Source organism: Vulcaniibacterium gelatinicum (assembly GCF_008033445.1).
In the GTDB taxonomy this organism is placed as follows: Bacteria; Pseudomonadota; Gammaproteobacteria; order Xanthomonadales; family Xanthomonadaceae; genus Vulcaniibacterium_B; species Vulcaniibacterium_B gelatinicum.
Window position 1 is genome coordinate 1 of sequence record NZ_VNKO01000015.1, and the last position, 55,015, is coordinate 55,015.

Below are 55,015 nucleotides of genomic sequence, written 5' to 3' on the forward strand. Positions count from 1 at the left end.
GACCCGCACGCCTGGCTGACCGACGTGCTCACGCGCCTGCCGACCACGCTCGACCGCGATCTCGACACGCTGTTGCCCTTGCCACAGCGCAACGATGTGCGACAAGGTGCGGTCGGCTGACGCTTACACCGGACCCTGCAGGGCGGAATCGAACACCAGATATTCGACCGCGCCCAGCTGGAGTCCATGTGGGGTGGGGACGTAAACCAGCAGTTCGGGCTGGAGCGGATCAACGTTGCCGTCGAAGAAGATGTTCCAGTTCACGTAGTGATGCCCCATCCCGCCCATGCCCGGCAAGGCGAGGCAGCCGGTGAGGTCTTCGGTCCAGCCGGCCTCGATGGCCCGTTCGAGCACGTGGAACGGTGCCGTGGCAAGTCGCAATTGGTTCAGATCCGCATTGCCCCGGGATTGCTCGCCAGCCTGGGCGTGGGGGTAGGCAAGGAGCAGCGCGGCGGTGACGGCGGAGGCAACGAATGCGTGTGTTTTCATGGGGATACCCTCTGTGTGAAGAGACGTGCGCTCCCCTGGCGGCGCTCGTCAATCACCGCGAACGCCCTCCGATCCAGCCACCGGACATGGTCGGGTCGAGGTGCTGGTGCAGCCGTGCGCGCGGCGATCGGCGCCCCCTTGGCGCATGGCCTGAATGGGGCATGGCATGCGCGCCGCCCAGCCATGGCATGGGCTGACAGGCCGCCTCCCGCACGTCGTTGATGCGGGCGAAGCGATGCCGGTCCGGGATCTCCTTGTGCAGCGCCTCGTGATTGAAGTCATCGACCACGTTGAAGGTGACCTCCCGGCACACCGCCCGTCCGTCAGGCTTGCCTGCCGGCCCTGCGGCCTCCCCGGTACGGTTACTCTTTGACCAAGGGGGGCCACCAACGGATGGGCGGGCTGCACCGGCACATCCGGAGGGGGCGATGGCGAGTGGCAGGTGGGGGACATCGGCGGGCGGGCGGCTCGCGTCCGGGGCGTTGGTCCAGGGGGTGATCCTGGCCTTGTGGCTCGGGACCTTCCTGCTGGCGCGGGTGCTGGAGCACGCGCCGCACGCCAGCCTGTGGTTCCCGCCGGCGGCGGTGACCTTCGCTGCGCTGCTCGTGGTGGGGGCGCGGGCGTGGCCGGCGATCGTGTTCGCGTGCGCGGTGGCCACGTTCCTGACCGAGTGGCAGTACGCCGGCGGCGTGCGGCCCGGCGTGCTGGTGGCTTCGAGCCTTGCGTTCGCCCTGGTCCACGGCACCGCCTATGGCGTGCCGGCGATGCTGTTGCGTCGGCACCACGCCCGCCGGCCGAACGAGGTCACCTTGGGCACGGTTTCGCGCTTCATCCTGTTGGGCATGGCGGGCTCGGCGCTGGCGGCGTCCGGCGGGGCGCTGGCGCTGTCGGCGACGGGGTTGATCGAGACCGACACGCCGGGGCGCCTGATGGCCGCCTGGTGGATGGGCGATTTCGTCGCGCTGCTCACGCTGGGGCCGTTGTTCATCCGCTGGCTCGTGCGGGTGGTGGGTGCGGCCGGGGCGCACGGGGCCGCGCGCTTCAGTCCGTTCCAGGGCGATCCGGTGCCGGCCTCGCGTTCGGCCATGCTGAAGCTCGCGGCCATGGCGGGGATCACCGTGGCGATGCTCGCGGCGGCGCATGCGCTCCAGGAACGGAGCCTGCTGCTGGCGCTGCTGGTGGTGCCGCTGGTGCTGCAGCTGTGGGTGGTGCACAGCGAGAACCGCACCGCCGCGCTGCAGGGGGTGGCGTTGTTCAGTCTGATCACGGTGGGCGGCGGGGCGCTGTTCGGTGCCGCCATGGACGCGGTGGCGCTGCAGTTCGCGGCGATCGGGCTTGCGGTCAACACCTATTTCGGCCTGGCCGTGCCCGCGCTGTACGCGAGCAACGAGCGGCTGCGCGAGCAGGTCACCCGCGACCGGCTCACGCGGGTGATGACGCGCGCCTACTTCGAGGATCGTGCCGCGCAGGAGTTCGGGCGTGCGAAGGCGGAGGGGAGGCAGGCGGCGGTGATCCTCTTCGACCTCAACGGGCTCAAGGCGATCAACGACACCCACGGCCATGCGGTGGGCGATGCGGTGCTCGCGGAGCTGGCGGCACGCTGCGCCACGTCGGTGCGTCCCGGCGACCTGCTGGGGCGCCTGAGCGGGGACGAGTTCGCGGTGTTCCTGCCCGACGCGGACGCGGCCGTGGCCGACACGGTGATCGAGCGCATGCGCGCGGCCCTGCGGGCGACGCCCTTCGATGCGCCCGTCGGAGTGGTCAGCGCCAGCTTCGGCCGGGCCGTCGGCGGCTCCGCGGCCGACACCGTCTCGGAGCTGCTGCGCGCGGCCGACCAGGCGATGTACGAGGACAAGCGGCTGTCGCGCGATGCCGGGATGGCGAGCCCGGCCGGCGTCACGGGGGTCGTTCTTTGACGGCAGTGCGCCCGGATCGGGAGACGGAGGCAGGGTACATTTGCAGCTTCCGCGTCCTTTCCGTCCTCGACCATTGCCCATGCAGATCCCCACCGTGTACCCGATCGGCATTCCCGGCCAGCCCTGGGGCGCGGCCGAGAAGGCCGAATGGCTCGCCCGCCAGACCCGCAAGCGCTCCTATGCCGATGAGGTGCTGAGCGTCATCGAGCGCCTGCGCCCGCGTTTCGACGTGGTGCAGTACGGCCGGCTGGACTATCCGCCCGAGACCTATCCGCTGTTCGCCATCAGGAACCGCGGCTGGGACGCGGCGCTGCCCTGTGCGCTGGTGACGGGTGGGGTGCACGGGTACGAGACCAGTGGCGTGCACGGGGCGTTGCGGTTCGTCGAGCGGCACCTGGACGACTACGCCGGGCGGATCAACGTGCTGGTGGCGCCATGCGTCAGCCCGTGGGCGTACGAGCGCATCCACCGCTGGAATCCGCACGCGGTGGATCCGAACCGTTCGTTCCGCGAGGACAGCCCGGCGCAGGAGTCGGCGGCGCTGATGCGGCTGGTGGCGCCGCTGCGCGAGCGCTTCCTGGTGCACGTGGACCTGCACGAGACCACCGACTCGGACGAGAGCGAGTTCCGGCCGGCATTGGCGGCGCGGGACGGCAAGCCGTTCGAGCCGCACGGGATCCCCGATGGCTTCTACGTGGTGGACGACACCGAAAACCCGCAGCCGGAATTCCAGCAGGCGATCGTCGCCGCGGTGGCGGAGGTCACCCATATCGCCCCGGCCGATGCGAACGGCCTGATCATCGGTTCGCCCGTCGTCGCGCCTGGCGTCATCCGCTACCCGCTGCGCGAGCTTGGTCTGTGCGCCGGCATCACCGATGCGCGCTTCCGCACCACTACCGAGGTCTATCCCGACAGCCCGCGCGCCACGCCCGAGCAGTGCGACGCGGCGCAGGCGGCGGCCGTGTGCGCGGCGCTGGATTACGCCCTGGCGCAGGGGTAGCGGCGGAGACGCCGGTGGCGAACACCCGCGTGATGCGCGGGAGGCGGCGCACGACCTGAATGGGATGGATGCACGTTCCGCCCCAACCCATGGCACAGGCCGTGGTGTCTGGGGCGGGATAGAAAGGGAGCTCCCTGGGGGAAGCATCGCCGCCATGACGGCGCCGGTGTCGCTGAATACGACTGGAGGCCTGCCTTGAAGAAGACCCTGCTCAGCGCCGCGGTGCTCGCGGCGATCGCCCTTGCCGCGCCTGCGGCCGCGCACGATGCGGCCGGGGCCGAGTGCCTCGATGCCACCTGCGACATGGTGGCGCTGTTCGAGGCGGACGCCGATTCGACCGGCAGCGGGGCCGCCGCCAGCGTCGCCTCCCGGCGCATGGGCGCGTGGGGCGTGGACCTGGCGGGCATGGACCGCAGCGTCTCGCCGGGCGCGGATTTCTTCGGCTACGTCAACGGGGCGTGGGCGAAGACGACGCAGATCCCGGCCGACCGTTCCATGTACGGGGCGTTCGCGGCGCTGCGCGATCTGTCCGAGGCGCGCGTGCGCCAGCTGGTCGAAAGCTATCCGCTGGGCGATCCGGCCACCGGCGGGGATGCCGCCAGGATCGCCGCGCTGTACCGCGGCTTCATGGACGAGGCGGCGGTGGAGGCGCTGGGCGACAAGCCGCTGCAGCCCTACCTGGCCGCCATCCGCGGGGCGAAGAGCAAGGCCGACATCGCGGTGCTGATGGGCCGCCGCAACAGCGGTTTCGGCGGCAGCTTCTTCGCCCCGAACGTGTCCGACGACCAGAAGGATCCCGAGCGCTACACGCTGTACCTGAGCCAGTCCGGCCTGGGCCTGGGCGACCGGCAGATGTACCTGGACGAGAAGTTCGCGCCGCAGCGCGAGCGCTACGTGGCCTACGTGGCGCAGATGCTGCAGCTGGCCGGCTGGGACGAGCCGCAGCGGCGTGCCGCCGCGATCATGGCGATGGAGACGAAGATCGCCGAGGTGCACTGGACCCGCGCCGAAAGCCGCAACCGCGACAAGACCTACAACCCGGTGGCGCTGGCGGAGATGGACGCCTACGCGCCGGGGTTCCCGTGGGCGGCGTTCTTCGAGGCCGCCGGCGTGGGCCAGGCGCAGCGCGTGGTGCTGCGCCAGAACACCGCGTTCCCGAAGATGGCGAAGATCTTCGCCGAGACCGACCTCGACACGCTCAAGGCGTGGCTGGCGTTCCACACCACCGACGATGCTGCGCCGCTGCTGTCGAAGGCGTTCGTGGACGCCGAGTTCGAGTTCCGCAGCAAGTTCCTCAACGGCCAGCCGCAGCAGCGCGAGCGCTGGAAGCGCGGCGTGGCGTTCGTGGAGGCAGCGATGGGCGAGGCCGTCGGCCGCGACTACGTGAAGCTGTACTACCCGCCGGATGCGAAGGCGAAGATGGATGCGCTGGTGGCCAACGTGAAGGCGGCGATGGGCGCGCGGCTGGAGAAGCTGGACTGGATGAGCCCGGCCACCAAGGCCGAAGCGCTGGCCAAGCTGCAGAACTTCGGCCTGAAGATCGGCCATCCGGAGCAGTGGCGCGACTACGGCGGTCTGCAGGTGGTCAACGGCGACCTGTTCGGCAATGCGGCGCGCGCCCGCGCGTTCGAGTGGGACTACCGCCGCGCGCGCATCGGCCAGCCGGTGGACAAGGGCGAGTGGGGCATGACGCCGCAGACGGTGAATGCCTACTACAACCCGGTGAAGAACGAGATCGTGTTCCCGGCCGCGATCCTGCAGCCGCCGTTCTTCGACCCGGACGCGGATCCGGCGGTGAACTACGGTGCGATCGGCGGTGTGATCGGCCACGAGATCATCCACGGTTTCGACGACCAGGGCCGCAAGTCGGACGGCAACGGCCTGCTGCGCGACTGGTGGGCCGCGGAGGACGCGGCCAGGTTCGAGGCGCAGGCGGCGAAGCTGGGCGCGCAGTACGAGAGCTACGAGTTCCCGCAGCTGCCGGGCATGCGCATCAACGGCCGCGTCTCGATGGGCGAGAACATCGGCGACCTCGGCGGGCTGACCATCGCGCTGGAGGCGTACCGCCGCTCGCTCGGCGGCAAGCCGGCGCCGGTGATTGACGGCTTCACCGGCGAGCAGCGCTTCTTCATGGGCTGGGCGCAGGTGTGGCGCACTCTGTGGCGCGACGACGCGCTGCGCCAGCAGCTCGTCAACGGCCCGCATTCGCCGGGCCAGATCCGCGCGTTCGCGCCGCTGCGCAACATGGACGCCTGGTACGCCGCGTTCGGCATCCAGCCGGGCGATCCGCTTTACTTGCCGCCGGAGGAGCGTGTGCGGATCTGGTGATCGCCGGCCTTCGGCGTGGTGGCCGGCGCCGCCTCCGCGGGCGATGCCCCGAGGGAGGTCTCCCTGGCCAGCCGCGCCGCCAGCGCCCGGAAGCGCGGGTGCGAGTGCAGGCTGGCGAAGCTGCGTGAGAGGGTGAAGTACGCGATGCGCGGGTCGCGTTCCTCGTAGGCGCGTTCGAGCGCGTCCATGGCGCGTTCGGTGTCGCCCAACGCGGCGTGGATGCGGGCCAGCGCGGTCGCAGGCACGTAGCCGGTGCGGTCGCGGGCTTCCAGTTCCCGCAGCAATGCCACGGCGCGCTCGCGCTCGCCGATGGCAAGATAGACCTTGGCGAGCTCGGCCACGGTCCAGGCGTGGCCATGGGAGTACTCGACGGCACGCAGCAGGTCAGGGATCGCATCGCGCGGGCGCCCCCGGCTCAGGGTGTACCCGGCACGGTCGTAGTATGCGTGCCAGTAGTCCGGCTCCAGCTCCAGCACGCGTGCGATCAGGGCGTCGGCGGCCTTCGGGTCGCTCTCGGCCAGGCTGTTGGCCAGGGTGAGCATGGGCGCCGGGGCCAACGGGTCGAGTTCGTGCGCGCGCCGGTTGTGCTGCATCCATTCGGGGCTGCCCGGATCCTGTATCGCGATCGCTAGCGCATAAGCCCGGTGTGCTTCCGGGGAGTTGGGGTCGAGCGCGAGCGCGCGCTCGAAGGACGCTCGCGCCAGGGTCCAGTTCCAGTCGAACCAGGCCTCGATCTGGCCTTTCGCGACCCACGCCTCGGCCAGATCCGGATCGAGCACCAGGGCCCGCCCGACGGCCAGCCGGGCGCGCGGGAAGGCCACGCGCGGCTCGGCATCGGCGCCCAACGCCTGCGACACGTGCAGCGTGGCCAGCGCGGCCCAGGCGCGGGCGCAGCTCGGATCCAGGCGAATGGCGCGGTCCAGTGCGGCGAAGGCCAAGGGGTAGCGCCGTGTGTGGAGGCGGCCCATCAGGTAGCGACCTTCGAGGTAGGCGCGCGCTGCTGGGGTGTTCCCGCCGTCGCACGTGTTGCGCGGGGCGGCGACGGTTCGGGGTGTGAGCGCGGCAGGCAGAGGGGGCTTTGGCCGCGAAGCGACCAGCAGCAGCGGCACCACCGCCATCAGCGCCGCCAGTACTGCGCGCCGCCAGCGGGGCGGGGGCGGCAGCCGGGGCGTCGGCCAGGTGGGAGGCCCCGCTGCGGCGGCCTGCGGAGATTCCAGCGCCGCGACGAAGCGGTAGCCCCGTCCCGGCACGGTCAGGATGAAGCGGTGGTCGCCCGCGCCGGTGCCCAGCGCCTTGCGCAAGGCCGACACCGCCTGGGTCAGGGTGTTCTCCTCGACCACGCGTCCAGCCCACACCTGCTCCAGCAACTCGTCCTTGCCGACCACGCGATCGGCGTGCTCGACCAGGTATAGCAGCACCTCGACCGCCTTGCCGCCGAGGTGCACCGGGGCGCCGTCCGGCCCGTACAGCAGCCGCGTGCGCGGATCGAGCCGGAACCCAGCGAAGGCGTAAACGGAGGGCGCGAGGGCGTCCACGGCGGGATTCAGAACGTTTCAGAACCTTTCAGCGGAATCCGAAGGACTTTTCGGCCATCGCCGGCTGAAGGTGACGACGGGCGGCGTCCTGTGGCGTCACCTGCTGTCCCTCGATCTCCATCTTCCGGGAGTTGCGCCATGAACATCGTCCTTGCCCGCACCTTCACCGCTGGCCTGCTGCTGGCCCTGGCGGCCGGTCCGTCGGCCTCGGCTGCGGATCCTTCCACCGCCGGCGCCTTGCGGGTGCCGGCCAACCGGATCGTCGGCGTCTGGCATGTGCAAGGGCTCGCGGGGCCCTGCGCCAACCCCGCGGTGCGCTTTCCCATCAACGGCATGCTGGTGTTCAACGCCGGCGGCACCCTGACCATGGTCGGCCTGGACAACCCGGCGGCTTCCGGGCCGGGGCTGGGCACCTGGAGCTACGACCCGCGCACTGGCCGCTACACCAAGCAGTTCCGGTTCGCCTGGTTCAACAGCGGCGTCTACATCGGCTACCAGAAGGTCGGGCCGATCGAGTTCGTCCTGTCTGCCGACGGAGCCACGGCCGCCAATCCCGTGCGCTCGGAACGCTGGGTGTACGACCCGAACACGGGCACCCACAGCAAGGCCTTCGACGTCTGCGGCGAAGAGGTGGCGGTGCGCCTGTACTGATCGCATCTCACGGGCCGGCGATGGAATCGGCCACTGGAGGATTCCATGAAACGTGCAAGTTTGCTGACACTCTGCGGCCTGGCCCTGGCGATGCCGGCCGCGTTCGCCGCCCCGTCCGTCACCACGGTGATGAGCGGCCTGGACAACCCGCGCGGCCTGGCCTTCGGCCCGGAAGGCGCGCTGTACGTGGTCGAGGCTGGCCGCGGCGGCACGGGGCCGTGTGCGATCCTGCGGGGCCAGCCGCGCTGCTACGGCCCCACCGGTGCGCTGACACGGCTGTGGCGGGGCCGGCAGGAGCGTGTCGCGGCCGGTCTGCCGTCCTACGCGGATGCCGCCGTGCTCGAAACGACCGGCCCGCACGACGTCTCGTTCATCGGTCGCGGCACGGCCTACGTGACCGTCGGCTTCGGTAGCGATCCGGCGCTGCGCGCGGGGTTTGGCGAGGTCGGCCAGCTGTTCGGCACCGTCGTGCAGGTTTCGGCGGGCGGCCAATGGCGGGTCGTGGCCGACGTGTCCGCGCATGAAAGCGCGGCGAATCCCGCGGGCGGTCCGGTGGACTCCAACCCCTATGGCGCACTCGCCGAACCGGGGGCGGTGATCGTTGCCGACGCGGGCGCCAACGCGCTGCTGAGGGTGGCGGCCAACGGCACCGTGTCCACGTTCGCCATGTTTCCTTCACGCCCCGCGCGTTCCACCGATTCGGTGCCCACGGCGGTGGTGCGCGGCCCGGACGGCGCGTACTACGTCGGCGAGCTGACCGGCGTGCCGTTCGCGCAGGGGGCGGCGCGCGTGTACCGGGTGGTGGAGGGCGAGGCGCCGAGCGTGTACGCGGACGGATTCAAGACCATCATCGACCTCGACTTCGGCCCCGACGGCAGCCTGTACGTGCTGGAGCACGCGAGCGGGCCGATGTTCTTCGCGGGGCCGGGGCGGATCGTGCAGGTGGCGCCGGACGGCAGCCGCTCGGTCGTGCTGGGCGGCCTGAGCCAGCCCACGTCGTTGCTGGTCGGGCCGGACGGCGCGCTGTACGTCTCCAATCGCGGCACCTCGATCCTCACCGGGGAGGTGCTGCGGATCGTGCCGTAGCGCGGCAGCGGTGGGCGGCTGCGCTGCGCCTCGGCGCGCCGCTCACCCTCCCGCCCATGCCAGCACGATCTCGAACACGATCAGCAGCACGATCGCCAGTTCCAGCAGCTCCATGCGGCGGCTCGAGGCTTCCTCGTACAGGGCGGTGTAGGTGTCGCGGATGATGGCGAGCTTGCGGTCCACGGCGGCGCTGATCCTCGGCACGCGGAACAGCTCGAGGGTGGCGGCGTACACGCGGGCCAGGTACACGTCCTCGGTGACCTGCAGCGAGTTCTCCACCTTCCCGGTCAGTTCGGTCACTTCCGCCACCACGCCGTACAGGCGGCGGGCCAGGCGTACGGTGCGGCGCGAGGCGAGCAGCGTCAGCCCGCCGCGGGCGCTGGCGACGAGGTCGTACATGGTGGACAGCTCGGCGTCGAGCAGCGCGTCGTAGTAGCGCATCTCCAGCAGCTGGGCGTTGGCGATCTCGATGATGTCGATCACGTCGGAATCGCCGCGCGGCTCGTAGATGAAGGCGCGGTTCCAGGCGACCACGGCCAGGTCGTCCACGAAATAGGAGAACGATTGCGCCGTGAGTTCGGCGGTTTCCTGCGGCGAGAGCGGCCGCTGTTCGCCCGAGAGCAGCACGGCCAGGTCGGTGCGGGCGCGGACTTCGGCGGCGGTCAGCGGCTCGGCGAAGCGGTGCACGATGGCGAACAGGTAGTCCTCCTCCAGCTGCTGCGCGGAAGGGCGGCGCAGGGCCGGGCCGATCACGTCCAGCACCCCGCGCAGGGCCTGCCGCCACAACGCGGCGGCGGCACTTCCGCCGGTGGCGCGGTCGAGCGCGTTGCAGCGCTCAACGAACGCGTCCCAGGGCAGGTCGGCCGCCTCCACGCGCAACGCGAGCGCGACCGCGCCGAAGTCGTACAGGCGCGCGGTGAGTTCGGCGGGCGTGGCGCGGCCGTCGAGTTCGATGGTCTGCGCCGGCAGCACCAGCAGGGCCGGCGGCACCTCGAACGCGAGCTCGTCCGCGGCGGCGGTGGCGAGCCGGCTGCGGCGGGTCTGGCCGCCGGCGTGCGCCAGCCACAGCGCCTCGGCCCGCGCCAGGTCCATCGCGTCGGCCACGTCGAGCAGGCGGTGCACGATCAGGGCGCCGGATTGCACATGGAGGGCGGCGGGCGGCATGCGGGCAGTGGAACCCCGGCGACGTGAACGGGCGGTCAGGCCGGGCCTGCGGCACGGCCAGGGGCCCGGGGCGAGCGATTCGACGTTCCGCGCACGGCAGACCGCCTAAGATCGGCGCGTCGTCCCTCCAACCGTCGGGAGCCGTGCATGAAGCCCCTCCGTTCCTCTGCCGTGACCCCCTGGGCCGCCGGCCTGCTCGCATCGCTCGCGCTGGCGGCCGCGCCGCGGCCGTCGCCCGCCAGCGAGGCCGACCTGGCCGCGATCCGCGCGCAGGTCGTGCGTCAGCACGATGCCTCGGTCCAGCGCCTGCAGGACTGGATCGCGCTGCCGTCCATCGCCGCCGAGAACCTCAATTCGCGCGAGGGCGCCGAATACATGGCCAGGCTCGCGCGCGAGGCGGGGTTCCAGACCGTGGAGATCATCGAGACCGGCGGCAAGCCGGGCGTGTTCGCGCGGCTCGACGCCGGCGCGCCGAAGACGGTCGGGCTGTACTTCATGTACGACGTCAAGCAGTTCGACCCGGCCGAATGGAGCTCGCCGCCGCTGGAGGCGCGGCTGGTGGACAGGCCCGGCGTGGGCAAGGTGATGATCGGACGCGGTGCGGTGAACCAGAAGGGGCCGCAGTCGGCGCTGCTCGCCGCGCTGCACGCGATCCGCGCCGCGGGCCGCAAGCCGCCGGTGAACCTGGTGCTGGTGGCCGAGGGCGAGGAGGAGATCGGCTCGCCCAACATCACGCGCCTGGCGCACGAACCGCGGGTCGCCGCGGCGCTGCGCGAGACGCTGGGCGTGTTCATGCCTTCGGCGATGCAGGACGCGGACGGCGTGGCGACGGTGTCGCTGGGCGCAAAGGGCGTGGTCGAGCTGGAACTGGTCGCCAGCGGCGAGAAGTGGGGGCGCGGCCCGGCCAGGGACATCCATTCCTCGCTCAAGGCGATGGTGGACAGCCCGGCCTGGCACCTGGTCAAGGCCCTGGACACGCTGGTGACCGACGACGGCAACACCATCACGATCGAGGGCTATCCGCCGCCGCGGCCGATCAGCGCCGAGGAGCAGGCGATGGTGGCCGCGGCGACGGCGCGCCGCAGCGAGGCCAAGGCGAAGCAGCTGCTGGGGGTGCAGCGCTGGATAGACGACCTGCCCTGGCGCGAGGCGAACGAACGCCTGGTGTCGCAGCCGACGGTGAACATCCAGGGCCTGGTCGGCGGCTACACCGGCCCCGGCGGCAAGACCGTGCTACCGCACAAGGCCGTCGCCAAACTCGACCTGCGCCTGGTGCCGGGCCAGACCCGCGACGCCGCGGTGGCCGCGTTGCGCGAGCACCTGCGCAAGCGCGGTTTCGGCGACATCGAGGTCAACGTCAGCGGCGGCTACGACCCCACCAGCACCTCGGCGGAGTCGCGCCTGATCCAGGCCCAGCTCGCGGTGCTGCGCAAGCGCGGCCTGGACCCGCTGCTGTGGCCGCGCAATGCCGGCTCGTATCCGGGCTTCGTGTTCACCGGTCCGCCGCTGCGACTGGCGTCCGGCCATTTCGGCCTTGGCCATGGCGGCGGGGCGCATGCGCCGGACGAATACTTCGTCGTCGAGTCGGCCAACCCGGCGGTGGCGGGATACGACGAGGCGGTGATGTCGTATGTCGAATACCTGTACGAACTGGCGAAGTGAGAGGGGAAGATCCGATGAAGCCGATTGCCTTGTTCCTGTCCGTGCCGCTGTTCGCCCTGGCTGCCGCCGCAGTGCGGGCAGGGGAGGCTAAGCCGGCCCCGCCGGCCGCGCCCGCCTTCGACGCCGCCCTGGCGCAGCGTCTGGGCGCCGACGAACGCGGCATGCGCCGCTACGTGCTGGTGGTCCTCAAGACCGGCCCCACCCGCGTGCCCGACGGCGAGGAGCGCAAGGCGATGTTCGCCGGCCATTTCGCCAACATCACGCGCCTGTCGGAGGAGGGCAAGCTGGTGCTGGCCGGCCCCTTCGCCCAGGATCCGGCCGGCTGGCGCGGCCTGTTCCTGTTCGCCGTGGAGGACGTCGAGGAGGCCCGCCGCCTGACCGAGACCGACCCGGTCATCGTCAAGGGCGAGATGGTGGCCGAGTACCACCCCTGGTACGGCTCGGCCGCGGTGATGATGCTGCCGGAGATCCACACCCGGCTGACACCGGCACAGCAGTAGCGCGTGGCATGCGGCAGGTGCCGGCAGCGACGCCGGCCCGGCCCGCACCATCGTGTTCAGCGCGTCCAGCGCGGCGGCGCACCCTCCGGGCGCCATGGTCCGGCATCGGTGCGGCGGCGGCGGGCCTGCGGCGTGGCGGGGAGCGGCGGCCAGCTTTCCCGGTCGGGAGCGGGGGCGGCGTGCAGGTCGGTGGCGGCCGGCGGCGGCTGATGCAGCAAAGGCGAAACGAGGTGTTGCAGCAGACGATTCATGGAGGGGCCTTTTCGATGGATGGAGCGACGGAGGACGACGCAGCGTTCGCTGCGCGGCCTGCACTCCCCTCCGAATGCAGTGCACCGGCGCAGCCTGCGCCGCGCGGGTGCCGCTTGCCATGCAGGAACCGATGGATGCCGCTGCGGCAGACGGACCGCAGGGTCGCGTGAGCGTGCGCCCGGTGATGTTAGTCATGCGTGAGGAAGCGCATGGCCTCCGGCAGACCGTCCGTCGGCGCGCACGGAAGCCGTCATCCGCGCCCGGTCAATCCTCGTCTTCCGGGCCGCGCCACCAGACGTGGCCATCCTCCGGCTGCGGGATGTCGGCTTCACGCAGCTCGACGCCGTCCACACGACGGCCGCGGCCCTTCCAGCGCTCGAGCAGCCGCATCACCGAAGCGCGGCCCTGGGCGGCGATGCCGAGATTGCGCTCGGCGCGCCAGGCGCCGATCCGGCCGGCTTCGGCGGCGGACGCATGGCGGTGCGGCGCGCCATAACTGCAGCGCAGGCAGTAGTGGACGACGGTGTCGGTCCAGTCCTCGATCTCGGCGATGCCGGGGACGCGCGCTTCGAGCAGGGAGGCGAGGTCTTCCGGCGCATCGCAGGCCAGGAAGACGGTGAAGGTCTGGAACTCCGAGCGCGCCAGGCGTTCGAGTGCGTTGAACACGGGGACGGTGCGGTCGCCGCAGCGGCGCTCGCCGGTGCGCGCGCCGTCGTGCAGCACGATGTCGCCGTGGCGGTAGCCGCTTTCGGGCAACGGCACGTTGAGCAGGCGGGCGCGGACCACGTCGATGCGCCGCGCGAAGAGCGTCTCGCCGTGGCTCCACGGATTCAGGCGGATGCTGACGATGCCGAAGTCGCCCTCGACGGGGCCCTCGCCTTCCGGCAGGCGGATGCCGCAGGCGGCCCACTGGCGGCGCGCCGTGGGCCAGTCGCCCAGCGCGGTGGCGGCGATGCCCGCGTTCCACAGCGCGGCTTCGTCCGGTTCTTCATGCAGGGCCAGCGCACGCAGGTTGTGCTGCAGGGATACGGGCCAGTCGCGCAGGTACTTGTGGGCCAGTCCGCGCATGTAGTGGTACGTGGCTTCGTCCGGCGCGCGCGCCAGCAATGCGGCGAACAGGCGCGAGGCCTCGTGGAGACGACCGTGGTCGAACGCTTCGTAGGCACGCTCGTGCAGGGTGTCGGTGTCGAGTTCGGCGAAGGCGTCCTGCATGTGGCGGCACCCTGGGAGAGGAAGGCATTGTGCCGCACGCAGGCGACCTGCGGCGTCGCCTGCGCCGCCCGGCGGGGCTGGCGGAGACGTTGCGCACGCTGCACGGGCTGCGCATCGCCACGGCCGGCGCGGGCGCGGATGCGGCCGCAGAGCGCGCGCGGCGAGGACCGGCGCTGGCTGCGCGCGCGTCTGGACCGCGAATACCGGCGCTGTGGCGCGCGGGTGGAGGAAGGAGAGGATGGGGCCTTCGCCGTGCGCTGGTGAGCGCCGCCGCGCGACTTGGGTATGCTGCGCCCGCCGGCTGCGGTCCGGCCGGGTCACGCGGAGGTGCGCATGCGCAGGAAGTCCCGCCTCACGGCCAGCGACTTCGACCCCGAAGTGCTGCGCCTGTTCGACCAGTACGTGCATGGCCAGATCGACCGGCGCGGGTTCCTCGTCGCCGCGGCGCGGTTCGCGGCCGGGGCCGCGGGCGCGGCGGGCCTGCTCGCGGCGCTCAGCCCGCGCTTCGCCGAGGCGCAACAGATCCGGCCGGACGACACGCGGCTGACGGCCCGCCATGTCGAGTTCCCGTCGCCCGCCGGGCACGGCACCGGACGCGGCTACCTGGTGCGGCCGGCGCGGGCCAGGCGGCCGCTGCCGGTGGTGCTGGTGGTGCACGAGAACCGCGGCCTGAACCCGCACATCGAGGACGTGGCGCGGCGGCTGGCGCTGGAGCAGTACATCGCCTTCGCCCCGGACGCGCTGTTCCCGCTCGGCGGCTACCCCGGCGACGAGGACCAGGCGCGTGCCCTGTTCGCCAGGCTCGACCAGGGCAAGACCCGCGAGGACTTCCTTGCCGCCGCCGCGTTCGCGCGCACGCTCGAGGGAAGCAACGGCCGCCTCGGCGTGGTCGGCTTCTGCTGGGGCGGGCAGATGTCGCATTTCCTCGCCACGCGGCTGCCGGACCTGGCCGCCGCCGCGCCGTTCTACGGCCCCGCGCCCACGCCGGAAGAGGCGGCGAAGGTGAAGGCCGAACTGCTGGTGGTGCTGGCCGCCAACGACGACCGCGTCAACACCACCTGGCCGCCGTACCGCGCCGCGCTCGACGCCGCCGGCGTGCGCTACAGCGTGTACCAGCCGCCCGGCACCCAGCACGGCTTCCACAACGACACCACCCCGCGCTACGACCAGGCCGCCGCGCGCGAGGCGTGGAAGCGGACGCTGGCGTTGTTCGAGCGCACCTTGCGGGCGGAGCGCAGGCGAAGGAAAGCCTGAGCAAACGGCACGCAGGACTTCCTCGCCCGACACACAGGCGTGGATGCTCCGGGCCGGCGGTCCGGGCAAGCCGTCATCCTGGCGCAAGCCGTGACCCAGGTTGCTGCTGCAATGGATTCCGGCTCGTGCTGCGCCGCCGTCACTTCTCCACGAACGCGCGCTCGAACACGTACTGCCCCGGCACGCCGATGCGCGGGGCGGCGGTGAAGCCGCGCGTGTCGAGCAGGGTGCGGAAGTCGGCCAGCATCTGCGGGCTGCCGCAGATCATGGCGCGGTCGTGCGCCGGGTCGAGCGGCTCGATGCCGAGTTGTTCCATCATCCGCCCGCTGTCCATCAGGGTGGTCAGGCGGCCGCGGCGGTCGTGGCCCTCGAACTCGAACGCTTCGCGGCTGACCGCGGGGTAGTAGCGCAGCTTGGCCGCGATCTGTTCGCCCAGGTATTCGTGCCGCGGCAGCTCGTTGACGATGTAGTCGCGGTAGGCCAGGTCCTTCGCCTCGCGCACGCCGTGGCACAGGATCACGCGCTCGAAGCGCTCGTAGGTTTCGGGGTCCTTGATCACCGCCAGGAACGGCGCCAGCCCGGTGCCGGTGCCGAGCAGGTACAGGTTGCGGCCCGGGTGCAGGTCGTGGATCAGCAGGGTGCCGGTGGGCTTGCGCCCGATCAGCACGGTGTCGCCCGGCCTGATGTGCTGCAGGCGCGAGGTCAGCGGCCCGTTCGGCACCTTGATGCTGAAGAACTCCAGTTGCTCCTCCCAGTTCGCGCTCGCGATCGAATACGCGCGCAGCAGCGGGCGGCCGTCCACCTCCAGCCCGATCATCACGAACTGGCCGTTCTCGAAGCGGAAGCCGTCGTCGCGGGTGGTGGTGAAGCTGAAGTAGTCGTCCGTCCAGTGGCGGACGTCCAGCACGGTCTCGGTGCCGAAGGGGGAGGACATGGGGGGTGCAGCAGGGGAAGGCCGGCGCGCATTTTACCCGCGTGGCGGGCGCGCCGGCCCGCGTTCAACGCGCCTGCGGCGGATCCAGGCGCAGCAGGCGTCCGTCCTCGGCGTCGGTGAGCACGTACACCTCACCCGCGGGTCCCACGCGCACGTCGCGGATGCGTTCGCCGAGTTCGTCCAACAGCCGTTCCTCGCCGGCGATGCGGTTGCCGTCGAGGGTGAGCCGGATCAGGTTGCGCTCGGCCAGCGCGCCCAGGAACAGGCTGTCGTTCCACGGGTGGCCGGGCCGTCCGGTGAGGAAGGCCATGCCCGACAGGCCCGGCGACTTCAGCCACACGTGGTGCGGCGGCTCCATCCCCGGCGCGCTGGTGCCCACCGACTCCGGGATCTTCAACCCGCTGTAGTTGATGCCGTGGGTGATCACCGGCCAGCCGTAGTTGCGGCCGGGTTGCGGCAGGTTGAGCTCGTCGCCGCCGCGCGGGCCGTGCTCGCCTTCCCACAGCGTGCCGGTGCGCGGATCCAGCGCCAGCGACTGGCTGTTGCGGTGGCCGTAGCTCCAGATCTCCGGGCGCGCGTCCTTGCGGCCGACGAAGGGGTTGTCCTGCGGCACGCTGCCGTCCAGGTGCAGGCGCACCAGCTTGCCCTGCAGCATGTCGAGCTTCTGTGCGGTGGGCCGGTCGTTGCGTTCGCCCTGGCTGATGAACACGTGGCCCTGGCCGTCGAAGACGATGCGCGAGCCGAAGTGCAGGTCGCCGTGCAGCTTGGGTTCCTGCCGGTAGATCACCTGCAGATCGCGCAGGCCGTCGGCGGTGAGCGTGGCGCGCGCGACCGCGGTGCCGGCGGTGCCGTCCGGACCGGGTTCGGCATAGCTGAGGTAGATGCGTTGCGAGGTGGCGAAATCCGGCGCCAGCACCACGTCGAGCAGACCGCCCTGGCCCTCGGCGTACACCGCCGGCACGCCCGCGAGCGGCGAGGACACCGCGCCGTCGGCGCTGACCCGGCGCAGCCGGCCCGGGCGCTCGGTGACCAGGAAATCGCCGTCCGGCAGCAGTGCCACCGCCCACGGGTGCTCCAGGCCGCGCGCGATCTCGGTGACGCGGACCTGGCCGGCCGCGCTCTGCGCGGTCGAGGTGGCCTGCGCGGCGGGCGCGGGACGTGCGGCGTCGGCGGTCGCGTTCTGCCGCGCCTGGCAGCCGGCCAGCGTCAGCAGCAGGGCCAGGGCGGGGAGTGTGCGGGCGAGGGTGGCGGGCATGGGGGCGCTCCGTGACGGGCGAAGGCCAGCATGATGCCCGCGAATCCGCACGGCGGCGTGAGGGCGCGCCGTGCGGATCGAACGGCGCTTACTCGAGGATCAGTTCCGCGTCGCCGGAGAAGGTCTCGATCCGGATCTCGCCGTCGCCGTCGCCGTAGCGGTGGCTGAAGCTGGAGCCCGGGCCGTACTTCGGCTTCTCGACGCCGGCGCCGGCGGCGCGCAGGGTGCCGCTGAAGCTCTCGCCGGTGGCGCGCGCCGACAGCGACCTGGGCAACACCAGGGTCAGGTCGCCGCTGACCGATTCGGCGCGGATCACGCCGCCCGGCGCGAGCGCCACCTTCATCCGGACGTCACCGGAGACGGTGGCGGTGGAAATGCGCCGCACCCGCTCGCCGCGGCTGTCCACGGCCAGGTTGCCGGACACCGTTTCGGCGCGGATCTCGCCGTCGAGCCGGCCGCGCAGCCGGATGTCGCCGCTCACCGATTCCACTTGCACCTCGTCGCTGTTGAGGGTGAGGGTGAGGTCGCCGCTGACGCTCTCGATCTGGGCCTTGCGCGGTGCCCCGGCGATGCTCACGTCGCCGCTGACGTTCTCCACCTGCAGCGCGCGGCCGGCGGTGCCGGACACGTCCACGTCGGCGGCGACCGACTCGATCTCGAGCGAGGCCAGGGTCGGCACCTTCAGCAGCAGCGTGGTCGGTTCGGTACGCGAACCGCTGCCCCAGCCCATGCGCTTGGGGTACTGCGCGCGCACCACCAGCCGGTCGCGGGTGCCTTCGACGACCAGCTTCTCGACGCCTGCACCAAGCGTGCCGCCCACGTGCACCTCGGCCCGGTCCCAGACCCGTACTTCGATGCGTCCCTTGAGGTTGCCGATCTCGACCGTGCCGCGCGGGTCGAGCGGTCGGGTCTGATCGATTGGCGTGCCGGCCAATGCGGGCTGGGCCAGTGCGGCGAGCAGGGCGAACAGGGACAGGCGGGGAATCATGGCAGTTCTCCGGGCAATCAGGCGGTGTGGCGGGCCAGGCGCTGGGTCAGCGCCAGGCGGCGGGCGTAGATGTCCTGCAGGCGATCGAGCAGGAAGCGGGCATCCGGGTCGCGGCGCAGGGCCTGGCGGATCTGCGCGGCGCTGCGGTCGAGCTCGCGCAGCGCGGCTTCGTCGGGCAGCGGCACTCCGGCGAAATGCTGCAGCGCGGCTTCGTACTCGCGGGTCAGGGCCTGCGCCTCCAGGGCGAGCGGGGTTTCCTCCGGGGCGACGGCCGGCGGGGGGCGCAGTTGCCAGGCCAGGCCCACCGCGAGCAGCAGCGAGGCGGCCAGTGCCCACGGCGTCGGGCGTCGCGGCGATGCGGGCCGGCGTTGCGGCGCCTGTGCGATGCGCGCGGCGATGCCCGGCCACAGTTCGTGTTCGGGCAGGGCCTCGCGACGCAGGCCGCGCAGGGCCAGGCGCAGGCGGGGATCGAATTCGTCGCGGATCTCGTGCGGGTTCATGCGAACACTCCCAATCGCTGGCGCAGCAGGTTGCGCGCGCGATGCAGTTGGGCCTTGGAACTGCCGACCGCCATGCCGAGCTCGGTGGCGATCTCCTCGTGCTTCCAGCCTTCGACGTCGTGCAGCACCAGCACCGCCCGGGCGCGCGGCGGCAGGCTGGCCACCGCGCGCGCCAGGTCCACGCCGAGCGCGGTACGGTGGCCGGCGGAGTCGGCCGCGCCCAGGGTCTCGAAGGTCTCCTCGTCGCCGTCCTCCTGCGGCCGGCTGCGGCGCGTGCGCAACTCCATCAGCGCGGTGTTCACCGCCAGCCGGTACAGCCAGGTGCCGAACGCGCTCTCGAAGCGGTAGTCGGGCAGGGCCTGCCAGGCGCGGACGAAGGCCTCCTGGGTCAGGTCCTCCGCGCGCGCGCCGTGGCCGCCGACCAGGCGCAGGATCACCCCGTGCACGCGGCCGAGGTGCCGGCGGTACAGCGTCTCGAACGCGCCCGTGTCGCCGCGCGCGGCGGCGCGCACCAGGGGGCCGTCCGCGTCCTCGGCGGGTGGGGGCGCGGGGGGCGCGTCGGTCAGGGGAGCGGTCACGACGGCGGTCAGCATATCCCCTCGGATGCCGTGCCGCGGCCGCGGGTTTAAACCGGCCGCCCCCGGCGCAAAGGCTAGAATGGCGGGCTCCGCCAGCCATCTCCGCCCGCGCAGTGACCGCTCCCACGCCTTCCGTCCCGTCCCGGCCGGTCTCGATCCGGCAGGAAGACCTGATCCAGTCCGTCGCCGACGCCCTCCAGTACATCTCGTACTACCACCCGCCGGACTACATCCGCAGCCTCGCCGCCGCGTACGAGCGCGAGCAGTCGCCGGCCGCGAAGGACGCGATGGCGCAGATCCTGATCAACTCGCGCATGTGCGCGGAAGGGCACCGGCCGATCTGCCAGGACACCGGCATCGTCACCGTGTTCCTGAAGATCGGCATGGACGTGCGCTGGGACGACGCCACCCTCGGCATCGAGGACATGGTCAACGAAGGCGTGCGCCGGGCCTACAACCACCCGGACAACAAGCTGCGCGCCTCGGTGCTGGCCGATCCGGCCGGGCGCCGCCAGAACACGAGGGACAACACCCCGGCCGTGGTCAACATGACCGTGGTGCCGGGCAACACCGTGGAGGTGATCGTCGCCGCCAAGGGCGGCGGCTCGGAGGCCAAGAGCAAGTTCGTGATGCTCAACCCCTCCGACTCGATCGTGGACTGGGTGCTGAAGACCGTGCCGACCATGGGCGCCGGCTGGTGCCCGCCGGGCATGCTCGGCATCGGCATCGGCGGCACCGCCGAGAAGGCGATGCTGCTGGCCAAGGAAGCGCTGATGGAGCCGATCGACATCCAGGAGCTGGTCGCGCGCGGCCCGTCCAACCGCATCGAGGAGCTGCGCCTGGAGCTGTACGAGAAGGTCAACGCGCTCGGTATCGGCGCGCAGGGCCTGGGCGGCCTGACCACCGTGCTCGACGTCAAGATCAAGGACTACCCGACCCACGCCGCCAACCTGCCGGTGGCGATGATCCCCAACTGCGCCGCCACCCGTCACGCGCACTTCGTGCTCGACGGCAGCGGCCCGGTCGCGCTCGAGCCGCCCTCGCTGGAGGACTGGCCGCAGCTCACCTACGACGCCTCCAAGGGCCGCCGCGTGGACCTCGACACGGTCACCCGCGAGGAGGTGGCGGGCTGGAAACCGGGCGAGGTGCTGCTGCTCAACGGCAGGCTGCTCACCGGCCGCGACGCCGCGCACAAGCGCATGGTGGACATGCTCGACCGCGGCGAGAGGCTGCCGGTGGACCTGCGCGGCCGCTTCATCTACTACGTCGGCCCGGTGGACCCGGTGCGCGACGAGGTGGTCGGCCCGGCCGGCCCCACCACCGCCACCCGCATGGACAAGTTCACCCGCCGGATGCTGGCCGAGACCGGCCTGCTCGGCATGGTCGGCAAGGCCGAGCGCGGCCCGGCCGCGATCGAGGCGATCCGCGACCACAAGGCGGTGTACCTGATGGCGGTGGGCGGCGCGGCCTACCTGGTGTCCAAGGCGATCCGGGCGGCGCGGGTGGTGGCGTTCGAGGACTTGGGCATGGAGGCCATCTACGAGTTCGAGGTCCGCGACATGCCGGTCACGGTGGCGGTGGACGCCAGCGGCGAGTCGGTGCACCAGACCGGCCCGCGCGAATGGCGGGCCCGGATCGGGAAGATCCCGGTCGTGGTCGAGTGACCGGGCCGGGCCTGTTCCGGCCGGCCCTCGGCTTGCCGCCAAGTCCTTGACCCTGCCATAATTTCCAGCTCCCCGCCGCCCGGCGGGGCCCTTGCTCCACCGCTGCCGCAGCCCGCGGCCGCGGGGGGCTGTCCCGGCACGCGTCCCGGCGCGGCGCCGACATCCACAAGGAACCCACCCATGCGTCATTACGAAATCGTGTTCCTGGTCCATCCGGACCAGAGCGAGCAGGTGCCGGCCATGATCGAGCGCTACAAGGGCGCGATCGAGGCCGGCAACGGCAGGATCCACCGCCTCGAGGACTGGGGCCGCCGCCAGCTCGCCTATCCGATCCAGAACCTGGTCAAGGCCCACTACGTGCTCATGAACATCGAGTGCGGCCAGGACGTGCTCAACGAGCTCGTGGACAACTTCCGCTTCAACGACGCGGTGCTGCGCCACCTCGTGATCAAGCGCGACGAGGCCGTCACCGAGCAGTCGCTGATCATGAAGAACAAGGATGAGAAGGGCGATCGCGCCGAGCGCGGCGAGCGCCGCCGCAGCGACGACGAGGGCGAGGCCGCCCCCGCCGACGACACCGCCGAAGCCGCCTGAAGGAGCACGCCATGTCCAAGTTCTTCCGCCGCCGCAAGTTCTGCAAGTTCACGGCCGAGGGCGTCAAGGAGATCGACTACAAGGATCTCAACACCCTGCGCCAGTACCTGACCGAGACCGGCAAGATCGTGCCGAGCCGCATCACCGGCACCAAGTCGCGCTACCAGCGCCAGCTCGCCACCGCGGTCAAGCGTGCGCGCTACCTGGCCCTGATCCCGTACACCGACAGCCACAACCTCTGATGCCCGGCGCGCCTCCCTCCGCGCGGAGGGAGGCGGCAGGGGCATCCCCGTCCCTTCGGACAGCCACAAGTTGCGGCGCCTCCGCGCGTCGCTAACGAACACGGAGCAACACGATGGAACTGATCCTTCTGCAGAAGGTCACCAACCTCGGCAACCTCGGCGACCGCGTCCGGGTCAAGCCGGGCTACGGCCGCAACTACCTGGTGCCGCAGGGCAAGGCCGTGCCGGCCACCCCGGCCAACATCGCCGAGTTCGAGGCGCGCCGCGCCGAGTACGAGGCCAAGGCCAGGGCCGCGCTGGAAGGCGCCGAGGGCCGCAAGGCGCGCCTGGACGGCGCCAGCGTCACCATCAGCGCCAACGCCTCGACCGAGGGCAAGCTGTACGGCTCGGTCGGCCCGCGCGACATCGCCGAGGCGCTCACCGCCGCCGGCATGCCGGTCGAGAAGTCGGAAGTGGTCATGGGCGAAGGCCCGATCCGCCATGTCGGCGAGTTCGAGGTCACCGTCCACCTGCACGCCGACGTGGACGCCACGGTCAAGGTCGTGGTGGTGCCCGAAGCGGCCTGATCGCGTGCTGCAGGCCGCATCGAACGGGCGCCGCAGGGCGCCCGTTCCGTTTCCGGGATCCGCGTTGCGCACCGCCCGTCGCAGCCCGTGAGATTCCCACCGGTTATCCACAGTGTTATCTGCAACACCCTGCGGACGACGCGACTACGATGACCGACCGGTTGCCACAACAACGACAACAGGATCGTGCCGGCGATCCAGTCAGGGGAGCGATCGCGCCGATGAGCGCACGTCAGGGATTTCGTGCCGACCCGTCGGCATTCGGCACGCGCAGCGAGCAGCGCATCGAGCAGTTGCGGGTGCCGCCGCAGTCGGTGGAGGCCGAACAGGCGGTGCTCGGCGGGCTGATGCTCGCCCCCGAGGCCTACGACCGCATCGCCGACCGCCTCACCGAGCAGGACTTCTACCGCCGCGACCACCAGCTCATCTACCGCGCGATCCGCGAGCTGGCCGAGAAGAGCCGGCCGTTCGACGCGGTCACCCTCGGCGAATGGTTCGAGTCGCAGGCGCTGTCGGAGCAGATCGGCGGCAGCGCCTACCTGATCGAGCTGGCCAGCACCACGCCGTCGGCGGCCAACATCGAGGCCTACGCCGACATCGTCCGCGACAAGTCGGTGCTGCGGCAGCTGATCGAGGCCGGCACCACGATCGTCAACGACGGGTTCCAGCCCGACGGCCGCGAGATCGAGGCGATCCTCGACAAGGCCGAGCAGCAGGTGTTCGCGATCCGCGAGCAGGGCGCGCGCGGGCGCAACGACTTCGTGCCGGTGACCAGCGCGCTGAAGGAGGCCTTCGACGTCCTCCAGCAGCGCTACGAGAGCGGCGGCGCGGTCACCGGCCTGCCCACCGGCTACACCGAGTTCGACCAGATGACGGCCGGCCTGCAGCCGACCGACCTGATCATCGTCGCCGCGCGCCCCTCGATGGGCAAGACCACGCTCGCGCTGAACATGGCCGAGTACGCGGCGATGAAGACCAAGGAGACGGTCGCGGTGTTCTCGATGGAAATGTCGGCCTCGCAGCTGGCGCTGCGCCTGATCTCCTCGGTGGGCCGGGTCAATGCCGCGCGCCTGCGCACCGGCCAGCTCGAGGACGAGGACTGGAGCCGCGTGACCAGCGCGATCCGCCTGCTGCGCGAGGCCAGGATCTTCATCGACGACGAACCGGCGCTCTCGCCCGACCGGCTGCGCGCCAAGGCGCGCCGGATCAAGCGCGAGCACGGCCTGGGCCTGATCGTGATTGACTACCTGCAGCTGATGCAGGTGCCCGGCAACAGCGAGAACCGCGCCACCGAGATCTCCGAGATCTCGCGCTCGCTCAAGGCCCTGGCCAAGGAACTGAAGGTGCCGGTGATCGCCCTGTCGCAGCTCAACCGCTCGCTGGAGACGCGCACCGACAAGCGCCCGATGATGGCCGACCTGCGCGAATCCGGCGCGATCGAGCAGGACGCCGACCTGATCGTGTTCATCTACCGCGACGAGTACTACAACAAGGAAAACTCGCCGGACAAGGGCCTGGCCGAGATCATCATCGGCAAGCAGCGCAACGGCCCCACCGGCTCGATCAAGCTCAAGTTCTTCGGCGAGTACACGCGTTTCGACAACCTCGCCCACGACGCGGTGGGCAGCTTCGAGTAGCGGCCGTCCCCGGATGCCTGCCGGCATCGCGGCGGCGACCGCCGGCCACGCCTCCGGGGGCGGCACGGCGCATAATCGGGCATCCCTGTCGCGGAGGAACCGCCATGACCCTGTCGCTGGCGCCGCTGTTGCCCGACTCGCTGGAATGGCTGGACGGGGTGCCACGGGTGACTGCGCAGCGCGGCTGGCTGACCGCGATCGCCTTCGTCAACGCCGGCTCGGCCTGGTCGCAGCAGCGGCTGCTGGATCTGCAGGCGCTGCGCGCACGCCATCCGCAGTGCCTGCGGGTGCTGGTGGTGCACGTACCCCGTTTCGACCACGAGCGTGCCCCGGCGCGGGTGCGGGCCCAGTTCGAGCGGGAAGGGGTGCGGCTGCCGGTGGCCGTGGATCGCGACTGGGTGGCCTGGCAGCACTACGGAATCGCTGCCTGGCCGACCATCGTGCTGGTGGACGGGGAGGGGCGCGAGCAGGCGCGGCTGGTGGGCGACGAGCCGATCACCCCGCTCGACGCCAAGGTCCAGGCCTACGAGGCCGAGCTGCTCCCCGACATCGACCCCGAGCCGGAGCCGGACGTGCGCGCGCAGGCGCCGGCTACGCCGTTGCGCTACCCGGTGGGGCTGGCGGTGGCGCCGCAGCGCCTGTACGTGGCCGACAGCGGACATCACCGCGTCCTCGAATGCGCGCACGACGGCCGGATCCTGCGCCAGTTCGGCAGTGGCGCCCCTGCGTTCGTGGACGGCAGTGCGGAACAGGCGGCGTTCTGCCGTCCGCACGGCCTGTGCCTGCTGCGCGATGTGCTGTATGTGGCCGACACCGGCAACCACGCCATCCGCCGGATCAACCTGCGCAGCGGCGAGGTGGACACGCTGTGTGGCAATGGCAAGGTCGGCCGGCCGCAGGAAGGCCCGGTGGAGGATCCGCGCATGCGCAAGCTGGACAGCCCGCGCGCACTGGCCGTGCTGCAGGACCAGTTGTTCATCGCCATGGCCGGCGACAACCGCATCTGGAGCCTGGGCTTGGGACGACACGAGCTGGCGTGCCGCGCCGGCAGCGGCGAACTGACCGTGCGCGACGGCAGCGGAGCGATGGCGGCCTTCGCCCAGCCGGTGGCGCTGGCCGGGGTCCAGCAGACCTTGTATGTGTGCGACGCGGCGGGCTCGGCGATCCGGGCGCTGCACCTGCGCGACAACACCGTGCAGACCCTGGTCGGGCAGGGGCCCTGGCAGTTCGGTGACGCCGACGGCCCCCGTCAGGCCGCGCTGCTGCAGGAGCCGCAGGCGATCGCCCTGGATCCGGACGCGCCGGTGCTGTGGATCGCCGACTGCGGCAATCAGCGACTGCGCAGCCTGCGCCTTGGGGGCGGCGAGCTGGCCACCCCCCCCTTGTCGCGCCCCCTGCAGGGGCCGGCCGGCCTCGCGGCCGGGAACGGCGTGCTCTGGATCGCCGACACCGAGGGACACGCCGTCCTGTGTCTGGACACGGGCACCGGCGAGCTGCGCGAGGTGCCGGTGGGCGAGTAAGCGCGCCGGCCTGCCGGCCCGGCGCCGATGCGACCGATAATGGGCGCATGAGGCGTACGCCGGATGCCAGCACTTTCGACGGCCGGACCTTCGCGCGCGGGCTGAGCACCGCGCCGGGGGTGTACCGCATGCTCGCCGCGGACGGCACGGTGCTGTACGTCGGCAAGGCGCGCGCGCTGCGCAACCGGGTCGGCAGCTATTTCAACGCCACGCCCAAGACGGCGCGGACGATGGCGATGCTTGCCCAGGTGGCGCGGATCGAGGTCACGGTGACCCGCACCGAGGCCGAGGCGCTGCTGCTCGAGAACCAGCTGATCAAGTCGCTGCAGCCGCGTTACAACGTGCTGCTGCGCGACGACAAGAGCTATCCCTACGTCCTGCTGACCCAGGAGCCCTGGCCGCGGCTGGCCTTCCACCGCGGCCCGCGCACGGTGCCGGGCCGCTATTTCGGCCCGTACCCGAGCGCGGCCTCGGTGCGCGAGACGCTGAACCTGATGCACAAGCTGTTCCGCCTGCGCAGCTGCGAGGACAGCGTGTTCCGCAACCGCAGCCGGCCCTGCCTGCAGCACCAGATCGGCCGCTGCAGCGCACCCTGCGTGGGGCTGGTGCCGGCGCGTGAATACGACGAGGCGGTGCGGCGCGCGGCCATGTTCCTGGACGGCCGCAGCGAGGAACTGGGCCAGGAACTGACCGCGGCCATGGAGGCGGCGAGCGCGCGCCTGGACTTCGAGGAGGCCGCGCGCCTGCGCGACCTGATCGCCACCATCCGCAAGCTGCAGGCGCGCCAGTACGTGGACGGCCAGGCCGCCGACCTCGACGTGCTCGCGGTGGCGATGCAGCGGGCCACGGCCTGCGTGCTGCTGCTCGCCTTCCGCGACGGGCGCAACCTCGGCACGCGCGCGTTCTTCCCCAAAACCAACGGCGAGGAGAGCGCGGAGGAGGTGCTGGCGGCGTTCGTCTCGCAGTACTACGCCGAGCAGACCCCGCCGCGCGAGATCGTGCTCGACCGCGAGATCCCCGACCGCGAACTGATCGAGCAGGCGCTGGGCGAGGCTGCCGGCCGGCGGGTGCAGCTGCGCTGCAACGTGCGCGGCGAGCGCGCCGGCTACCTCGACCTGGCCCGGCGCAACGCCGAGCTGGCGCTCGCCACCGAGCTGGCCAGCCACAGCGCCCAGCAGGCGCGGCTGGAGTCCCTGCGCGAACTGCTGGGTCTGGCCGAGCCGCCGCGCCGGATCGAATGCTTCGACATCAGCCACACCCTGGGCGAGGCCACCGTCGCCTCCTGCGTGGTGTTCGACGGCAACGGCCCGCTGCGCGGCCAGTACCGCCGCTACAACATCGCCGGGATCGAGCCGGGCGACGACTACGCCGCGATGCAGCAGGCGCTGGAGCGCCGCTTCCGCAAGGCAGCGGAGGAGGGCGGGGTGCTGCCCGACCTGTTGCTGATCGACGGCGGCAAGGGCCAGCTCGCCCAGGCCCGGGCGGTGCTCGGCGAGCTGGGGGTGAGCGGGGTCTGCATGGTCGGCGTGGCCAAGGGCGAGGAGCGCCGGCCGGGCCACGAAACCCTGGTCCTGCCCGACGGGCGCGAACTGCGGCCCGGCGCCGCCTCCCCGGGCCTGCAGCTGATCCAGCAGGTCCGGGACGAGGCCCACCGCTTCGCGATCACCGGCCACCGCGGCAAGCGCCAGAAGGCGCGCGCTACGAGCCGGCTCGAGGACATTCCCGGCATCGGGCCGCGCCGCCGCGCCAGCCTCCTGCGCCATTTCGGCGGGCTGGCCGGCCTCAAGGCGGCCGGCGCCGAGGAGATCGCCCGGGTGGAGGGCATCAATGCCGCCCTCGCGCACCGCATCTATGCCACCCTGCACGGGTTGCCGACACCGACCACGGAACGCGACGGATGAAGCTGACCGTCCCCACCCTGCTGACCCTGCTCCGGATCCTGCTGATCCCGGTGCTGGTGCTGGTCTTCTACCTGCCGTACCGCTGGACCAACTTCGCCGCGGCGTTCGTGTTCGCCGCCGCCTCGGTCACCGACTGGCTGGACGGCTGGATCGCCCGCCGCTATGGCCTGCATTCGGCTTTTGGCGCCTTCCTCGACCCGGTGGCCGACAAGCTGATGGTGGCCACCGCCCTGTTCCTGATCGTGCAGCACCATCCCACCCCGTGGATGGCGCTGTGGGCGGCGGTGATCGTGGGGCGCGAGATCGCGGTCTCGGCGCTGCGGGAGTGGATGGCCGAACTCGGCCAGCGGGCCAAGGTGGCGGTGGCGACGGTCGGCAAGGTCAAGACCATCGTGCAGATGGTGGCCCTGACCCTGCTGCTCTACCAGGAACCGTGGCTGGGGCTGCCGATCTTCGCGATCGGCGAGTGGCTGCTCGCGGTCGCGGCGCTGCTGACCCTGTGGTCGGGCTACGAATACCTGCGGGCGGCATGGCCATCGCTGCACGCGCAGGAACGGGAGCAGTTGCAGGAGCGCGCACAGGAGCGGACGGGTGTTGACAGCGCCCCGGCGCCCCGTAAAATGGCGGGCTCCACGCGGGAATAGCTCAGTTGGTAGAGCACGACCTTGCCAAGGTCGGGGTCGCGAGTTCGAGTCTCGTTTCCCGCTCCAGATTCAGCCACGAAGCCCCGCTCGCGGGGCTTCGTCGTTTCCGGGGCTCGCCGCCGGAACCGGCCCGCACCGGTTCCCGCCGCGGCCCGGATGTGGAAAAATCGCCTCGTCGCTCCGTGTCACGGCCTGGTGGCAGAGTGGTTATGCAGCGGACTGCAAATCCGCGTACGCCGGTTCAATTCCGACCCAGGCCTCCATCTTCGACCGCGCTCCGGCGCGGTTTTTCTTTGCCGTTGGCGTAAGCTGCCCCCGGGCCCGGATGGCGGAACCGGTAGACGCAGGGGACTTAAAATCCCCCGGCCGCATGGTCATGTGGGTTCGAGTCCCACTCCGGGCACCAGCCACCGCCGCAAGGGGGCCGCGATGTCCCGTTACGCGTTGTACCTGGCGAGCGTGCTGCTGGCGCTGCTGAGCGCGGCACTGGCACCGCTGGAGCGCGCGTGGTGGTGGGGCGTGGCCGGGTTCGGGCTGCTGGCGCTGGCGGGCACGCTCGACCTGCTGCAGCGGCGCAGCACGCTGCGGCGGAACTATCCGATCCTGGCCCATTTCCGCTATGGCCTGGAGTCCATCGGCCCGGAGATGCGGCAGTACTTCATCGAGCCCGACACGGCGGAGGTGCCGTTCTCGCGCCAGCAGCGCGCCCTGGTGTACCAGCGGGCCAAGTCGGTGAACGACACGCGCCCGTTCGGCACCCTGCACGACGTGTACGGCACCGATTACGAGTGGATCAACCATTCGCTGCGGCCGGCGGCGATCGAGTCGCACGATTTCCGGATCCCGGTCGGCGCCGGGCGCGCGCAGCCGTATGCGGCCAGCGTGTTCAACATCTCGGCGATGAGCTTCGGCGCGCTCTCGCCCGCGGCGATCCGCGCGCTGAACCGGGGGGCGGCGCTCGGCGGCTTCTACCACGACACCGGCGAGGGCTCGATCTCGCCCTACCATCGCGAGCATGGCGGCGACCTGGTGTGGGAGATCGGTTCTGGCTATTTCGGCTGCCGCGACCCCGACGGCAGCTTCAGCGAAGCCCGTTTCACCGAGGCCGCGCGCGACCCGCAGGTGAAGATGGTCGAGGTCAAGCTCTCGCAGGGCGCCAAGCCCGGGCATGGCGGGGTGCTGCCGGCGGCCAAGGTCAGCGCCGAGATCGCGGCCACGCGCGGCGTGCCGATGGGCCGCGACTGCGTCTCGCCGGCCGCGCATTCGGCGTTCTCCACCCCGCGCGAGCTGCTGCTGTTCGTGGACCGGCTGCGCACGCTGTCGGGCGGCAAGCCCGCCGGGTTCAAGCTCGCCATCGGCCATCCGTGGGAGTGGTTCGGCATCGCCAGGGCGATGCACGAGACCGGCGTGCTGCCGGACTTCATCGTCGTGGACGGCGCCGAGGGCGGCACCGGCGCGGCGCCGGCGGAGTTCATTGACCACGTCGGCATGCCGATGCACGAGGGCCTGCTGTTGGTGCACAACACCCTGGTCGGGCTGAACCTGCGCGAGCGCATCCGGCTGGCGGCGGCGGGACGGATCATCAGCGGCTTCGACATCGCCCGCACCATCGCGCTCGGCGCGGACTGGTGCAATGCCGCGCGCGGGTTCATGTTCGCGCTGGGCTGCATCCAGGCGCGCAGTTGCCACACCGACCGCTGCCCGAGCGGCGTCGCCACCCAGGACCCGCGCCGCTGGCGCGGCCTGGACGTGGCCGACAAGGGGCAGCGCGTGCACCGCTTCCACCAGAACACCTTGCGCGCGTTGCGCGATCTGCTGGGCGCCGCCGGCCTGCGCCATCCGCAGGAACTGGGGCCCGAGCACATCCTGCGCCGGGTCTCGCCGACCGAGGTGCGTTCGCTGGCGGCGCTGTACCGCTTCCTCGAGCCGGGCGAACTGCTGCGCGGGGTGCCGGACGAGCCGGTGTTCCGGCAGTACTGGGAGGAATCGAGCGCCGAGGCCTTCGCGCCGCCGCCGCGGGTGCTGGCGCTGCGGGCCAGCCGCTCGCTGTGACGCCGCTTCAGTCGAGCAGTTCGAGCACGCGCTCGGGCGGGCGGCCGATCACCGCGCGGTCGCGGTGGACCAGGATCGGGCGTTCGATCAGGCGCGGATGGCGGCACATCGCCGCCAGCAGCGTGGCCTCGTCGGCGTCGGCCAGGCCGAGCTCGGCGTAGTCGGATTCGCCCTTGCGCACCAGCGCGTGCGCGGCCAGGCCGAGCTGGCGCAGCAGGGTGCGCAGCTCCGCCTCGCTCGGGGGATGGGCGAGGTAATCCACGATCTCGGGTTCCAGGCCACGCTCGCGCAGCAGGTCGAGCGCGCCGCGGGACTTGGAGCAGCGGGGGTTGTGCCAGAGTTTCATCGTCGTTGGTTCGGAGTGGGGACGGTCCGGTGGCCATGCGCTACCCTGTGCCGGATCGGCCGGACGGACTCCGCATGCTTCCCGTCATCCTCTCCGGCGGCTCGGGCACGCGCCTGTGGCCGCTTTCCCGCGAAGCGTACCCCAAGCAATTCCTGCCCCTGGTCGGCAGCGACTCGCTGCTGCAGGCCACCTGGCACCGCGTCGCGCCGCTGGCCACCGCGGCGCCGCTGGTGGTGGCCAACGAGGAACACCGTTTCATGGTCGCCGAGCAGTTGCGCGAGGCCGGCTGCGAAACGGGCACGATCCTGCTCGAACCGGTCGGGCGCAACACCGCCCCGGCGATCGCGGTGGCGGCGCTGGAGGCGATGGCGCTCGGCGGCGATCCGCTGCTGCTGGTGCTGCCGTCCGACCACGTCATCGCCGATGTGGCGCGGTTCCACGCAGCGGTGCGGCAGGCCCGGCCGGCGGCCGAGGAAGGGCGGCTGGTGACCTTCGGCATCGTCCCGGCCGGACCCGAAACCGGGTACGGCTACATCCGCGCCGCCGCCGGCGAGGGCGTGCGCGCGGTGGAGGCTTTCGTCGAGAAGCCCGACGCGGACACCGCGGCGGGCTATGTGGCGTCCGGCGCCTATTTCTGGAACAGCGGCATGTTCCTGTTCCGCGCCTCGCGCTACCTGCAGGAGCTGGCGCGGTTCCGGCCGCAGATGCTCGCCGCCTGCCGCGAGGCGCATGCGAAAGCGCGCCGCGACCCGGATTTCGTGCGCCTGGACCGCGAGGCATTCGCCGCCAGCCCGTCCGACTCGATTGACTACGCGGTGATGGAGAAGACCGATGCCGCGGCGGTGCTGCCGCTGGCCGCCGGCTGGAACGACGTGGGCAGCTGGTCGGCGCTGTGGGCGATCGCCGGCCAGGACGCCGACGGCAACGCCCACCGCGGCGACGTGATCGCACAGGACTGCCGCAACACCCTGGCCTGGAGCGACGGGCGCCTGCTGGCGCTGCTCGGGCTCGACGACGTGGTGGTGGTGGACACCGCCGACGCGGTGCTGGTGGCGCGCAAGGACCGGGTGCAGGACGTCAAGGGCATCGTCGCCACGCTCAAGCAGCGGCAGCGACCGGAAGCCGCCGTGCACCGCCGCGTGTACCGCCCCTGGGGCAGCTACGACGCGGTGGATGCCGGCGAACGCTTCCAGGTCAAGCGGATCACGGTCAAGCCCGGCGCCGCGCTGAGCCTGCAGATGCACCATCACCGCGCCGAACACTGGGTGGTGGTCAAGGGCACGGCGCGGGTCACGTGCGGCGACGAGGTGCTGCTGCTGTCGGAGAACCAGTCCACCTACATCCCGATCGGCGTGCGCCACCGGCTCGAGAACCCCGGCAAGGTGCCGCTGGAACTGATCGAGGTGCAGTCGGGCAGCTATCTGGGCGAAGACGACATCGTGCGCTACGACGACGTGTACGGGCGCGGCTGAGCCGCGGAACGGAGGGGCGGCATGGACATCGGCAAGGTGCGGATCGGGGTCGTCGGCCTGGGCTACGTGGGGCTGCCGCTGGCGGTGGCGTTCGGCCGGCAGTTCGAGACGGTCGGCTTCGACATCGATCCGGCGCGCGTGGACGAGCTGCGCCGCGGGCACGACCGCACCGGCGAGACCGCGCCCGCCGAGCTGGCGACGGCGCAGCGGCTCGCGCTCACCACCGGGCTGGAGGCGCTGCGCGACTGCAACGTGTACATCGTCACCGTGCCCACCCCGGTGGACGAGGCCAACCGTCCCGACCTGGAACCGTTGGAGCGGGCGAGCACCATGCTCGGGGGCGTGCTGGCGCGTGGCGACGTGGTGATCTACGAAAGCACGGTCTATCCGGGCACCACCGAGGAAGTCTGCGTGCCGCTGCTCGAGCGGCATTCGGGGCTGCGCTACAACCAGGATTTCTTCTGCGGCTACAGCCCGGAGCGGATCAACCCGGGCGACCGGCAGCGGCGCCTGCCCGACATCGTCAAGGTCACCTCCGGCTCGACCCCGGAGACCGCCGAGTTCGTGGACGCGCTCTACCGCCGGATCATCGTCGCCGGCACGCACAAGGCCCCGAGCATCCGGGTCGCCGAGGCGGCCAAGGTGATCGAGAACACCCAGCGCGACGTCAACATCGCGCTGGTGAACGAGTTGGCGATGATCTTCGACGCGATGGGCATCGACACCCAGGACGTGCTCGCGGCGGCCTCGACCAAGTGGAACTTCCTGCCGTTCAAACCGGGGCTGGTGGGCGGCCACTGCATCGGCGTGGACCCGTACTACCTGACCCACAAGGCCACCGTGCTTGGCTACCACCCCGAGCTGATCCTGACCGCGCGCCGGATCAACAGCCGCATGGGCCTGTTCGTGGCGCACCGGGTGATGCGCCTGATGGCGCGCAAGCGGATCCACGTGGTCGGCGCGCGCGTGCTGGTGCTCGGGCTGACCTTCAAGGAGGACTGCCCGGACCTGCGCAACACCCGCGTGGTGGACATCGTGCGCGAACTGCACGCGGCCAATGCCGAGGTGGACGTGCACGACCCGGTCGCCGACCCGGCCGAGGCCGAGGCCGAGCTCGGCCTGCGCCTGCTGGCCGAACCCGAGGCGGGCGCCTACGACGCGATCGTGCTCGCGGTGGCGCATGGCGCGTTCCGCCAGGCCGACGTCCGCCGCTGGGGCAAGCCCGGATGCGTGGTCTACGACGTCAAGTCGGTGCTCGACCGCGGCCTGGTGGACGGCCGCCTGTGAAACCGGCGCCGGCCGGCTTGCCCGGCCGGGCGGAGGCCGGCTAGAATTTGCCTCCCTCGGGCGGTTAGCTCAGTGGTAGAGCACTGCTTTCACACGGCAGGGGTCGCAGGTTCGAAACCTGCACCGCCCACCAGGAAACCTAAGAGAATCAATGGTTTATTAGAGGCTCGGCTCACCCGCCGGGCCTCTTTTTTTGCCTAAAATCGGGCCTGGTTGTCCCCATTTTGTCCCCGGTGTTGGCCACTGCCGACAGCTGCTGTCCGGTGCAGCCTGCTGCTGCGACCTGGCTGTCCCCGTTTTGCCTCGGGATAGGCGCAGCGGGCTCGAGGGCGCGGGGCGCGGTGAGGGTAGGGGCGACGCCCCGCTCTTCGTGTTCGGCACCCCCGGTCTTCGTGTTCGGCACCCCCGGTCTTCGTGTTCGGCACCCCCGGTCTTCGTGTTCGGCACCCCCGGCGCGGCGCTCGGAGCGGTGGCGCAACCTGCTGTTTTTTCTGTGCTTTTTCGCCGTTCTCGGCAGGCGCCGGCGGGCGCCTCTTATCTTTTGCGATCCATAAGAGATCTCTTAGGAGACTCTCTTATGGATCGCTTAGGCGATGCCGCCTACGCTGCGCGTGGCGGCCGGGGCGCTTGATGCGCCCGGCGCGCCATGCTCGCGGGCGGCAAAGGCAGGGGCTGTGCGGCCGGCACCTTCTGGAACCGTTCCAAGGGCCCCACCCCCAACCCCCGCCCCGAAGTCGCCGTCAGACCCCTACACCCGCACCGACACTGTGCAGGTTCCGAAAAGGGTAAAAAGGGTATATTTCACCTATCCCAACCCGCCAGAGCGTCTCATGACCCTCCCCCTCAAGCTCGACGCCATTGAAGACTTGCCCCGCACGCCGGCCTCCGACGTCAAGAAGCTCGGCTGGCGCGGCGTCATGAAGGCCATCGGCCGCAGGGGCAAGGTTGTGGTGACCAACCACAATGAACCCGAGGCGGTCATCCTCTCGACCGAGGAATACGCCGCAATCCTGCGTGCCCTGCGTGAGGCCGCCGCGACACAGGCGTCGGCGCTCGATGAGCTGCGTCACCGCTTCGACGAGCGCCTGGCGTTGTTGCAGGCTGCCGATGCGGGCGAGCGCCTGCGCTCGCTGATGCGTGGGCCGGCCAAGCTCGGTGGCAAGGTCAAAGTCGGGGCCAGCCATTGAGGGGCCGCCCCGTTCTCCATGTCCTCGCCGGGGTCAACGGGGCGGGCAAGAGTTCGATTGGTGGCCATCTGCTCGCGCAGATGGGACTGACGTGGTTCGACCCCGACGCATTTGCGCGCGAACTGATGAACGCGACCGGCTGCGAGCAGGCCCATGCCAATGCGGTCGCGTGGCAGGAGGGCATGCGGCGCCTGGACGAGGCCATCGCCACCGGCGCGCATTACGCCTTCGAGACCACGCTGGGTGGCCGCACCGTTCCCGCCCGGATCAAGGCCGCATCCAAGACGCATGACGTGCAGATGTGGTTCTGCGGCCTGGCTTCGCCGGATTTGCATGTAGCGCGCGTCAAGGCCCGTGCCGCCCTAGGCGGGCACGACATTCCCGAGGCCAAAATCCGCCAACGCTACCCGGCTGCGCTGGAGAACCTGATCGCGCTCATGCCCTGTCTGGCGCACCTGAAGGTGTACGACAACAGCGCCGAAGCCGCTGCGGACGGCGCGATTCCCGATCCCGTGCTGGTCGCTGAGATGGTGTCTGGCAAGCTCGTCTGGCCTGCCGATGTCGCATCGCTGCGGAACACGCCAGATTGGGCCAAGCCGCTGGTGGAGGCGGCGCTGTCGATGCAGTGACGGCGTGCGCGCGCACGCGCGCAAGTGCACGCGTGCCGGCATGCTCGCGAGGGTGCCCGCCCGCCGCGGTCTGCTGCCGCAGCGCCATGCCGCAGTCGCGCAACTGGGCAGGTTGCAGGGATGTTTAGGTCGGCGCAAAAAATGCGACTCTGGTCGCGAAATGCTGTCCGTGCGCCCGTGATATGCTCGGCGCGCGCCGACGCCGCTGCCACCGGCGCATATGCCCGCCCGCCGCGGTCCGAGAGGACCGCGCAATGCAGCACACGATCCACGCTGATCCCGCCGCTGTGGTTACCGCCGCAGCGGTGGCGCAACTCGTTGCTGCGCTGACCGCGCAGCACGGCCCCACGCTCGACATCGAAGCAATGGCTGGCTTGCTGGGCGTGACACCCAGCACCCTGCGTTCCCGCCGATCGCGCCGGGGCGACATCCCCGACCCGATCCCCTGCACATCGCCCACCCGGTGGTCTGTGGTGGCCGTGGCGTACTGGCTCGCCGGCGTCCCGGCACCTGATGCCGCACCGAGTGCTGCGCCGGCGCCACGCCGTCGTGGGCGGCCCCGCAATCGGCCGCGCCTGGTGGCAGGGGGTGAGGCATGACTCCGGCATCACCCCACCTCGGCCAGACCGACATCCGGCGCCTGGCCGGCGCCTACGGCTTGGAGCCCGCTGAGGTCGAGGCGATCGCGTGGATCGCCGCGGCGGAGATCACCGCGCGGCTCGGTGAGCCGACGCCGCCAGAGCGGCTGCTGCGCCGCACGGTCGCGGCACGCTGCCGCGCCGCCGGCGCACGACTGGTGCCGCTGGCAGACGGCGCCCCTGAGTCCGCCACCGATGACGATCCGCTGGCCTGGCTGCTTGCGGCCGAGGCCGCCGCGGCCGCAGGCGTGGATGTCGCGGTCGCCGACGCGCCGGATGCGCGCGATCTGGCGCGCCGTGCGGGCCGGTGCGAGCGCACGGCGCGCCGGTGGGCCGCGCGTGAGCGGCAGCGTGCCGCTTGGGCCATCGGCGAGCTGTGGGCGGGGGTGGCGGCATGACCATGCCCACCCCCGAGATGCTGCGTGTCGCGGCCGGCGCAGGCCTATCAGGCGGCGCGGCAGCAGTCTGGCTGGCACTGGCCGCCGCCGCAGCCGAGCGGCCCGATGGCATCGCAGCCTTGGGCGATTCGGCCCTGGCGGCGGCGACCGGCCGGGGCAGCGCGACGATCGCACGCGCACGCCGCGAGCTCATCGCGGCCGGCCTGGTCGAGCAGGTGGCACCTGGCGGCACATCGCGCGGCGGCCAGCGCACCCCGGCGGCATATCGGCTCATCGCGCGGTGGCAGGCGGCCATCCAGCCCACTGCCGGAGACCGACCTCGAGCCCCCGCGCCGCCCCCAAGCAACGTGCACCACGGCGTGCTGGCACGCGATGCCGGTGATCGCGCGTGGATCGCAGCCGCGGTCGCCGCTCACGGCGCGACGGCGGTCGAGGCCGTGGCTGCTGAGTACACGGCAGCCCACGGCGCGCCGCCGCTGCCCTCGCGGCTGCGTGGACGGCTGCCGCTGCGCCCTCAGGTCCCGATCTCGGCTCCGACGCCAGCAGCGGCGCATCCGCCCGCTGCCGAGGTGATCGCCCGTTTCCGGCCGGCGCGGCCGGCAGATCCGGCCCATGTCGCCGCGCAGCTGCACGCGATCCGCGCCGAGCTGGCGGGGCGGTCGCGGTGAGCACGGCGTGTCCGCCATGACGCGATATCCCGATACGCACACAGGAGGATCCATGACGCGGATGCTTGGCTACTTGATGACTTTCGCAGCCGCGGCGGCGGGTGCTAGTCGCCTGCACCACGAGGTGCAGGCGCTCGCCGATCAGTACGTCCGCGGCATCGCGGTGGCCGTGGCGCAGGTCCGCTCTGGGGCTGCGCCGGTGGAGCCCGGCTGCGAGCACCAGCTCGCCGCGGCGGCGGCCGATGCGCACGAGGCAGTGCGCGCATGCCTCGGGCTGCGGCACGAGCGCGAGGTGCCTCATGCCCCGTGACCTGCGATCCCTCGCCCAGACGATGCTGCGGCGCCCGCTGCTGCTGGTACTGGCGACGCTCGGCCTGCTGTTGCTCGGCGCGCTGATCCTCGGCGTGATCGGTTCGGCCGCGGCGCCGCCGGTCGTCACGCCTGAGCCGACCCGTCAGCCCGCAGCACGACCGGCCGATGCACCGGCCCCGCCAGCGTCTGCGCCGCTACAGGCGCCGGTCACCGCGCAGTCCACGGCGCCCAGCCGCCCGCCACCGATGCCGAGCGCGCAGCCGTCGGTGCAGTCCACGGCGAGCGACAGCACCGTCATGCTGCGGGCAGCGGCGCTGCCGCTCGAGGCGCTGCCGGCGCCAGAGCCCGGCTACGAGGAGATCGTCGAGCAGTCGCCTGACGACGGGCAGACGTGGGTGGCCATCGCACATCGCACGGTGCCGGGCCACGGGCTGGCGGCGATAGACGCCGCCGCCGCGCGTGATGCTGCCGACATCGCCGATGAGCGCGACATCCGCATCCGCCGCATCGGCTGGGCGCGCATCGAGGACGGTGGCGAGATCGTCGCCGTCGCGCGGATCGCGAACCCGGCGTTCCCGTGGGGGTACGGGGCGGGATGCGCTGTGATGGTCTCCGGCGTCGCCGTCGCTCGCGCGAGGCCCGGCGCGACCGCCAGTGCTGCCGTCGGGCTGGCGCGCGGCTGGCATCCGCTCGAGCTCGCATGCGAGCGGCTGCGCGGTCGCTGGACAGCGACGCTCGCGCTGCGCAGTCAGCGCGACGAGCTGCCGGTGGTGCCGGCGCTCTTTCTGCCGCCGCGTGGCGGCGGAGACCCGCCATGACGCCCGACATCCAGCGCATCGCCGGACGTCTGCTGCTCGGTGCGCTGCTGCTGACGCTATTGTTGCGCGTGCTCCCGTGGCTGCTGCTCGCCGCTGTGGGGCTCTTCGGCGGCGCGGCGCTGTTGCTGGTGCTGCGGCCGGGCCCGCCGTGGCTGGCGCTGGCCGCCGAGTACATCGCCGGCCGCCGTGGCTGGCGCCTGGCTTGGGCATCCCTGGTGTGGGGGCTGACTGTGGGCGGGGGCGGGTACCTGCTCGTCGCCGGCCTCGCGCAGGTCGCCAGCGGCGAGCTCGGCCACGGCCTAGCCCGCTTCGCGGCCGGCCTCGCACTGACAGCGGTGGCGATAGCTCCCCCCTACATCCACTCCGGGAGACAGGACATGCCCGACTATCTGCAGTTGCTCGGCCCTGGCGGGCTCGATGCCGTGCGGCAGGCGCTCGATGGTGTAGCCGTCGCGGCACCCATGACCGCCCCGGCAGATCTCGCCGCGCGGCTGTGCGCGCGCGTCCTCGGTCAAGACGACATCATCGAGGACGTGGCCGCCACGGTCAGCCGGCGCCTGCGCCTGCGTCGGCCGGGTAGGCCGGTCTGCGTGCTGATGTTTGCCGGCGCCACCGGCGCCGGCAAGACCGAGCTGTGCAAGGCACTGGCCGACGCGCTGGACGTGGAGCTCGTCCGAGTAGACGGCAATGAGATGACAGACGCCCACTCCGTGCAGCGGCTGATCGGCGCGCCGCCGGGGTATGTCGGCTCCGACCAGGGCGGCCAGCTGACTGGCGCCATCGCCCGCGCTCGCCGCGGCGTGCTGCTGCTCGACGAGATCGAGAAGGCACACCCGCGGGTCATGGACGTCCTGATGGGACTGCTGGATGAGGGCCGCCTGACCGAGCAGAGCACCGGTACGACGGTGGATGCCCGCGATTTCGTGGTCGTGATGACGACCAATGCCGCCCACCAGGACATCGCGGCGATCGCGCGCGACGAGCCGGATCCAGTGGCGAGGGCGGCGCGGGTCAAGGACGCGCTGCTGCGCTACTTCCGGGCCGAGCAGCTCGCGCGCATAGACGCGATCTATCCATTCCGGCCGCTCGACTTCTGCGCCCGGGTGGCGCTAGTGCTGCTGCTGCTCGCGCGCTTCGCGCACGAGGCCGGCGTCGAGATCGCGCCCGGCGGCGTGGATCCGCGAGCGGTGGCCGAGGCGCTGGCGGCGCAGGCCAAGGTCGCAGACTACGGCGTGCGCGAGTTCTCGCGGGCGCTTGAGGCGGCGGTGATGGACGGGCTGCTCACGGCCCGCGAGGCCGGCGCGCGCCAAGTCCGGATCGGGGTTGGCGGCGACGGCCGGATCGTGGTGCAGGCGGATCGGGTGACGCGGTCAGCGCTCTAGCGATGTCCGCGGGGTGCGGATATGGGGCATCCATGATGGAGATCTCGCGATGCGCCTGTCCGCTCTCGTTCTGTTTGCCGCGCTTGCGCTGGCGGTGTCCCCCCGTGTCGTTGCGGCCGAGCCGGCCCGGTCGGCGGTGACAGCGATTGGCGTCCACCTGTGGACGCACCATGTGGACGGTCGCGCAGGCTGCCTGCGGCACGCCGACGGCTGGGGGTGGTACGTGTACCCGTGCCGCGACCGGACGCCGGGCCTCTACGTCCGACTCGCTGATCGCTGGATCGTCGGCGGCTACGAGAACAGCATCGGCCGCACGAGCGTCTATGCCGGCCGCACCTGGACGATGGTGGAGGTGCTGGATGGGCGCGTGGCGCTCGACGTAGCGCTCGGCGCGGTGACCGGCTACGACCGGGCCAGCGTCGAGCCGATGGTGGCGGCCTCGGTGCGCGTCGCGCTGGGCGAGCGGGTGGCGCTGCGCCTGCTGCCGATCCCGAGGATCCCGAGGCGCACCGAGACGGCGGCGGTCCATGTGGCGGTGGAGGTGCGGTTGTGATTTCGCGCGCCCTCGTTGTTGACTTGCCGTTTTCGCCCGCGCCCACGCTGTATCTGTGGCGGGATGCGGGTGCGCACTCCGTCCGTGCCGGTCTCGTCGAGGACGGGCACGTCGTCATCGCCAGCACCGGCACAGCCGAGCTCCTACACAACGGCGCAGAGGTGGTGTCGCTGCTGCGTGTGGGCGAGGTGGAGGTACCGCTGCAGCCTGAGGCGGCCGATGCTGTGCTGGCCTGGCTCCAGGACGGCCTGGCCGGGCAGGAGGGCGCTGCATGAGCCGGCGCACCTACGCCGAGGAGGGCCTGATCGGCGCGCTGTTCGGCGGCGCTGCGGGCGCCGCCGTCGCGCTGGGGGTGTTCGGTCTTGGGGGGGGGGCCGAGGCGCTGCTGACCGCGCTAGGTCGGCCGCCGCGACCGGAATGGGCCCACTGGTGGGCAGCAGCCTCACCCCTGGCACGCATCGGGGCCGCCATCGGCCCGTGGATGGCGCTCGGCTGCGGGCTGGTGGGAGCGGTGATCGTCGGCTGGCTGCTGGCACGCCAGGCAGACGAGTGGCACGTGCGCGGGCTGGTGTACGACCCCGACCCGGAGAGCTTCCGCTCGGCGCTGGCGCAGGCCGAGCGGACGCACTTTTCGGCCGCGCAGGCGGCCGGCACGGTGACCGGCCTCGAGATCGGGGGCGTGGAGCTGTCACGCGCTCGGGAGACAGCGCACATGCTGGTGGTGGGCCTGCCCGGCGCCGGTAAGACCACCCTGCTGTACGCGATCGTCTCCCAGGCGCTCGCCCGAGGGGATCGTGTACTGGTCCACGACCCCAAGGGCGACTTCGTCGCCGAATTTTCCGCCGGGTTGCCGGCTGAACGCGTGGCCCTGCTGGGCCCGTGGGACGCACGGGCCCGCCCGTGGGACATCGCCGCGGACGTTGCCACGCCCGCGGCGGCCGACCAGCTCGCTCGCGCCTGCTTTCCCCGCGAGGACGCGGGCGCCAACCAGTTTTTCGTTCATGCAGCGCGAGAATTGCTCGCCGGCCTGATCCGCAATCTGCAGCAGCGTGGCGCCCCGTGGGGGTGGGCCGACCTCGCTGCACTGCTCAGCGGTGGGCCGGAGGCCATCATCGTGGCGGCCCACGTCGGCAACCCGCTGTGCCGGGTGCAAGTGCCCGACGCCGCGCATCCTGGCAGCCGCGCCGTGCTGGCTGAGCTAGCGACGGGGGCGGCGTGGATGCCGGGCTATGCCGGTGCGTTTGCGCCGACTGCGGCGCCGTTCTCGGTTCGCCGCTGGGCGCTGGGGCAGTCGCCCGAGCGCCTGGTGGCGCTGAATGCCGATGCCCGCTACTCGGCCCGCGCCGAGCAGGTGTTCGGCGGGCTGCTGGCGGCGCTGGCCGATGCTGTGGCGAGTCCGGCCATGCCCGAGCGGGCGCCCGATGCGCCGGGCATCTGGCTGGTCGTGGACGAGCTGCCGCAGCTATCGCCGGCAGCCCAGGCGGCGCTCCTGCGCATCGAGGAGATGGGCCGCAGCCGCGGCGTTAGAGTAATCAAGGCGCTGCAGGATCCGGCGCAGCTGCGCGCCCAAGCGGGCGCAGACAAGGCCGAGGCGGTGAAGTCCATGCAGCAGACCCGTGTCTATCTGCGTCTGGCGACGGCGGCCGCAGCCGCCGTGTGCAAGGACTTGGGAGATCGTGAGATTGAGCGCCTCGAGTTCCCGCTGACCACGGGCCAAGGCAACAAGCGGATCATCCGCGAGCGCGCACCCGTGCTGCGGGTGGACACGCTGATGGGGCTGCAGGTGCTGCGCGACCGGACGCCGGGCGTCGAGATGGTGGTCAGCATCGGTGACCGCCTGGGCAGGCTGATCCAGCCGTTCCCGGCGCGGCCGGCCGTGACCGCCCCTGCGCAGGTGCCCAACCCGCGATGGGATGCCGTGGCGCCGCCTGTCTTGCCGCCGGCCGACCCATCGGCGACTAGTACGACTGCCCCTGTGCCAGAGGCCGTGCACGACGGGTCGCGTGCCGAGCCCGGCGGCGATGCGCCGGTGCCGGCGCCGAAAGGTGGGCATGACGACCCCCTGGCAGACTGGTGATCGCCGTGCGCACCGTGCTGAAGCTGATCGTGGTCGCCATACTCGCGGCCATCGCATATGTGTACTACGGGCTGGTATTCCCGGCGGCGTTGGCCGCCGTGGTGGCGGTAGTGTTGTTCGGCGCGCTGGCGGTGGCGGCGCTGACCGGTCGGATCCCCTGGCGGCTGTTGCTCGCGGGTGGGCCTGTGGTGGCGGTCTGGCCGGCCGGGGCCCTGCTGGCGGAGTGGCTGATTGCGGCGGGCGGCCTCACCCCACGCTGGGGGCTGGCAGCGGGATGGAGCTGGGTGCTGCCCCTGGCAGCACACAAGATCGAGGCGGCTCTCGCCGAGAGGCGCGACCGCGCCCGCGACTTGGGCGGGCTGGTGATGGGGTCTATCTGCCTGTACCTGGTGGTGGTGCTGGGTCTATACCGGCCCGATGCGGCCGGTGCCGCCGCGGCGGCCCTCGGGACTGCGGCGGCGACGCTGACGGTGCGGGAGCACCTGCTGCTCGGTCCGGCACCTCGCGCCGTGCTGGCCCTGGTGGCCGGTCTCGCCGGGCTGAGTGCGGCCCTGCTGGGTCTCCGCGCATGGCTGTCCTGACCGCCTAGGCCGCCGGCGGGCAGGGCGGGACGGTCGCCGCCGTCCTGCATTCGGCCCTATCGGGCCGAACCCCTCCCTTCCCCGGCCGCTGTGCGGCCGGGGCCCCGTCGGGGCCGGGCGCCCGGTGCGGCCGGCCGGCGGCGCCATGGCGATGGCGCGGGCGGTCGCAGGTCAGCAGGGTCAGCAGAGGCTACTCCTGCTCCGCAGTGAGTCCTCGCGTGCGCTCGGAGCACACCCTCCGCACCCTGCGGTGAGCGCACGCGCTGCCGCGCGAACTCGCAGCGCCGGCCATCGGCGTGCAAGTCGTTGGCGCCGCGCGCGAACTCGGGCGAACTCGCAGGGCGGCGCGGGGGCGTGTCCGCAGACAGCGGATATGTCTGTTGCGAGCGTCGCGAACTCGCAGCGCCGGCCATCGGCGTGCAAGTCGTTGGTTTCGCGCGCGAACTCGCGCGAACTCGGGAGGGCGCATGCCATTGGCAACGAAGACGACACATCTCCCGGCCGAGCTACTCGGCCAGGTCGAGCGCTACGGCGCTGTGCGGGGGCTGTCCACCTCGGGCGCCATCCGGGCGCTGGTGGAGGTGGGGCTGCTGGCCGTGGCGCAGGCTGAGCGGCGCGAGGCCGAGGCCGAAGCGCTGGCCGAACTGCTCGGTGACCGGCTGGCGGCGGTCGAGGGGCGCCTGGCGGCACGGCTGGACACCGCGCTGACCCGGCTCGACCGGGTGCGCGATGCGATCATTGGCCTGCCCTGTCGGGGCAGGGAGCGCGGCTAATGCTCTCCTACGCGAAGATCCGCTCGCCGCAGTCGGCGGCAGCCTACTTCGCCCGCTACTATGCCGCCGACGAGGCGCACCAGCGCGGGGAGCCGCCTGGCCGGTGGTTCGGTGCCGCGGCTGGTGCGCTCGGTCTGGCGGGCGAGGTACGCCGTGCCGACCTGGAGCGAGCCCTGGAGGGGCGGCACCCGCTCACAGGCGGGCCGCTGGGCGCGGTCGGCCGCAACCACGTCGCCGGACACGACCTGACGTTTTCGGCCCCGAAGTCGGTCTCCACGGTCTGGGCTGTGGCCGATCCGGACCTCCGGGCGCGGATCGAGACCGCACACGAGCGGGCCGTGGCAGCCGGGCTCGGCTACATGCGCCAGTACGGCATCCGCTGCCGTCTCGGTCGTGGCGGGCGTACCCTGGCCGCGGCCGAACCGATCATCGCCACATTCCAGCACTCGACCAGCCGCGCCAACGACCCACAGCTGCACACCCACTGTGTGGTGCTCAATCGAGCCCGTGGCCCGGCTGGCGATTGGCGCGGCGTGGACATCGACCTGCGGGCGGTGCACGCCGCAGGCGCGGCGTATCGCGCCGAGCTGGCGCGCGAGCTGCGGGCGCTCGGCTTCGGGGTTGAGCGCGTCGGTCAGCGCGGCGAGTGCGAGCTGTCGGGCGCACCGGCCGAGCTGATGCGCCGCTGGTCCACACGCCGCGGTGACGTGCTGGCCGAGCTGCGCGAGATGAGGCGCAGCGATGCCGCAGCGGCCGAGACTGCTGCGGCCGTGTCGCGACGCGGCAAGGAGAGCCCCGACCGCGCAGCGAATTTCGTGCGCTGGGCGGGTGAGGCGGCCGAGCACCGGTTCGACGCTGTCGCTGCTCGTGAGTTGGCCGCCCGCGGGCAGGCCCTCGAGCGCGATCATGCCGTGCAGGCCACTGACGAGGAGATCCTCGCCCGCGCGATGGGCAATCGCGTGGCGGTCGAGGCGGAGACCATCCGCCGCGAGGTGATGCGCGAGGCGGTTGGCCGCATCGGCGTGGGCGAGGCGCTGGCGCAGGCCGAGCGGATCCTCGCTGGCATGGTGCGGGTCGAGCGCGAGGACGCACGGGGGCGGATGGTCGAGAGGTGGACGACGCGCGAGCTGCTCGAGCGCGAGCGCCGGATGCTGGCCGACGCCGCACGGCTGGCAGCGGATCGGCATCACGCCCTCGCGCGTGAGGCGGTCGAGGCGCAGATCGGCCGGGCAGGCCTGCGCGGCCAGCAGGCGGACATGGTGCGTGCGCTCACGGACGAGCGCGGGCTGGCCAATGTGCAGGGGTGGGCCGGCACCGGCAAGACCTACACTGTGGCGCAGGTGGCCGAGCTGTACCGCAGCGCCGGCTACGAGGTGCGGGGCTGCGCGGTCGCCGGCCGTGCCGCGCAGGAGCTGCAGGCGGCGGGCATCGAGAGCACCACGATCGCGCGCCTGAGGCTGGATCTCGCCGCTGGGCGGACAGAGCTCACGGCACGCACCGTGCTGGTGGTGGACGAGGCGGGGATGCTGGGCAGCCGCGACGCAGCAGATCTCTACCGGCGTGCGGCCGACGCCGGAGCCAAGATCATACAGATTGGGGATACGCGCCAGCTTGCGCCGGTGGAGGCCGGCGCGCCGTTCCGCGACGTGCTGCGGGCGCACGGCGGCCTAGAGCTGTCTGAGGTGCGGCGCCAGGCAGACGAGCGCGACCGCGCGATCGCGCGTGCTGTGCGCGAGCAGCGGCCGGAGCACGCACGCGCCCTGATGCAGCAGGGCGCGCAGTGGCACGTGTCGCCGACAGTGGTCAGCGCCATCCGCGAGATGGCGCGGGCCTACGCCGACGAGCGGGCTGCGGGCCGCGATGCGCTGATGGTGGCCTCGCTCAGGCGGGACGTCGCGCGCCTAAATGAGGAGGCGCGGGCAGCGCTGCGGGCGCGTGGCGTCCTCCGCGGCGAGGAGGTAGCGGTGGCGACCGCCCAAGGGGAGCTGAGGGTCGCCGCTGGCGACTGGGTGGTGTTCACGGCGCGTTGCGCCGCGCTCGGCGCGGTCAACGGCACCAGGGCCGAGGTCGTCGAGGCATCGCCCGAGCGGCTCCGGCTGCGGCTCGCTGACGGCCGAGAGCGTGACCTGCGCCTGTGGGCGGCGCCAGATCTCGACGAGGTACACGAGCGCGCCGAGCGCAGCGAGCGCCGCGTCGCCGAGCTGATCGAGCGGCGCGAGCGGCTGCGCGAGGCGCTGGCGGCGGCCGGCGTCGAGCAACGGCGGAGGCTGGTCAGCGAGCGCGAGACGCTCGCACGCGAGTTGAGCGCCGCGCGGCGCGAGCTGCGCGCGGCCAAGGCGGTGATGCTCCGAGCGGAGGCCGAGCACGGCGCCGCGCGGAGCCTGGTGCATGGCCATGCATCGACGATACACCGAGCCCAGGGTGCCACCGTCCGGGGAGCAGAGCAGGGGGGCGGCACGGTGCATGCGCTGTTGCGCGACCACCGCATGCTCGACAGCAATGCTGCCTACGTGGCTCTGTCCCGCAACACGGGTCAGGCCCACGCCTACGTATCCCGCGCAGAGGAGGACGGCGCAGTCGAGCGCCTGCGCGAGGCGGCGCGCCTCGAGAGCCTGGCCGACTATCGCCCGGTGCCGGATGCCCATCCCGAGCGCACGATCGAGCCGATCGCGGACGTGCTGCGCTCTCTGCGCGAGAGCGACGACCCGCGGGCGCATCACCTCGCCGAGGTGACCGACGGCTGGCTGCGCCACGCCGAGGCTCTGCGCGAGGAGGCCGAGCGCTGGGGCGACCCGGAGGGGCGGCTCGCTGCCGACCGCGAGGAGGCGGCAGCGTGGGGCGCGTTCGCGGGCTGGCGCTCTGAGCTGGTGCGCGAGCCGCCCCCGGCCAGCGGCGAGCCGGCCCCGCCCGCGCCGCGTGGCGAGCGCGAGGCGGGCGAGCTGGGCGGTGGCGCGCCTACGCCGGAGCACGACTGGGGGCATGCGCGCTGACCGGCCGCCGCGCCGCACGAATAACGCTATTCGTGCCTGATGACGTTATCGCGATTCTGATCGCGTTATCCGCGATAACGCGATTCGCGCGCAATAGCGTTATCGCGCCCTGATCGCGTTATCTGAATAACGCCATCGCGGCGGCATAGCGTTATCCCGGCGTCGCCGCCGGAGGCGGCCGCGAGCGGGCCGCCGGCGGCCTGGATGGCCGCCGCAGTGCATGGACGCACGCCCGCCGCGGAGCGGCAGGGAGTGGGCATTGCTGGCGCGGGGCAGCGTGGCATGGTGCCGTGCATGCTGATGCTGAGCGCATTGGGCCTGCGCGAGACTCCACGGGGGTACATCGGACCTGTGGTCATCGCTTACCGCTGGCTGGTGGCCAGGGCGCGCAGCGTCAGCCGCTAGCGCTGCGCTGGTGGCGCTGTGCGCGCGTTGCGCGCGCAAGCCGCGGCCACCCTCCCGGCCTCCTCCGGATGCGCGTCGCTGAGGCGCGCAGAGCGCGCAGACGGTGGCGCGCGCATACGTGGGTGATGTCGCGCGCTCGGCTCGCGCGCGCGCGCACGCACGCATGCTGCTGCAGTACCTAGGGATCCCTCCTATCCCTGGATAGGGGATAGGAGGGATCCCGGACGCGCGCGCGCACGCACGCATGCGCGGGTGGAGCGCACCCCGCTGCGCGGGGCCACGCACCACGGCCACAGGCGCGTGCGCTGAGCGCCGCCGAGTCCGTGGGCCCTACCCCTGCTGGGGCGCACCGTCGTCGGGCGCTGTGCGCGGTTTTGGCGCGTTTTTGCCCGGCATCATTTTTGATGGGGGGGGGATGCCGGGATGAGGGGGGAGCCCCCGTCACGCGTGGAGGGATCCCCCTATCATGAGCGATCCCGGGAGCCTCACGGGCGAGGGGGGGGCGTGACCGCGACGATCGACGATGTGCTGCGGGTGCTGTCATCCGCCCAACTCGCCAGCGCTGCCCTACCCCAGTTTCGCCGCCAGCACCTCCGCCCGAGGGTGGTAGTAGCGGGCCAGCATCCGCAGGTCGCGGTGGCCGGTGACGGCGGCGAGCTCGACCACGTTGGGCAGTCGTTCGGCGAGCCGCGACGTGGCCTCGTGGCGCAGGTCATGGAAGTGCAGATCCTCTAGGCCCGCCCGCGCCGTGGCGCGCCGCCACGCGAGCTTGACTGCGTTGCCGGAAATGGGGAAGACCTGCTCGCTGTCGGTGCGCGGCAGGCCGCGCAAGATGGCGACGGCGCGACTCGAGAGCGGCACCGTGCGCGCGTCGCCATTCTTGGTCTCGCGGAGCCGGACAATGCGCCGCTCGAGATCCACGTCTGCCCACCTCAGCGCCAGCATCTCGCCCTGGCGCATGGCCGTCTCCAGGGCGAACTGCACGAGCGGGCGCATCCACGGGCTGCGCGTGCCGACCCGGTAGCGACCATTGCGTTTCGCCCCGCCGCTGGGGGCGGGGCGATCCTCCAGCGCCGCCATCAGGCGCGCCTCCTCGCCCGGTTCGAGGCGGCGCTCGCGGCCGCGCGGTGGGGACGGCTTGCGGATCGCCGAGACCGGGTTTTCGGGGATTGGGAGTGTGCGCTCCCTCCGCGCCCAACTCAGTACAGCCCCCAGGATCCCGAGCTCTCGAGCCACGGTGCCTGGCGACACGCAGCGCAGGCGCGCATCGCGCCACTCGGCGACGGTGGCGGGTGTCAGTGCCGTCAGGCGCAGCGCCCCGAGATCCTCGGCGATACGAGCGAGCCGGTAGCGCTCCACTGGCGCGCCCTTGTGGCGCGAGGAGACCGCGCGCCAATAGGCGGCAAGCAGCTCGGCGAGGGTGATGCGCTCCGCCGCGCGCCGATCTACGTAGCTGCCACGCTCGACCTCGAGCTCGACCGAGCGCGCCCATGCCTCGGCGTCGGCGCGCCGAGCGAAGGTGCGTGAGACAGCACGTCCGCCGATCTTGCGCACCCGGGCCTGCCAGCGACCAGACGCTCGCTGCGTGATGGTTGCCATTCTCTTGCTCGATTGTCCCCGTTTTGTCCCATATCATAGGGAGAAATCAGAAACGATCGAAAAATCCAGTTCATTTTGCGCGAAAATTTGGCTTTCACACGGCAGGGGTCGCAGGTTCGAAACCTGCACCGCCCACCAGGACATCCGGAAAACCCGTGGTCACGAGAGGCCCGGCCCACCCGCCGGGCCTCTTTGCTTGTCCGGGATCGGGCCCGGCTGTCCCCGTTGTGTCCCGGCATGGGCTCCGCTGCGGCTGGCTACTCCAGCTGCGCCCGCGCGTACTCGGCGTCGAGTTTCTCCATCGCGTCCTTCGGCGCCAGCGAGGCGGCCTTCTCGTAGGCCTCGGCGGCGGCGTCCTCGCCCTTCTCGCCGCGCAGCAGCATCAGCACGTTGCCGTGTTCGATGTGGGCGATGGGCGAGTCGGGGGTGAGCTCGAGCGCGGTGGCGATGTGGCGCTCGGCCTCGGCCGCCTTGGCGCCGTAGGTCAGGCCGCCGATCATCGCTCCGACCTTGGCGATGATCTCGGCGTGGTACAGCGCCATCGCGGTGTGCGCCTCGGCGTGCTTCGGCGCCAGCGCGAGCGCCGCATCCAGGCTGGCGCGGACCTTGCCGGCGATGCCCTGCTTGAGCGCGGTCACCACCGACAGGCTCTGGCTGTAGCGGCCGAGGGCGAAGGCGTGGCGGTAGTGGCTGTTGGCCTCCCCGGGCAGGGCGCGGATCGCGGCTTCGGCCAGTTCGGCGGCCTGCTGGAGGCGCTTCTGCTTCTCCGCTTCCTTGTCCACGAGATAGGTCGCGTGGATGCCGAGCGCCTTCACCGCGACCGAGGCGCCGACCGGGCCGAGCCGTTCGCCGGCCTCGAATGCGGCTTCGAAATCGCCGCGGTGGAACGCGCGCCAGGCGTCCTGCAACGCGGCGGCGAGCGCATCGGCGTCGAGCTTCGGCGCGGCCTTGCCGGCGGCCTTGAGCAGCGCAGCGGCGCGCTTGCCGTCGGGGAAGGGTTCGCAGTCGCCGGCGTGCAGGCGCGGCCAGGCCTTCTTCAGCGCGTCGCCTGCATAGGTGTAGGGCGCGGGGTCGTGGGGGAAGGGTTTCCAGCGGGACTTGGCCATGTCGGCGTCCTTCGTCTGCGTCAGGAGAGATAGGCCCGGGTGAGGGTGTTCAGGTGCACGCGCTCGGCGTCGCGCAGGAACGGCGCCAGCAGCATCATCACCTGCACGATCCCGTCGCGGATCGAGGCCTGCTCGTCGCGGTCGCCGCGTGCGGCGGCGTAGTTCAGCCAGAACGTGGCGATCACCAGGACGTTGGTGGCGGCGGCGTCGAGCTCGGCCGCCGAGGCGCGCATCACCCCGGCCCGGACCAGCCCGCGCATGACCTCGTGCGCCTGCTCGTCGGCGCGGCGCAGGATGCGGGCGAAGCGCAGGCGCAGCCGCCGGTTGCGGCTGAGGATCTCGACCAGGTCGCGGTACAGGAAGCGGTAGTCCCAGATGCACTCGAACACCAGGTGCAGCTGCAGCCAGATGTCCTCCAGGTTCGGCAGCCGCCCCTGCGGCGCGGCGAGCGCGGCGTCCATCCGCGCCTCGTAGCGCGCGAACAGGTGCTCGATGATGTCGTCCTTGTTGCGGAAGTGGTAGTACAGGTTGCCGGGGCTGATCTCCAGCTCGTCGGCGATGTGGTTGGTGGTGACGTTCGGCTCGCCCTGGGCGTTGAACATCGCCAGCGCGGTGTCGAGGATGCGCTGTCGGGTCTGGCGCGGCATGGTCGGGCCGGGTCAGCCGAGCAGCTTCTTCACCAGCTCGATGTACTTCTTCTTCGCCTCGTCCTGGGGCATGCCCTTGAGCTTGCCCCAGGCCTCGTACTTGGCGGTGCCGACGAAGTCGAAGAAGCCCGGCTTCGGCCCGCTCACGTCGCCCTCGCTGCCCTGCTTGTAGAGGGCGTACAGGCGCAGCAGGGTGTCGTTGTCCGGCCGCTCGGGCAGGGTCTGGACGTCGCGGGCGGCCTGTTCGAAACGCGCTTGCAGGTCGGACATGGGGCGGCTCCGGTCGTGTGCGGGGATCACAGCACGCGTCCCCGCGGGGGTCAATACGGCGGGGAATTGTCGCTGCGCGCGGGCTCTGGCAACGTAGCCGGAACCGCCTTCCCTGGGGAGTGCAGCGCATGAGCTACTTCGTCACGGGCGCCACGGGCTTCATCGGCCGCCACCTCGTCGCCAGGCTGCTCGCGCGCAAGGGCACGGTGTACGTGCTGGTGCGCAAGGACTCGCGCAGGAAGCTCGACGACATCGGGCGCCGGATGGGTTGGGACATGCAGCGCATCCATCCGGTCGTGGGCGACATGACCGCGCCGAAATGCGGCCTGGCCGCGGCGCAGGTCAAGGCGCTGCAGGGAAAGGTCAAGCACTTCTTCCACCTGGCCGCGATCTATGACCTGGCCGCCAGCGCCGAGAGCCAGCAGGCGGCGAACGTCGAGGGCACCCGCCACGCGCTCGACCTGGCGGCCGCGGTCGGCGCCGGCTGCTTCCACCACGCCAGCTCGATCGCCGCGGCGGGGCTGTACCCGGGCGTGTTCCGCGAGGACATGTTCGAGGAGGCCGAGGGGCTCGACGACCCCTACCTGCGCACCAAGCACGAGTCGGAACGGCTGGTGCGGCAGGAGCAGCGGGTCAAATGGCGCATCTACCGCCCCGGCATCGTGGTCGGCGACTCGCGCACCGGCGAGATGGACAAGATCGACGGCCCGTACTACTTCTTTCCGGTGCTGAAGAAGCTGCGCGAGATGTTCCCGCCGTGGATGCCGATGCTCGGCCTGGAGGGCGGGCGGATCAACATCGTCCCGGTGGACTTCGTGGCCGACGCGATGGACCACATCGCGCACAAGCCGCGGCTCGACGGCCGCTGCTTCCACCTGACCGACCCCAACCCGATGCGGGTGGGGGAAGTGCTGAATGTGTTCGCCCGCGCCGGCCATGCGCCGGAGATGAGCATGCGCCTGGACGCGCGCATGTTCGCCTTCGTGCCCGAGGCGGTGCGGATGGCGGTCGGCAGCCTGCCGCCGGTGCGGCGCTTCACCGGCATGCTGCTGCGCGACTTCCGGATCCCGAAGCAGGCGCTGAAGTTCGTCACCTATCCGACCCGCTTCGACAACCGCGAGGCCGAGCGCGCGCTGCGCGGCAGCGGGATCGAGGTGCCGCCGCTGGAGAGCTACGCCTGGCGGCTGTGGGACTACTGGGAGCGCCACCTGGACCCCGACCTGTTCGTGGACCGCTCGCTCAAGGGGCGGGTGAAGGGCAAGGTGGTGGTGATCACCGGCGGATCCTCCGGCATCGGCCTGGCCACCGCGCGGCGCGTGGCCGAGGCCGGCGCGACCACCGTGATCTGCGCCCGCGGCGAGGAGGAGCTGTTCCGGGTCCGCGACGAGCTGCGCGCCGCCGGCGGCAAGGTCTTCGCCTACACCGCCGACCTGGCCGACCTGGCCGACTGCGACCGCTTCGTGGCCACGGTGCTGAAGGAGCACGGCCACGTGGACATCCTGGTGAACAACGCCGGCCGCTCGATCCGGCGTTCGATCGAGCTCAGCTTCGACCGCTTCCACGATTTCGAGCGGACGATGCAGCTCAACTACTTCGGCAGCCTGCGCCTGATCATGGGCTTCCTGCCGGGCATGATCCACCGCCGCAAGGGCCACATCATCAACATCAGCTCGATCGGGGTGCTGGCCAACTCGCCGCGGTTCTCGGCCTACGTGGCCTCGAAGGCCGCGCTGGACGCGTTCAGCCGCTGCGCCCAGGGCGAACTCTCCGGCAAGGGCATCAGCTTCACCACCATCAACATGCCGTTGGTGAAGACGCCGATGATCGCGCCGACCAGGGTGTACGAGAACGTGCCGACGCTGACCCCGGAGGAGGCCGCCGACCTGGTGGTCAGGGGCATCATCGAACGTCCGAGCCGGATCGCCACGCGGCTGGGGATCTTCGCCGCGATCGTGAACGCGCTGGCGCCGAAGGCCTACGAGGTGATCATGAACACGGCGTTCGAGTTGTTCCCGGACTCGGCCGCGGCCAAGGGCGACAAGAAGGGGATCAAGGGCGAGGCCCAGCCCAGCCACGAGCAGATCGCGTTCGCCGCGCTGATGCGCGGCGTGCACTGGTGAGGCTCAGACGAGGCTCAGAACGTCCGGCACTGGCGGAAGCGCACCGGCCGGCCGCTGTCCTTCGGCGGCTGCAGTTGCACGCGCGCGGTGCGCAGGGTGAGGTAAGGGTCGAGCGCGGCGCAGATCTCGCCGAAGCGGTCCGGGCCGTCGCCCTCCAGTTGCACCACCAGGGTCGAACGGGTGGACCAGAACGCGCGGTCCACGCCGGGCAGCGCCGAGACCTTGGCGATCACCGTCTGGCGCTGGGCGTTTTCCTCCTGCTCGGTCGGCAGGCGCTCGGGCGCGGCCGGCAGCGGGGGCGACGATGCCTGCCCGGCGGCGGGCGCCGCCGGCGCGGTCGGGGCGGGAGCAGCGGCGGAGGCGGGCGCGGTCGCCGGGGAGGGCGCGGCGGTGGCGACCGTGGCCGCGCCCGGGCCCGGGCCGACCGGATCCCGGCTCCGGCCAAGCAGCAGGCCCAGCACGGCGGCGACCAGCACCGCGCCAGCCCAGGCCAGCGCGGTCAACCGCTTGATCTCGTTGCCGACCCGGGCCTGGACGTCCTCGCGCAGCGCCTGCGGCAGCAGCGGCACCAGTTCCGGCCACAGGGTGTCCCCGTCCACCAGCTCGATGCCGGCCTGCACAGCCGGCCGGCGCGCGGCCGGATCTATCGTTCCCGGCGTGACCAGCAGCCCGCCGGCGGCGCCCTTCAGGCGCACGCTGGCGGCCAGTTCCTCCACCGCCGCCGGGGTCAGGCGGTAGGCCGAACCGTGCTTGCAGGCCAGCAGCCAGCGTTGGCCGTTGCGCAGCAGCAGGAACTCGGCCTGCGGCCCGGAGTGGGTCTCGGCGTCCGGCGTGAGCACGTCGAAGCCGCGGTGGCGCATCGCGTCGAGCACGAAGTGCGAGAACTCGCGCCAGCGCATCGCCGCCAGCGCGCGGGTGCCGGCGGCGGCTTCCAGTTGCTGGCGCCTGACGCGCCATAGCCAGGCGCTGACGCCGATGCCGAGGGCGAGGGCCGCGAGCAGGGCGATCAGCCAGGAAGCGGTCATGCGCAGCAGGGACGTGACGGAGGAGCGCGCAATATACCGCTACCGCGTGCACGCGCGGTCGCGGCGTGCACGCGGCGTGCCGGCGCTCAGGCCTGCGCGGGCTTTTCGGCGCTCTTGCGTGCGGCGGCCTTGCGTGCCGGCGCCTTCGCTCCCTTGCGCGGAGCGGTCTTGCGGGCCGCGGCCTTGCGTGGTTGCCTGGCCCCGGATTCCGCGCCCTGCCGGCGCAGCTCGGCGGTCAGCGCGTCCACGCGTGCGCTCAACTCGGCGATGTCCTCACGCCCCGGCACGCCCAGCCGCACCAGTGCGCGGTGCACCCGGTCCTCGAACACCTTCTCGAGCTTGTCCCAGGTGTCGGCGGCGCGCTCGCGGGCCTGACCGACCCGGCTCTCGACCGCATCGCGCACGCTCTCGGCGCGGTCGCCGGCGAGCTTGCGTGCGGTTTGTTCGAGCGACATGCCTTCCTTGACCAGGGCTTCGAACAGCTTGGTGCCCTCGGACTGGGCGCGGTGGAAGGCGCCCACGCCGGCCAGCCAGATCTGCTGCGCCGACTCGCTCAGGGTCTTGGACAGGCCCTCCAGGGGCAGGGCGCCCGAGGCCGCCGTGGTGGACTTGCGTGCACTCTTCTTTAGCTTGGCCATGGGAGTCTCCGGAGTCGGGGGGTGACGGCCAGCCTCCCCCTTGCCGCTAGAGCAATCACACGAACCGGCGGCGCCGGCTCAATGGGGGCGGGACCGGATCCGGCGTTCGACGTCATCGAGCGCACGCTGCAACTGCGCGGTGGCATCGGTGCGGCGCGGCACCGGGCCGCGCAGGCCGTCGAGGATCGAACGTTGCGGGTCGGCCAGGATCTCCGTGCGCAGGCCGATGCCGTGCGCGGCCAGCAGCGGGCGCAGCTCCTCCGCCCGGGTGCGCAGGTCGGCGAGGGTGTTGCGGTAGGCCAGCTCGCAGATCCGGCGCCGGGAGGCGAAGCTGAAGACATTGGTGTAGAACAGCTCGCGGTCGTGCGCGTTGGGCTCGAACACGAGCTGGTCGATGTGCGGGTACTGCTGCGCGTAGCGGGCCAGGCCGACCTGCATGCGCGACTGCAGCATGGTGCGGAAGGTCTGCGACAGCACCACCGGCAGCCCGCCGCCGGCGATGCGGCGCTCCAGGCGGCGCGCCGCCGGGTACGGCTCGGCCGCGCTGGCAGGGTTGAACGGCACCAGCGGGTTGATGCCGAGCATGAGGTCCACATCGCGGTCGAGCACCAGCGAGGCGTGCATGGTCCGCCGCAGCGCGCCGTCCACGAAGTGGCGCCCGCGCAGTTCCACCGGCGGGTACATCCCCGGCAGCGCCGCGCTGGCCTGCACCGCCTGCGAGATCGGCACGTCGTCCCAGCCGGGGGTGCCGAAACGCACCGCCTCGCCGGAGTCGAGGTCTACCGCGACCACGTACAACGGGCGGTCGAGCAGGCGGAAATCGTTGCAGCGGCCGCGCCGGGTGAACACCTCGCGCAGGAAGCGCTCGACCTCGGCGTTGTCGAACAGGCCGGTGGGCATCAGCCCGCCGAGGCGGACCAGCGCGTCCGACCAGCGCGAATCGCCACGCCCGCGCCACAGGTCGCGCAGC

Annotated in this window: 54 protein-coding genes and 4 tRNA genes (1 of these 58 cut by a window edge); 39 read left to right on the forward strand and 19 right to left on the reverse strand. The window is 71.8% G+C overall.

Features of this window, described 5'->3' with window-relative positions; genetic code table 11:
• Window positions 1–120, forward strand: a 120-nt coding sequence (locus tag FPV26_RS09450; protein WP_147653641.1) for a transposase domain-containing protein, incomplete at its 5' end; no start/stop codon positions are given.
• 3 nt (window positions 121–123) lie between these two features.
• Here the strand turns inward: FPV26_RS09450 and FPV26_RS09455 are convergent.
• Both FPV26_RS09455 and FPV26_RS09460 read right to left on the reverse strand, forming a co-directional pair.
• Window positions 124–489, reverse strand: a complete 366-nt coding sequence (locus FPV26_RS09455) for a hypothetical protein (RefSeq protein ID WP_147653642.1) — start codon at window positions 487–489, stop codon at window positions 124–126.
• A 52-nt stretch (window positions 490–541) separates the two neighbouring features.
• Complete coding sequence (locus FPV26_RS09460; RefSeq protein ID WP_147653643.1) at window positions 542–778, reverse strand: hypothetical protein; 237 nt, start codon at window positions 776–778, stop codon at window positions 542–544.
• Between the two features lie 139 nt (window positions 779–917).
• On the opposite strand from FPV26_RS09460, the gene FPV26_RS09465 reads away from it, so the two are divergent.
• The 3 genes from FPV26_RS09465 to FPV26_RS09475 all read left to right on the forward strand — a co-directional run bounded on the left by FPV26_RS09465 (window position 918) and on the right by FPV26_RS09475 (window position 5,733).
• A complete protein-coding gene (locus FPV26_RS09465) occupies window positions 918–2,405 on the forward strand; it encodes a GGDEF domain-containing protein (protein WP_147653644.1) in 1,488 nt (495 codons plus the stop codon).
• Between the two features lie 79 nt (window positions 2,406–2,484).
• The gene (locus tag FPV26_RS09470) at window positions 2,485–3,405 is read left to right on the forward strand and encodes a M14 family metallopeptidase (RefSeq protein WP_147653645.1); all 921 of its coding nucleotides are present in this window, start codon (window positions 2,485–2,487) and stop codon (window positions 3,403–3,405) included.
• 195 nt (window positions 3,406–3,600) lie between these two features.
• Window positions 3,601–5,733 carry a M13 family metallopeptidase gene (locus FPV26_RS09475; RefSeq protein WP_147653646.1) on the forward strand — a complete coding sequence of 711 codons (2,133 nt, stop codon included), beginning with the start codon at window positions 3,601–3,603 and terminating at the stop codon, window positions 5,731–5,733.
• Here FPV26_RS09475 and FPV26_RS09480 read toward each other — a convergent pair.
• The gene (locus FPV26_RS09480; protein ID WP_147653647.1) at window positions 5,697–7,268 is read right to left on the reverse strand and encodes a winged helix-turn-helix domain-containing protein; all 1,572 of its coding nucleotides are present in this window, start codon (window positions 7,266–7,268) and stop codon (window positions 5,697–5,699) included. The genes FPV26_RS09475 and FPV26_RS09480 overlap by 37 nt on opposite strands.
• Before the next feature lie 138 nt (window positions 7,269–7,406).
• Here FPV26_RS09480 and FPV26_RS09485 point away from each other — a divergent pair, with 138 nt between their 5' ends.
• Both FPV26_RS09485 and FPV26_RS09490 read left to right on the forward strand, forming a co-directional pair.
• On the forward strand, window positions 7,407–7,919 hold the full coding sequence (locus FPV26_RS09485) for a hypothetical protein (protein ID WP_147653648.1): 513 nt from the start codon (window positions 7,407–7,409) through the stop codon (window positions 7,917–7,919).
• Window positions 7,920–7,964: 45 nt separating this feature from the next.
• Window positions 7,965–9,005, forward strand: a complete 1,041-nt coding sequence (locus FPV26_RS09490; protein ID WP_147653649.1) for a ScyD/ScyE family protein — start codon at window positions 7,965–7,967, stop codon at window positions 9,003–9,005.
• 42 nt (window positions 9,006–9,047) lie between these two features.
• Here FPV26_RS09490 and FPV26_RS09495 read toward each other — a convergent pair whose 3' ends face one another.
• Window positions 9,048–10,169 carry an RMD1 family protein gene (locus tag FPV26_RS09495; RefSeq protein WP_147653650.1) on the reverse strand — a complete coding sequence of 374 codons (1,122 nt, stop codon included), beginning with the start codon at window positions 10,167–10,169 and terminating at the stop codon, window positions 9,048–9,050.
• A 147-nt stretch (window positions 10,170–10,316) separates the two neighbouring features.
• On the opposite strand from FPV26_RS09495, the gene FPV26_RS09500 reads away from it, so the two are divergent.
• Window positions 10,317–11,831: a M20/M25/M40 family metallo-hydrolase gene (locus tag FPV26_RS09500; protein ID WP_147653651.1), complete on the forward strand. Its 1,515-nt coding sequence runs from the start codon at window positions 10,317–10,319 to the stop codon at window positions 11,829–11,831.
• 14 nt (window positions 11,832–11,845) lie between these two features.
• The gene (locus tag FPV26_RS09505) at window positions 11,846–12,331 is read left to right on the forward strand and encodes a YciI family protein (RefSeq protein WP_147653652.1); all 486 of its coding nucleotides are present in this window, start codon (window positions 11,846–11,848) and stop codon (window positions 12,329–12,331) included.
• 56 nt (window positions 12,332–12,387) lie between these two features.
• Here the strand turns inward: FPV26_RS09505 and FPV26_RS09510 are convergent, their stop codons facing one another.
• Together FPV26_RS09510 and FPV26_RS09515 are read right to left on the reverse strand one after the other, a co-directional pair.
• The gene (locus FPV26_RS09510; protein ID WP_147653653.1) at window positions 12,388–12,582 is read right to left on the reverse strand and encodes a hypothetical protein; all 195 of its coding nucleotides are present in this window, start codon (window positions 12,580–12,582) and stop codon (window positions 12,388–12,390) included.
• A gap of 265 nt (window positions 12,583–12,847) precedes the next feature.
• Window positions 12,848–13,795 carry a tetratricopeptide repeat protein gene (locus FPV26_RS09515; RefSeq protein ID WP_147653654.1) on the reverse strand — a complete coding sequence of 316 codons (948 nt, stop codon included), beginning with the start codon at window positions 13,793–13,795 and terminating at the stop codon, window positions 12,848–12,850.
• 138 nt (window positions 13,796–13,933) lie between these two features.
• On the opposite strand from FPV26_RS09515, the gene FPV26_RS12935 reads away from it, so the two are divergent.
• Window positions 13,934–14,059 carry a hypothetical protein gene (locus FPV26_RS12935; RefSeq protein WP_281282851.1) on the forward strand — a complete coding sequence of 42 codons (126 nt, stop codon included), beginning with the start codon at window positions 13,934–13,936 and terminating at the stop codon, window positions 14,057–14,059.
• A gap of 69 nt (window positions 14,060–14,128) precedes the next feature.
• A complete protein-coding gene (locus FPV26_RS09520; protein WP_147653655.1) occupies window positions 14,129–15,049 on the forward strand; it encodes a dienelactone hydrolase family protein in 921 nt (306 codons plus the stop codon).
• Window positions 15,050–15,188: 139 nt separating this feature from the next.
• On the opposite strand, the gene FPV26_RS09525 is transcribed toward FPV26_RS09520, so the two are convergent.
• The 5 genes from FPV26_RS09525 to FPV26_RS09545 form a co-directional block, all read right to left on the reverse strand.
• Entirely contained in the window at window positions 15,189–15,983 is a 795-nt protein-coding gene (locus FPV26_RS09525; RefSeq protein ID WP_147653656.1) for a ferredoxin--NADP reductase, read from the reverse strand.
• 64 nt (window positions 15,984–16,047) lie between these two features.
• On the reverse strand, window positions 16,048–17,238 hold the full coding sequence (locus tag FPV26_RS09530) for a PQQ-dependent sugar dehydrogenase (RefSeq protein WP_147653657.1): 1,191 nt from the start codon (window positions 17,236–17,238) through the stop codon (window positions 16,048–16,050).
• A gap of 88 nt (window positions 17,239–17,326) precedes the next feature.
• Window positions 17,327–18,226, reverse strand: a complete 900-nt coding sequence (locus FPV26_RS09535) for a DUF4097 family beta strand repeat-containing protein (RefSeq protein ID WP_147653658.1) — start codon at window positions 18,224–18,226, stop codon at window positions 17,327–17,329.
• A 17-nt stretch (window positions 18,227–18,243) separates the two neighbouring features.
• Window positions 18,244–18,726, reverse strand: a complete 483-nt coding sequence (locus tag FPV26_RS09540; RefSeq protein ID WP_147653659.1) for a hypothetical protein — start codon at window positions 18,724–18,726, stop codon at window positions 18,244–18,246.
• A complete protein-coding gene (locus FPV26_RS09545; RefSeq protein WP_147653660.1) occupies window positions 18,723–19,319 on the reverse strand; it encodes an RNA polymerase sigma factor in 597 nt (198 codons plus the stop codon). Before FPV26_RS09545 ends, FPV26_RS09540 begins: the two co-directional genes overlap by 4 nt.
• Window positions 19,320–19,417: 98 nt before the next feature.
• Between FPV26_RS09545 and FPV26_RS09550 the strand changes: the two genes are divergently transcribed.
• From FPV26_RS09550 to FPV26_RS09605, 12 genes are all read left to right on the forward strand, one after another.
• Complete coding sequence (locus FPV26_RS09550; protein WP_147653661.1) at window positions 19,418–20,968, forward strand: fumarate hydratase; 1,551 nt, start codon at window positions 19,418–19,420, stop codon at window positions 20,966–20,968.
• A gap of 180 nt (window positions 20,969–21,148) precedes the next feature.
• A complete protein-coding gene (gene rpsF / locus FPV26_RS09555; RefSeq protein ID WP_147653662.1) occupies window positions 21,149–21,562 on the forward strand; it encodes a 30S ribosomal protein S6 in 414 nt (137 codons plus the stop codon).
• Between the two features lie 11 nt (window positions 21,563–21,573).
• A complete protein-coding gene (rpsR, locus tag FPV26_RS09560) occupies window positions 21,574–21,804 on the forward strand; it encodes a 30S ribosomal protein S18 (RefSeq protein ID WP_147653663.1) in 231 nt (76 codons plus the stop codon).
• A 113-nt stretch (window positions 21,805–21,917) separates the two neighbouring features.
• Window positions 21,918–22,370: a 50S ribosomal protein L9 gene (gene rplI / locus FPV26_RS09565; RefSeq protein WP_147653664.1), complete on the forward strand. Its 453-nt coding sequence runs from the start codon at window positions 21,918–21,920 to the stop codon at window positions 22,368–22,370.
• Window positions 22,371–22,591: 221 nt separating this feature from the next.
• Window positions 22,592–24,007 carry a replicative DNA helicase gene (locus FPV26_RS09570; RefSeq protein ID WP_147653665.1) on the forward strand — a complete coding sequence of 472 codons (1,416 nt, stop codon included), beginning with the start codon at window positions 22,592–22,594 and terminating at the stop codon, window positions 24,005–24,007.
• A gap of 104 nt (window positions 24,008–24,111) precedes the next feature.
• Window positions 24,112–25,527, forward strand: a complete 1,416-nt coding sequence (locus FPV26_RS09575; protein ID WP_147653666.1) for a hypothetical protein — start codon at window positions 24,112–24,114, stop codon at window positions 25,525–25,527.
• Between the two features lie 47 nt (window positions 25,528–25,574).
• Complete coding sequence (gene uvrC, locus FPV26_RS09580) at window positions 25,575–27,428, forward strand: excinuclease ABC subunit UvrC (RefSeq protein ID WP_147653667.1); 1,854 nt, start codon at window positions 25,575–25,577, stop codon at window positions 27,426–27,428.
• Window positions 27,425–28,072: a CDP-diacylglycerol--glycerol-3-phosphate 3-phosphatidyltransferase gene (pgsA, locus tag FPV26_RS09585; RefSeq protein ID WP_147653668.1), complete on the forward strand. Its 648-nt coding sequence runs from the start codon at window positions 27,425–27,427 to the stop codon at window positions 28,070–28,072. Before uvrC ends, pgsA begins: the two co-directional genes overlap by 4 nt.
• Window positions 28,063–28,138, forward strand: a tRNA-Gly gene (locus tag FPV26_RS09590). Before pgsA ends, FPV26_RS09590 begins: the two co-directional genes overlap by 10 nt.
• A gap of 123 nt (window positions 28,139–28,261) precedes the next feature.
• Window positions 28,262–28,335, forward strand: a tRNA-Cys gene (locus tag FPV26_RS09595).
• A 56-nt stretch (window positions 28,336–28,391) separates the two neighbouring features.
• A tRNA-Leu gene (locus FPV26_RS09600) sits at window positions 28,392–28,478 on the forward strand.
• A 23-nt stretch (window positions 28,479–28,501) separates the two neighbouring features.
• Window positions 28,502–30,124, forward strand: a complete 1,623-nt coding sequence (locus FPV26_RS09605) for an FMN-binding glutamate synthase family protein (RefSeq protein ID WP_147653669.1) — start codon at window positions 28,502–28,504, stop codon at window positions 30,122–30,124.
• A 7-nt stretch (window positions 30,125–30,131) separates the two neighbouring features.
• Here FPV26_RS09605 and arsC read toward each other — a convergent pair whose 3' ends face one another.
• The gene (gene arsC, locus FPV26_RS09610; RefSeq protein WP_147653670.1) at window positions 30,132–30,470 is read right to left on the reverse strand and encodes an arsenate reductase (glutaredoxin); all 339 of its coding nucleotides are present in this window, start codon (window positions 30,468–30,470) and stop codon (window positions 30,132–30,134) included.
• A gap of 74 nt (window positions 30,471–30,544) precedes the next feature.
• Between arsC and FPV26_RS09615 the strand changes: the two genes are divergently transcribed.
• The 16 genes from FPV26_RS09615 to mobF all read left to right on the forward strand — a co-directional run bounded on the left by FPV26_RS09615 (window position 30,545) and on the right by mobF (window position 46,235).
• A complete protein-coding gene (locus FPV26_RS09615) occupies window positions 30,545–31,942 on the forward strand; it encodes a mannose-1-phosphate guanylyltransferase/mannose-6-phosphate isomerase (RefSeq protein WP_147653671.1) in 1,398 nt (465 codons plus the stop codon).
• A gap of 21 nt (window positions 31,943–31,963) precedes the next feature.
• On the forward strand, window positions 31,964–33,229 hold the full coding sequence (locus tag FPV26_RS09620; RefSeq protein WP_147653672.1) for a nucleotide sugar dehydrogenase: 1,266 nt from the start codon (window positions 31,964–31,966) through the stop codon (window positions 33,227–33,229).
• 58 nt (window positions 33,230–33,287) lie between these two features.
• Window positions 33,288–33,362, forward strand: a tRNA-Val gene (locus tag FPV26_RS09625).
• Between the two features lie 697 nt (window positions 33,363–34,059).
• On the forward strand, window positions 34,060–34,416 hold the full coding sequence (locus FPV26_RS12655; RefSeq protein WP_181952619.1) for a type II toxin-antitoxin system prevent-host-death family antitoxin: 357 nt from the start codon (window positions 34,060–34,062) through the stop codon (window positions 34,414–34,416).
• Window positions 34,413–35,045, forward strand: coding sequence for an ATPase (locus FPV26_RS09640; RefSeq protein WP_147653674.1), 633 nt, complete (start codon window positions 34,413–34,415; stop codon window positions 35,043–35,045). The genes FPV26_RS12655 and FPV26_RS09640 overlap by 4 nt, the downstream gene beginning before the upstream one ends.
• A 595-nt stretch (window positions 35,046–35,640) precedes the next feature.
• Complete coding sequence (locus tag FPV26_RS09645; RefSeq protein WP_147653675.1) at window positions 35,641–36,081, forward strand: hypothetical protein; 441 nt, start codon at window positions 35,641–35,643, stop codon at window positions 36,079–36,081.
• Complete coding sequence (locus FPV26_RS09650) at window positions 36,078–36,749, forward strand: hypothetical protein (protein ID WP_147653676.1); 672 nt, start codon at window positions 36,078–36,080, stop codon at window positions 36,747–36,749. The genes FPV26_RS09645 and FPV26_RS09650 overlap by 4 nt, the downstream gene beginning before the upstream one ends.
• Before the next feature lie 52 nt (window positions 36,750–36,801).
• Window positions 36,802–37,059: a hypothetical protein gene (locus FPV26_RS09655; RefSeq protein ID WP_147653677.1), complete on the forward strand. Its 258-nt coding sequence runs from the start codon at window positions 36,802–36,804 to the stop codon at window positions 37,057–37,059.
• A complete protein-coding gene (locus FPV26_RS12660) occupies window positions 37,049–37,879 on the forward strand; it encodes a hypothetical protein (protein WP_181952620.1) in 831 nt (276 codons plus the stop codon). Before FPV26_RS09655 ends, FPV26_RS12660 begins: the two co-directional genes overlap by 11 nt.
• Entirely contained in the window at window positions 37,876–39,261 is a 1,386-nt protein-coding gene (locus FPV26_RS09660) for an AAA family ATPase (protein ID WP_181952621.1), read from the forward strand. The genes FPV26_RS12660 and FPV26_RS09660 overlap by 4 nt, the downstream gene beginning before the upstream one ends.
• A 172-nt stretch (window positions 39,262–39,433) precedes the next feature.
• Complete coding sequence (locus FPV26_RS09665; protein WP_147653679.1) at window positions 39,434–39,814, forward strand: hypothetical protein; 381 nt, start codon at window positions 39,434–39,436, stop codon at window positions 39,812–39,814.
• Window positions 39,811–40,089 (forward strand): hypothetical protein, encoded by a 279-nt coding sequence (locus FPV26_RS09670; protein WP_147653680.1) that lies wholly within the window; start codon window positions 39,811–39,813, stop codon window positions 40,087–40,089. Before FPV26_RS09665 ends, FPV26_RS09670 begins: the two co-directional genes overlap by 4 nt.
• The gene (locus FPV26_RS09675; protein ID WP_147653681.1) at window positions 40,086–41,891 is read left to right on the forward strand and encodes a type IV secretion system DNA-binding domain-containing protein; all 1,806 of its coding nucleotides are present in this window, start codon (window positions 40,086–40,088) and stop codon (window positions 41,889–41,891) included. The genes FPV26_RS09670 and FPV26_RS09675 overlap by 4 nt, the downstream gene beginning before the upstream one ends.
• 5 nt (window positions 41,892–41,896) lie before the next feature.
• Window positions 41,897–42,472, forward strand: coding sequence for a hypothetical protein (locus tag FPV26_RS09680; protein WP_147653682.1), 576 nt, complete (start codon window positions 41,897–41,899; stop codon window positions 42,470–42,472).
• A gap of 467 nt (window positions 42,473–42,939) precedes the next feature.
• Window positions 42,940–43,245: a hypothetical protein gene (locus FPV26_RS09685; protein ID WP_147653683.1), complete on the forward strand. Its 306-nt coding sequence runs from the start codon at window positions 42,940–42,942 to the stop codon at window positions 43,243–43,245.
• On the forward strand, window positions 43,245–46,235 hold the full coding sequence (mobF, locus tag FPV26_RS09690) for a MobF family relaxase (RefSeq protein ID WP_147653684.1): 2,991 nt from the start codon (window positions 43,245–43,247) through the stop codon (window positions 46,233–46,235). Before FPV26_RS09685 ends, mobF begins: the two co-directional genes overlap by 1 nt.
• Before the next feature lie 972 nt (window positions 46,236–47,207).
• Here the strand turns inward: mobF and FPV26_RS09695 are convergent.
• The 4 genes from FPV26_RS09695 to FPV26_RS09710 all read right to left on the reverse strand — a co-directional run bounded on the left by FPV26_RS09695 (window position 47,208) and on the right by FPV26_RS09710 (window position 50,262).
• Window positions 47,208–48,239, reverse strand: coding sequence for a tyrosine-type recombinase/integrase (locus tag FPV26_RS09695; protein WP_147653685.1), 1,032 nt, complete (start codon window positions 48,237–48,239; stop codon window positions 47,208–47,210).
• Window positions 48,240–48,496: 257 nt separating this feature from the next.
• Complete coding sequence (locus FPV26_RS09700; protein ID WP_147653686.1) at window positions 48,497–49,345, reverse strand: hypothetical protein; 849 nt, start codon at window positions 49,343–49,345, stop codon at window positions 48,497–48,499.
• A gap of 20 nt (window positions 49,346–49,365) precedes the next feature.
• A complete protein-coding gene (locus FPV26_RS09705; RefSeq protein ID WP_147653687.1) occupies window positions 49,366–49,992 on the reverse strand; it encodes a TetR/AcrR family transcriptional regulator in 627 nt (208 codons plus the stop codon).
• Window positions 49,993–50,004: 12 nt separating this feature from the next.
• Window positions 50,005–50,262, reverse strand: coding sequence for an acyl-CoA-binding protein (locus FPV26_RS09710; RefSeq protein WP_147653688.1), 258 nt, complete (start codon window positions 50,260–50,262; stop codon window positions 50,005–50,007).
• Between the two features lie 128 nt (window positions 50,263–50,390).
• Between FPV26_RS09710 and FPV26_RS09715 the strand changes: the two genes are divergently transcribed.
• Entirely contained in the window at window positions 50,391–52,382 is a 1,992-nt protein-coding gene (locus tag FPV26_RS09715; protein WP_147653689.1) for an SDR family oxidoreductase, read from the forward strand.
• Window positions 52,383–52,396: 14 nt separating this feature from the next.
• Here FPV26_RS09715 and FPV26_RS09720 read toward each other — a convergent pair whose 3' ends face one another.
• The 3 genes from FPV26_RS09720 to FPV26_RS09730 all read right to left on the reverse strand — a co-directional run.
• Entirely contained in the window at window positions 52,397–53,407 is a 1,011-nt protein-coding gene (locus tag FPV26_RS09720; protein ID WP_147653690.1) for a restriction endonuclease, read from the reverse strand.
• Between the two features lie 86 nt (window positions 53,408–53,493).
• Window positions 53,494–54,045, reverse strand: coding sequence for a phasin family protein (locus FPV26_RS09725; RefSeq protein WP_147653691.1), 552 nt, complete (start codon window positions 54,043–54,045; stop codon window positions 53,494–53,496).
• A 78-nt stretch (window positions 54,046–54,123) separates the two neighbouring features.
• Window positions 54,124–55,015, reverse strand: partial view of a patatin-like phospholipase family protein gene (locus FPV26_RS09730; RefSeq protein ID WP_147653692.1) — the 3' portion only. It continues 362 nt past the right edge of the window; the window shows 892 of its 1,254 coding nt (coding positions 363–1,254); the start codon falls outside the window, past its right edge; it ends in the stop codon at window positions 54,124–54,126.

Excerpts from the sequence above, each read along its gene's own strand:
- FPV26_RS09710 (WP_147653688.1), bottom strand. The coding sequence starts at position 50,262 with ATGTCCGACCTGCAAGCGCGTTTCGAACAGGCCGCCCGCGACGTCCAG.
- FPV26_RS09620 (WP_147653672.1), top strand. The coding sequence starts at position 31,964 with ATGGACATCGGCAAGGTGCGGATCGGGGTCGTCGGCCTGGGCTACGTG.
- FPV26_RS09500 (WP_147653651.1), top strand. The coding sequence starts at position 10,317 with ATGAAGCCCCTCCGTTCCTCTGCCGTGACCCCCTGGGCCGCCGGCCTG.
- uvrC (WP_147653667.1), top strand. The coding sequence starts at position 25,575 with ATGAGGCGTACGCCGGATGCCAGCACTTTCGACGGCCGGACCTTCGCG.
- FPV26_RS09655 (WP_147653677.1), top strand. The coding sequence starts at position 36,802 with ATGACGCGGATGCTTGGCTACTTGATGACTTTCGCAGCCGCGGCGGCG.
- FPV26_RS09605 (WP_147653669.1), top strand. The coding sequence starts at position 28,502 with ATGTCCCGTTACGCGTTGTACCTGGCGAGCGTGCTGCTGGCGCTGCTG.
- FPV26_RS09685 (WP_147653683.1), top strand. The coding sequence starts at position 42,940 with ATGCCATTGGCAACGAAGACGACACATCTCCCGGCCGAGCTACTCGGC.
- FPV26_RS09705 (WP_147653687.1), bottom strand. The coding sequence starts at position 49,992 with ATGCCGCGCCAGACCCGACAGCGCATCCTCGACACCGCGCTGGCGATG.
- FPV26_RS09540 (WP_147653659.1), bottom strand. The coding sequence starts at position 18,726 with ATGAACCCGCACGAGATCCGCGACGAATTCGATCCCCGCCTGCGCCTG.
- FPV26_RS09455 (WP_147653642.1), bottom strand. The coding sequence starts at position 489 with ATGAAAACACACGCATTCGTTGCCTCCGCCGTCACCGCCGCGCTGCTC.
- FPV26_RS09575 (WP_147653666.1), top strand. The coding sequence starts at position 24,112 with ATGACCCTGTCGCTGGCGCCGCTGTTGCCCGACTCGCTGGAATGGCTG.
- mobF (WP_147653684.1), top strand. The coding sequence starts at position 43,245 with ATGCTCTCCTACGCGAAGATCCGCTCGCCGCAGTCGGCGGCAGCCTAC.
- FPV26_RS09650 (WP_147653676.1), top strand. The coding sequence starts at position 36,078 with ATGACCATGCCCACCCCCGAGATGCTGCGTGTCGCGGCCGGCGCAGGC.
- arsC (WP_147653670.1), bottom strand. The coding sequence starts at position 30,470 with ATGAAACTCTGGCACAACCCCCGCTGCTCCAAGTCCCGCGGCGCGCTC.
- FPV26_RS09545 (WP_147653660.1), bottom strand. The coding sequence starts at position 19,319 with ATGCTGACCGCCGTCGTGACCGCTCCCCTGACCGACGCGCCCCCCGCG.
- FPV26_RS09570 (WP_147653665.1), top strand. The coding sequence starts at position 22,592 with ATGAGCGCACGTCAGGGATTTCGTGCCGACCCGTCGGCATTCGGCACG.
- FPV26_RS09660 (WP_181952621.1), top strand. The coding sequence starts at position 37,876 with ATGACGCCCGACATCCAGCGCATCGCCGGACGTCTGCTGCTCGGTGCG.
- FPV26_RS09510 (WP_147653653.1), bottom strand. The coding sequence starts at position 12,582 with ATGAATCGTCTGCTGCAACACCTCGTTTCGCCTTTGCTGCATCAGCCG.
- FPV26_RS09535 (WP_147653658.1), bottom strand. The coding sequence starts at position 18,226 with ATGATTCCCCGCCTGTCCCTGTTCGCCCTGCTCGCCGCACTGGCCCAG.
- FPV26_RS09615 (WP_147653671.1), top strand. The coding sequence starts at position 30,545 with ATGCTTCCCGTCATCCTCTCCGGCGGCTCGGGCACGCGCCTGTGGCCG.
- rplI (WP_147653664.1), top strand. The coding sequence starts at position 21,918 with ATGGAACTGATCCTTCTGCAGAAGGTCACCAACCTCGGCAACCTCGGC.
- FPV26_RS09465 (WP_147653644.1), top strand. The coding sequence starts at position 918 with ATGGCGAGTGGCAGGTGGGGGACATCGGCGGGCGGGCGGCTCGCGTCC.
- FPV26_RS09530 (WP_147653657.1), bottom strand. The coding sequence starts at position 17,238 with ATGCCCGCCACCCTCGCCCGCACACTCCCCGCCCTGGCCCTGCTGCTG.
- FPV26_RS09520 (WP_147653655.1), top strand. The coding sequence starts at position 14,129 with ATGCGCAGGAAGTCCCGCCTCACGGCCAGCGACTTCGACCCCGAAGTG.
- FPV26_RS09485 (WP_147653648.1), top strand. The coding sequence starts at position 7,407 with ATGAACATCGTCCTTGCCCGCACCTTCACCGCTGGCCTGCTGCTGGCC.
- FPV26_RS09725 (WP_147653691.1), bottom strand. The coding sequence starts at position 54,045 with ATGGCCAAGCTAAAGAAGAGTGCACGCAAGTCCACCACGGCGGCCTCG.
- FPV26_RS09715 (WP_147653689.1), top strand. The coding sequence starts at position 50,391 with ATGAGCTACTTCGTCACGGGCGCCACGGGCTTCATCGGCCGCCACCTC.
- FPV26_RS09645 (WP_147653675.1), top strand. The coding sequence starts at position 35,641 with ATGACTCCGGCATCACCCCACCTCGGCCAGACCGACATCCGGCGCCTG.
- FPV26_RS09695 (WP_147653685.1), bottom strand. The coding sequence starts at position 48,239 with ATGGCAACCATCACGCAGCGAGCGTCTGGTCGCTGGCAGGCCCGGGTG.
- FPV26_RS09675 (WP_147653681.1), top strand. The coding sequence starts at position 40,086 with ATGAGCCGGCGCACCTACGCCGAGGAGGGCCTGATCGGCGCGCTGTTC.
- FPV26_RS12655 (WP_181952619.1), top strand. The coding sequence starts at position 34,060 with ATGACCCTCCCCCTCAAGCTCGACGCCATTGAAGACTTGCCCCGCACG.
- pgsA (WP_147653668.1), top strand. The coding sequence starts at position 27,425 with ATGAAGCTGACCGTCCCCACCCTGCTGACCCTGCTCCGGATCCTGCTG.
- FPV26_RS09505 (WP_147653652.1), top strand. The coding sequence starts at position 11,846 with ATGAAGCCGATTGCCTTGTTCCTGTCCGTGCCGCTGTTCGCCCTGGCT.
- rpsF (WP_147653662.1), top strand. The coding sequence starts at position 21,149 with ATGCGTCATTACGAAATCGTGTTCCTGGTCCATCCGGACCAGAGCGAG.
- FPV26_RS12935 (WP_281282851.1), top strand. The coding sequence starts at position 13,934 with ATGCGGCCGCAGAGCGCGCGCGGCGAGGACCGGCGCTGGCTGCGCGCG.
- FPV26_RS09490 (WP_147653649.1), top strand. The coding sequence starts at position 7,965 with ATGAAACGTGCAAGTTTGCTGACACTCTGCGGCCTGGCCCTGGCGATG.
- FPV26_RS12660 (WP_181952620.1), top strand. The coding sequence starts at position 37,049 with ATGCCCCGTGACCTGCGATCCCTCGCCCAGACGATGCTGCGGCGCCCG.
- FPV26_RS09515 (WP_147653654.1), bottom strand. The coding sequence starts at position 13,795 with ATGCAGGACGCCTTCGCCGAACTCGACACCGACACCCTGCACGAGCGT.
- FPV26_RS09720 (WP_147653690.1), bottom strand. The coding sequence starts at position 53,407 with ATGACCGCTTCCTGGCTGATCGCCCTGCTCGCGGCCCTCGCCCTCGGC.
- FPV26_RS09470 (WP_147653645.1), top strand. The coding sequence starts at position 2,485 with ATGCAGATCCCCACCGTGTACCCGATCGGCATTCCCGGCCAGCCCTGG.
- FPV26_RS09700 (WP_147653686.1), bottom strand. The coding sequence starts at position 49,345 with ATGGCCAAGTCCCGCTGGAAACCCTTCCCCCACGACCCCGCGCCCTAC.
- rpsR (WP_147653663.1), top strand. The coding sequence starts at position 21,574 with ATGTCCAAGTTCTTCCGCCGCCGCAAGTTCTGCAAGTTCACGGCCGAG.
- FPV26_RS09495 (WP_147653650.1), bottom strand. The coding sequence starts at position 10,169 with ATGCCGCCCGCCGCCCTCCATGTGCAATCCGGCGCCCTGATCGTGCAC.
- FPV26_RS09525 (WP_147653656.1), bottom strand. The coding sequence starts at position 15,983 with ATGTCCTCCCCCTTCGGCACCGAGACCGTGCTGGACGTCCGCCACTGG.